Annotated in this window: 46 protein-coding genes, 1 tRNA gene and 1 pseudogene (1 of these 48 running past the window's edge); 21 read left to right on the forward strand and 27 right to left on the reverse strand. The window is 70.7% G+C overall.

All coding sequences use genetic code 11. From position 1 onward, the window contains the following. On the reverse strand, nucleotides 1-1163 hold the beginning of the coding sequence (locus O7619_RS22725; protein ID WP_282283323.1) for a type I polyketide synthase. The gene continues 3943 nt to the left of window position 1, outside the view; only the first 1163 of its 5106 coding nucleotides appear in the window; it begins with the start codon at nucleotides 1161-1163; its stop codon lies beyond the left edge, outside the window. Between the two features lie 62 nt (nucleotides 1164-1225). Beyond that, nucleotides 1226-6730, reverse strand: coding sequence for a type I polyketide synthase (locus tag O7619_RS22730; protein WP_282283324.1), 5505 nt, complete (start codon nucleotides 6728-6730; stop codon nucleotides 1226-1228). 139 nt (nucleotides 6731-6869) lie between these two features. On the opposite strand from O7619_RS22730, the gene O7619_RS22735 reads away from it, so the two are divergent. The 3 genes from O7619_RS22735 to O7619_RS22745 all read left to right on the forward strand — a co-directional run bounded on the left by O7619_RS22735 (nucleotide 6870) and on the right by O7619_RS22745 (nucleotide 9325). Continuing rightward, nucleotides 6870-7604: an alpha/beta fold hydrolase gene (locus O7619_RS22735; RefSeq protein WP_282283325.1), complete on the forward strand. Its 735-nt coding sequence runs from the start codon at nucleotides 6870-6872 to the stop codon at nucleotides 7602-7604. 76 nt (nucleotides 7605-7680) lie between these two features. Continuing rightward, nucleotides 7681-7953 (forward strand): acyl carrier protein, encoded by a 273-nt coding sequence (locus tag O7619_RS22740; RefSeq protein ID WP_282283326.1) that lies wholly within the window; start codon nucleotides 7681-7683, stop codon nucleotides 7951-7953. Nucleotides 7954-7981: 28 nt separating this feature from the next. After that, a complete protein-coding gene (locus O7619_RS22745) occupies nucleotides 7982-9325 on the forward strand; it encodes a tryptophan 7-halogenase (RefSeq protein ID WP_282283327.1) in 1344 nt (447 codons plus the stop codon). Between the two features lie 59 nt (nucleotides 9326-9384). Here O7619_RS22745 and O7619_RS22750 read toward each other — a convergent pair whose 3' ends face one another. The 8 genes from O7619_RS22750 to O7619_RS22785 form a co-directional block, all read right to left on the reverse strand. Further along, nucleotides 9385-10197, reverse strand: a complete 813-nt coding sequence (locus O7619_RS22750; RefSeq protein WP_282283328.1) for an AfsR/SARP family transcriptional regulator — start codon at nucleotides 10195-10197, stop codon at nucleotides 9385-9387. Nucleotides 10198-10318: 121 nt separating this feature from the next. After that, nucleotides 10319-11395: a galactose-1-phosphate uridylyltransferase gene (gene galT, locus O7619_RS22755; RefSeq protein WP_282283329.1), complete on the reverse strand. Its 1077-nt coding sequence runs from the start codon at nucleotides 11393-11395 to the stop codon at nucleotides 10319-10321. Nucleotides 11396-11448: 53 nt separating this feature from the next. After that, complete coding sequence (locus O7619_RS22760) at nucleotides 11449-12750, reverse strand: glycosyltransferase (RefSeq protein WP_282283330.1); 1302 nt, start codon at nucleotides 12748-12750, stop codon at nucleotides 11449-11451. Between the two features lie 73 nt (nucleotides 12751-12823). Continuing rightward, a complete protein-coding gene (locus O7619_RS22765; RefSeq protein ID WP_282283331.1) occupies nucleotides 12824-13540 on the reverse strand; it encodes a response regulator transcription factor in 717 nt (238 codons plus the stop codon). A gap of 593 nt (nucleotides 13541-14133) precedes the next feature. Beyond that, entirely contained in the window at nucleotides 14134-14676 is a 543-nt protein-coding gene (locus O7619_RS22770; protein ID WP_282283333.1) for an NUDIX hydrolase, read from the reverse strand. Between the two features lie 93 nt (nucleotides 14677-14769). Further along, the gene (locus tag O7619_RS22775) at nucleotides 14770-15678 is read right to left on the reverse strand and encodes a sugar nucleotide-binding protein (RefSeq protein ID WP_282283335.1); all 909 of its coding nucleotides are present in this window, start codon (nucleotides 15676-15678) and stop codon (nucleotides 14770-14772) included. Next, the gene (locus O7619_RS22780; protein ID WP_282283336.1) at nucleotides 15656-16699 is read right to left on the reverse strand and encodes an ROK family protein; all 1044 of its coding nucleotides are present in this window, start codon (nucleotides 16697-16699) and stop codon (nucleotides 15656-15658) included. Before O7619_RS22780 ends, O7619_RS22775 begins: the two co-directional genes overlap by 23 nt. A gap of 29 nt (nucleotides 16700-16728) precedes the next feature. Then, the gene (locus tag O7619_RS22785) at nucleotides 16729-17841 is read right to left on the reverse strand and encodes a sedoheptulose 7-phosphate cyclase (protein ID WP_282283337.1); all 1113 of its coding nucleotides are present in this window, start codon (nucleotides 17839-17841) and stop codon (nucleotides 16729-16731) included. Between the two features lie 333 nt (nucleotides 17842-18174). Here O7619_RS22785 and O7619_RS22790 point away from each other — a divergent pair, with 333 nt between their 5' ends. Beyond that, a complete protein-coding gene (locus tag O7619_RS22790; RefSeq protein WP_282283338.1) occupies nucleotides 18175-19266 on the forward strand; it encodes a VOC family protein in 1092 nt (363 codons plus the stop codon). A gap of 1 nt (nucleotide 19267) precedes the next feature. Here O7619_RS22790 and O7619_RS22795 read toward each other — a convergent pair whose 3' ends face one another. Further along, a complete protein-coding gene (locus tag O7619_RS22795) occupies nucleotides 19268-20893 on the reverse strand; it encodes an ATP-binding cassette domain-containing protein (protein WP_282283339.1) in 1626 nt (541 codons plus the stop codon). 77 nt (nucleotides 20894-20970) lie between these two features. Between O7619_RS22795 and O7619_RS22800 the strand changes: the two genes are divergently transcribed. Continuing rightward, nucleotides 20971-21732 carry a TetR/AcrR family transcriptional regulator C-terminal domain-containing protein gene (locus O7619_RS22800; protein ID WP_282283340.1) on the forward strand — a complete coding sequence of 254 codons (762 nt, stop codon included), beginning with the start codon at nucleotides 20971-20973 and terminating at the stop codon, nucleotides 21730-21732. On the opposite strand, the gene O7619_RS22805 is transcribed toward O7619_RS22800, so the two are convergent. Next, nucleotides 21719-23185 carry an MFS transporter gene (locus tag O7619_RS22805; protein WP_282283341.1) on the reverse strand — a complete coding sequence of 489 codons (1467 nt, stop codon included), beginning with the start codon at nucleotides 23183-23185 and terminating at the stop codon, nucleotides 21719-21721. The two genes, O7619_RS22800 and O7619_RS22805, sit on opposite strands and share 14 nt — an antisense overlap. Nucleotides 23186-23274: 89 nt before the next feature. On the opposite strand from O7619_RS22805, the gene O7619_RS22810 reads away from it, so the two are divergent. The 3 genes from O7619_RS22810 to O7619_RS22820 all read left to right on the forward strand — a co-directional run bounded on the left by O7619_RS22810 (nucleotide 23275) and on the right by O7619_RS22820 (nucleotide 27092). Further along, nucleotides 23275-24003: a TetR/AcrR family transcriptional regulator C-terminal domain-containing protein gene (locus tag O7619_RS22810; RefSeq protein WP_348774331.1), complete on the forward strand. Its 729-nt coding sequence runs from the start codon at nucleotides 23275-23277 to the stop codon at nucleotides 24001-24003. Nucleotides 24004-24368: 365 nt separating this feature from the next. Continuing rightward, nucleotides 24369-24932, forward strand: a complete 564-nt coding sequence (locus O7619_RS22815) for a TetR family transcriptional regulator (protein ID WP_282283343.1) — start codon at nucleotides 24369-24371, stop codon at nucleotides 24930-24932. A gap of 927 nt (nucleotides 24933-25859) precedes the next feature. Then, entirely contained in the window at nucleotides 25860-27092 is a 1233-nt protein-coding gene (locus O7619_RS22820) for an ATP-grasp domain-containing protein (protein ID WP_282283344.1), read from the forward strand. A gap of 34 nt (nucleotides 27093-27126) precedes the next feature. Here O7619_RS22820 and O7619_RS22825 read toward each other — a convergent pair whose 3' ends face one another. The 9 genes from O7619_RS22825 to O7619_RS22865 all read right to left on the reverse strand — a co-directional run bounded on the left by O7619_RS22825 (nucleotide 27127) and on the right by O7619_RS22865 (nucleotide 37827). Beyond that, nucleotides 27127-28380 carry an MFS transporter gene (locus O7619_RS22825; RefSeq protein WP_282283345.1) on the reverse strand — a complete coding sequence of 418 codons (1254 nt, stop codon included), beginning with the start codon at nucleotides 28378-28380 and terminating at the stop codon, nucleotides 27127-27129. Nucleotides 28381-28464: 84 nt separating this feature from the next. Continuing rightward, nucleotides 28465-29718: an ATP-grasp domain-containing protein gene (locus tag O7619_RS22830; protein WP_282283346.1), complete on the reverse strand. Its 1254-nt coding sequence runs from the start codon at nucleotides 29716-29718 to the stop codon at nucleotides 28465-28467. Further along, nucleotides 29711-30973 carry an ATP-grasp domain-containing protein gene (locus tag O7619_RS22835; RefSeq protein WP_282283347.1) on the reverse strand — a complete coding sequence of 421 codons (1263 nt, stop codon included), beginning with the start codon at nucleotides 30971-30973 and terminating at the stop codon, nucleotides 29711-29713. Before O7619_RS22835 ends, O7619_RS22830 begins: the two co-directional genes overlap by 8 nt. Beyond that, nucleotides 30970-32283, reverse strand: a complete 1314-nt coding sequence (locus O7619_RS22840; RefSeq protein WP_282283348.1) for an aminotransferase class III-fold pyridoxal phosphate-dependent enzyme — start codon at nucleotides 32281-32283, stop codon at nucleotides 30970-30972. Before O7619_RS22840 ends, O7619_RS22835 begins: the two co-directional genes overlap by 4 nt. Next, on the reverse strand, nucleotides 32277-33791 hold the full coding sequence (locus O7619_RS22845; RefSeq protein WP_282283349.1) for an amino acid adenylation domain-containing protein: 1515 nt from the start codon (nucleotides 33789-33791) through the stop codon (nucleotides 32277-32279). The genes O7619_RS22840 and O7619_RS22845 overlap by 7 nt, the downstream gene beginning before the upstream one ends. After that, nucleotides 33784-34980, reverse strand: a complete 1197-nt coding sequence (locus tag O7619_RS22850) for an acyl-CoA dehydrogenase family protein (RefSeq protein ID WP_282283350.1) — start codon at nucleotides 34978-34980, stop codon at nucleotides 33784-33786. The genes O7619_RS22845 and O7619_RS22850 overlap by 8 nt, the downstream gene beginning before the upstream one ends. Then, entirely contained in the window at nucleotides 34977-35237 is a 261-nt protein-coding gene (locus O7619_RS22855; protein WP_282283351.1) for a phosphopantetheine-binding protein, read from the reverse strand. The genes O7619_RS22850 and O7619_RS22855 overlap by 4 nt, the downstream gene beginning before the upstream one ends. 20 nt (nucleotides 35238-35257) lie before the next feature. Beyond that, nucleotides 35258-36499 (reverse strand): pyridoxal phosphate-dependent aminotransferase, encoded by a 1242-nt coding sequence (locus O7619_RS22860; protein ID WP_282288906.1) that lies wholly within the window; start codon nucleotides 36497-36499, stop codon nucleotides 35258-35260. 5 nt (nucleotides 36500-36504) lie between these two features. Then, nucleotides 36505-37827, reverse strand: a complete 1323-nt coding sequence (locus O7619_RS22865) for a lysine 2,3-aminomutase (RefSeq protein WP_282283352.1) — start codon at nucleotides 37825-37827, stop codon at nucleotides 36505-36507. 365 nt (nucleotides 37828-38192) lie between these two features. Here O7619_RS22865 and O7619_RS22870 point away from each other — a divergent pair, with 365 nt between their 5' ends. Genes O7619_RS22870 through O7619_RS22920 form a run of 11 tightly spaced genes read left to right on the forward strand, consistent with a single transcriptional unit; the run spans nucleotide 38193 to nucleotide 47749 of the window. Beyond that, nucleotides 38193-38912, forward strand: a complete 720-nt coding sequence (locus O7619_RS22870) for a thioesterase domain-containing protein (RefSeq protein ID WP_282283353.1) — start codon at nucleotides 38193-38195, stop codon at nucleotides 38910-38912. After that, nucleotides 38905-40149 carry a glutamate-5-semialdehyde dehydrogenase gene (locus tag O7619_RS22875; protein ID WP_282283354.1) on the forward strand — a complete coding sequence of 415 codons (1245 nt, stop codon included), beginning with the start codon at nucleotides 38905-38907 and terminating at the stop codon, nucleotides 40147-40149. Before O7619_RS22870 ends, O7619_RS22875 begins: the two co-directional genes overlap by 8 nt. 36 nt (nucleotides 40150-40185) lie before the next feature. Beyond that, nucleotides 40186-40467 (forward strand): acyl carrier protein, encoded by a 282-nt coding sequence (locus O7619_RS22880; RefSeq protein ID WP_282283355.1) that lies wholly within the window; start codon nucleotides 40186-40188, stop codon nucleotides 40465-40467. After that, nucleotides 40464-41783, forward strand: coding sequence for a TrpB-like pyridoxal phosphate-dependent enzyme (locus O7619_RS22885; protein ID WP_282283356.1), 1320 nt, complete (start codon nucleotides 40464-40466; stop codon nucleotides 41781-41783). Before O7619_RS22880 ends, O7619_RS22885 begins: the two co-directional genes overlap by 4 nt. Next, entirely contained in the window at nucleotides 41780-42676 is an 897-nt protein-coding gene (locus O7619_RS22890) for a hypothetical protein (protein ID WP_282283357.1), read from the forward strand. Before O7619_RS22885 ends, O7619_RS22890 begins: the two co-directional genes overlap by 4 nt. Further along, complete coding sequence (locus O7619_RS22895; protein WP_282283358.1) at nucleotides 42673-42933, forward strand: phosphopantetheine-binding protein; 261 nt, start codon at nucleotides 42673-42675, stop codon at nucleotides 42931-42933. Before O7619_RS22890 ends, O7619_RS22895 begins: the two co-directional genes overlap by 4 nt. Beyond that, nucleotides 42930-44042 (forward strand): acyl-CoA dehydrogenase, encoded by a 1113-nt coding sequence (locus O7619_RS22900; protein ID WP_282283359.1) that lies wholly within the window; start codon nucleotides 42930-42932, stop codon nucleotides 44040-44042. Before O7619_RS22895 ends, O7619_RS22900 begins: the two co-directional genes overlap by 4 nt. After that, nucleotides 44039-44731 (forward strand): 4'-phosphopantetheinyl transferase superfamily protein, encoded by a 693-nt coding sequence (locus tag O7619_RS22905; RefSeq protein WP_282283360.1) that lies wholly within the window; start codon nucleotides 44039-44041, stop codon nucleotides 44729-44731. Before O7619_RS22900 ends, O7619_RS22905 begins: the two co-directional genes overlap by 4 nt. Further along, a complete protein-coding gene (locus tag O7619_RS22910) occupies nucleotides 44728-45654 on the forward strand; it encodes a hypothetical protein (protein WP_282283361.1) in 927 nt (308 codons plus the stop codon). Before O7619_RS22905 ends, O7619_RS22910 begins: the two co-directional genes overlap by 4 nt. After that, the gene (locus O7619_RS22915) at nucleotides 45641-46165 is read left to right on the forward strand and encodes a flavin reductase family protein (RefSeq protein WP_282283362.1); all 525 of its coding nucleotides are present in this window, start codon (nucleotides 45641-45643) and stop codon (nucleotides 46163-46165) included. Before O7619_RS22910 ends, O7619_RS22915 begins: the two co-directional genes overlap by 14 nt. Before the next feature lie 12 nt (nucleotides 46166-46177). Next, complete coding sequence (locus tag O7619_RS22920; protein ID WP_282283363.1) at nucleotides 46178-47749, forward strand: AMP-binding protein; 1572 nt, start codon at nucleotides 46178-46180, stop codon at nucleotides 47747-47749. Between the two features lie 55 nt (nucleotides 47750-47804). Here O7619_RS22920 and O7619_RS22925 read toward each other — a convergent pair whose 3' ends face one another. Then, on the reverse strand, nucleotides 47805-48695 hold the full coding sequence (locus O7619_RS22925; RefSeq protein ID WP_282283364.1) for a LysR family transcriptional regulator: 891 nt from the start codon (nucleotides 48693-48695) through the stop codon (nucleotides 47805-47807). Between the two features lie 604 nt (nucleotides 48696-49299). On the opposite strand from O7619_RS22925, the gene O7619_RS22930 reads away from it, so the two are divergent. Beyond that, nucleotides 49300-49737 (forward strand): VOC family protein, encoded by a 438-nt coding sequence (locus O7619_RS22930; RefSeq protein WP_348774332.1) that lies wholly within the window; start codon nucleotides 49300-49302, stop codon nucleotides 49735-49737. An 873-nt stretch (nucleotides 49738-50610) separates the two neighbouring features. Here the strand turns inward: O7619_RS22930 and O7619_RS22935 are convergent. The 5 genes from O7619_RS22935 to O7619_RS22955 form a co-directional block, all read right to left on the reverse strand. After that, nucleotides 50611-51966 (reverse strand): RICIN domain-containing protein, encoded by a 1356-nt coding sequence (locus tag O7619_RS22935; protein WP_282288908.1) that lies wholly within the window; start codon nucleotides 51964-51966, stop codon nucleotides 50611-50613. A gap of 172 nt (nucleotides 51967-52138) precedes the next feature. Then, nucleotides 52139-53806 carry an RICIN domain-containing protein gene (locus O7619_RS22940; RefSeq protein WP_282283365.1) on the reverse strand — a complete coding sequence of 556 codons (1668 nt, stop codon included), beginning with the start codon at nucleotides 53804-53806 and terminating at the stop codon, nucleotides 52139-52141. 85 nt (nucleotides 53807-53891) lie between these two features. Then, nucleotides 53892-54524, reverse strand: coding sequence for an AbfB domain-containing protein (locus O7619_RS22945; RefSeq protein ID WP_282283366.1), 633 nt, complete (start codon nucleotides 54522-54524; stop codon nucleotides 53892-53894). Nucleotides 54525-54666: 142 nt separating this feature from the next. Continuing rightward, nucleotides 54667-56079, reverse strand: coding sequence for a family 43 glycosylhydrolase (locus O7619_RS22950; RefSeq protein WP_282283367.1), 1413 nt, complete (start codon nucleotides 56077-56079; stop codon nucleotides 54667-54669). Nucleotides 56080-56907: 828 nt separating this feature from the next. Beyond that, nucleotides 56908-56991: transfer RNA gene (locus O7619_RS22955), tRNA-Leu, on the reverse strand. A 198-nt stretch (nucleotides 56992-57189) separates the two neighbouring features. Here O7619_RS22955 and O7619_RS30180 point away from each other — a divergent pair. Next, nucleotides 57190-57630: pseudogene (locus O7619_RS30180) on the forward strand (tetratricopeptide repeat protein); the annotation flags it as partial. Nucleotides 57631-57671 lie beyond the last annotated feature (41 nt).

Consider the following 57671-nt stretch of genomic DNA (forward strand, 5'->3'; position numbering starts at 1 on the left):
CCGGCGATGCCGGCAGCCGCCTCCAGGTGGCCGATGTTGGTCTTGACAGATCCGACCAGCAGCCGTGAGCCCGCCGGCCGACTCCCACCGAGCACCGCGTCCAGGGCACGCAGTTCGATGGGATCGCCGAGGGCGGTGCCCGTGCCGTGCGCCTCGACGTAGTCGATCTCGGCCGGTTCGAGGCGTGCCATTCGGAGCGCGGCCTCGATCACCTTGCGCTGCGAGGCTGGATTCGGCACCGTCAGCCCGCTGCTGCGCCCGTCGTGGGCCACCGCCGAGCCCCGGATCACCGCCATCACCGTGTCGCCGTCGCGATGGGCGTCGGCGAGCCGCTTGAGTACGACGATGCCGGCTCCCTCGCCGCGGCCGTACCCGTCGGCCGAGGCGTCGAACGTCTTGCAACGCCCGTCCGGCGCCAGCGCCCGGAACTTGCTCAGGAGCACGAAGGAGTACGGGCTCAGCATGACGTTCACCCCACCGGCCAGGGCCAGGTCGCACTCGCCGAGCCGCAGCGTCCGGCAGGCGTCGTGGACCGCGACCAGCGATGACGAACACGCGGTGTCGACCACCTGGCTCGGGCCCATGAGACCCAGCGCGAACGACAGCCGCCCGGCGGTGAAGCTCGGCTCGCCCATCAGCTGGTACGCGTCCACGTCGTGGACATCTCCGGTTTGCTGGCGCAGCCGTACGTAGTCAGTGGTGCTGACACCGAGGTAGACGCCGGTCGCCGATCCCGCGAGCGAGTCCGGCGCGTACCCGGCATGCTCGATGGCCTCCCAGGCGACCTCCATGACCATGCGCTGCTGAGGGTCCATCCCCACGGCCTCGCGGGGGGAGATGCCGAAGACGCCCGCGTCGAAGCGGCTCACGTCGTCGACGAAACCGCCGTGCTTGACGTAGGTGCGCCCCGGAACGTCCGGGTCCGGGTCGTACCAGCGCGCAATGTCCCCCCGGTCGCTCGGATACTCCCGAATCGCATCGACGCCACCGGTCAGCAACTCCCAGTACTCGTCTGGGCCCCGCACCCCGCCCGGAAGTCTGCATCCCATGCCGATGACCGCGACGGGGCCGTCCCCGGCCGGTTCCGCGCCAGCCTGTCGTTGGAGCCGCTCGATGAGGCGCAGCGCGTTGACAAGTTGGGCATGCAGGTCTGTTTGGGCCATGGTGATCCCTTCCGCGCCGTGAGACTCAGCTAACCGTGGCGGCCTCTACCACCACTCGCACGTCACTCGACATGCGACTCGGCCGCCGCGAGCACCGCGGCCAGCCGTTGCGACAGGGCGTCCTCGCTGAGAGAGTCGAGCTCGTCCGCGTCATGCGTTGGTTGCTCGGCCACGGCGAGCACCTCGGCGTCGATGAACCGGGCCAGGGCCGCCGTGTTGGGGCATTCGAACAGCACCGTCTTCGGCAGATCCACCCGCAGCGCCTGCTCGGCGCGCCGCTTCAGTTTCACGGACAGGATCGAGTCGAAGCCGAGGTCGAAGAATCCGCGATGGGGGTCGATCTCGTCGGTGGTCCCGAGGATCTCCGCCACCAGCGGCAGCAGCAGGTCCACGAGTGCCGGGACCCGTCGGTCGGCGGGAAGCGCGGTGATCGCCGGCAGCGAAACCTCGACGTCGGGGGCAGGGTGGTCCCGCCCCACTTCGGCAGGCGGCCCGGAACGGGGATCCCGGGCGTCGACCCAGTGACGTGACCGCTGCCACGGATACGAGGGCAACGAGACGACACGCCCGCCCGCCGGCAGCAACGCCGTCCAGTCAACGACGACCCCGTGGACGTGCAGCGCGGCGATGACGTTGAGCATCGCCTCGGCGGTGGTGGGCCCGTCGGGCATGCGGTGCACCGCCCGTCCCGCCAGCCACACCGTCGCGGGGCCGGCGCTCAGGTCGAGGACCACGCCGGGCTCCTCCGGCGCCGTCCCGGCCGCCGGCGACTCCACGGTCGGCAGGTGTCGCAACGCGTCCTGGGGCGTCAGCTCGCCGGACAGGCAGGAGGCCACGAGCGCGCCGTACGGTTCGCCCGTCACCGACGTCGGTATCAGACCCACGGCACGCCACACGGTCGCAGTGGCCAACTGGGACACGAACGCCTCGGCCGGATCTTCGGGACCCGCTTGCGGCAGGGACCCGACCCGGGTACGCAGCGCCGCCGCCGCATCCGGTTCCCAGCCCGGCAACACGGACGCGGCCTCCGCCAGGTCGCGCCAGGGCAGCACGCGCGATCCGAGGCGCATCGTCAGCGGCAGTGGTTCACCGGCCGTCACCGAGCCGGCATGATGCGGCCGGCGCAGCGCCCTCGCCAGATCGCGTCCGGTGGAGGCCACCACAGCGGCCCGGTGCTCAAGGTGGCCGCGCCGCGCGAGGCTGGTCCACACCAGGTCGGCCAGGTCGCTCTCGTCGGTGAAGGAGATCTGGCCAGCGAGTCGGGTCGCGGCCTCGGCGAGGGCCCTCCCGTCGGCCGCCGACACCGCGACCAGATAGGGGCCTCCGTCCTGCGCCGTGGGCGCGGCCTCCCGGGGTGGCTCCTCGACGATCAGGTGAGCGTTCGTGCCGGTGAAACCGAACGCGCTGATCCCGGCGATGCGGCGCCGCCGGCCCCGCCGCCACGGGGTGTGCCGCCGCACCGGCGCGACGCCCGAAGCCTCCCAGTCGAACGCACGGGTGGGAACCTCCAGGTGGAGCTGGGCAGGAAGACACTCATGCCGGAGCGACAGGACCACCTTGATCAAACCGACCACGCCGGCGGCCGCCTCCAGGTGCCCGATGTTGCTCTTCACCGAACCGACCAGCAGTGGTTGGGCCAGCGGGGCCGCGTCTCGCAGCACGTCCGCGATGGCCCGCAGTTCGACCGCGTCACCCAGCGGTGTGCCGGTCCCGTGCGCCTCCAGGTAGTTCAGGTCGGCTGCGGTGACACCGGCGCGATCGAGCGCGGTCGTGATGACGGCCTGTTGCGCGGCACCGCTCGGCACCGTCAGACCGCCGCTGGCACCGTCCTGGTTCACCGCGCTGCCGCGGATGACGGCGTGGACGCGGTCCCCGTCGGACAGCGCGGCGGACAGCGGTTTGAGGACGACGACCCCGGCTCCCTCACCTCGGCCGTAGCCGTCCGCCCCCTCGGCGAAGGTCTTGCACCGGCCGTCCCGGGAGAGGGCACCCGCGGCTGACATCACCTCAAAGACCGTCGACGTGGCCATGATGTTGGCACCCCCGGCCACGGCCACCCGGCACTCCCCCGCCCGCAACGCCTGGCAGGCGAGGTGCACCGACGTGAGCGAGGACGAGCAGGCCGTGTCCACCGCCATGCTGGGCCCACGCAGGCCGAGCAGGTACGAAAGCCGACCGGCCGCCCCGGAGAAGCAGTTGCCGGTGCCGTAGTAGAGGGAAAGCTCCGGTTCACCCGCCAGCACGAGCTGCTGGTAGTCGGTGGTGTTGAGACCCACGTACACGGCGGTCTCGCTGTCGCGCAGGGCAGCGGCCGCCAAGCCCGCATCCTCCAGGGCCTCCCAGGCGACCTCCAGGAAGAGTCGCTGCTGGGGGTCCATGCTCCTGGCCTCGCGAGGTGAGACCCGGAAGAACTGATGATCGAAGCCGTCGATCGCGGGCAGGAACGATCCCCGGTGCGTTCCGTCCCACCGGTCGGGTGGGACATCGGCGCTCGGGTCGAGGCCCTGCTCCAGTAGCTGCCAGAAACCGTTCGCGTCCGAGCCGCCGGGCACGCGGCAGGCGAGGCCGACGACGGCGATCGGCTGGGAGGCCGGGTCGGGCGCCGGGGAGACCACCCGCACGGTGCGCGTCGAGGAGGAGGACGACAGCCGCTCGGCCAACGCGCCGATCGTCCCGCACCTGAGCACGTCGGCACCGTCGACGGCCAGGCCGGTGCCGACGCGGAGCCGATCGGCCAGCTCGACGGCGGAAATCGAATCCAGTCCCAGTTCGAAGAACCCGCGATGAACGTTGAGGGTGCCGCCGTCGGGCTGCCCGAGGATGTCGGCGACCGCGCGTTGGATGGTTCCCACCAACGCCGGACGGTCCCCAGCCGGACTCGCGGGGATCGGCTCGGTCCCCGTCGCCGTCATCGCCGGCGCCCCGCCCTGCGCGCCCCGGACGACACCCGGCAACCAGTAGGTGCTGCGCCCCCACCGCTCGGGCGGCAACGCGACGGCGGCGACGGGACGGCCCCAGACCGCGTCCCAGCGCACCGGTACGCCGGATACGTGCAACTCCGCACGGGATTTGGCCAGAACCGGTGACGCGTCCTCTCCCCGGACGAGGGACGCGACCACCGGTCCCGTCCGGCTCCGGTGGTTCATCGCCGCCCGTAGGGCCCGGTGGAGAACCGGGTGCGGCCCCATCTCCACGACGGCGCAGTCCTCGTCCGCCAGCAGCCGGTCCACCGCAGGCCAGAACAGCACGGGCTGCCGCAGGTTGAGGGCCCAGTACTCCGGATCGAGCGGCCGACCCTCCAGATACCCGCCCAGGGTGGTGGAGAGGAAGGGTACGTCCGGACCGCGCGTCGCCAGCCCGTCGAGCAGCTCGCGGAGCTGATCCGCGTACGTCTGCATCAGCGGACCGTGGGACGGGTACTCCACGGACAGCTCGACGGCGGTGACGTCCCGTTCCTGCAGGCGTGCGACGAGCCGCCGAAGGGGCTCGGCGGGGCCGCTGAGGACCACCGCTCCGGGCGAGTTGACCGCGGCGATCGTGACTCCCGGATACTCGTCTCCGAGCCAGGTTCGCATCTCGTCGGCTCCCAGGTCGACCGACGCCATCCGGCCGGTACCGCTGGCCCGCTCGCAGGCCCGGCTACGGACCACCATCAGCCAGGCCGCGTCCGGCAGCGTCAACGCACCGGCGATGTGGGCCGCCGCGATCTCGCCCATGCTGTGGCCCACGACCGCGTCGGGCCGTACACCCCACGACATCCACAGCCGGCTCAGCGCCACCTGCAACGCGAACAGGACCGGCTGCCCCGTCTCCGTGGACCGCAGCGCCGCGTCGTCGCGGGCCTGCAGCACCGCCGAGGCCGACCAGCCGCTGTGAGCCGCCAGGGCCCGGTCGCACTCGTCGAACACGGTCCGGAAGTCCGGCTCGGACGCGTAGAGATCGAGAGCCATCCCGGGCCACTGGGCTCCGTGTCCCGAGAAGGCGAAGACGGTACGCGGTACGGCGTCGCCGGTACCGGCGTGGACGTTCGGGTGGGGTTGGCGGGCGGCGAACGCGTCGAGCCCGGCGACCAATTCGCCGGTCGTGTCGCCGACCACTGCGAGCCGATGGACGTGATGGGTACGGCGTACCGCCGCCGCCGCGACGATCTCGTCCGCCATCACCTCGTCCGCCGGCCGCTCGGACAGCGCCCGCGCGAAGTCGCCCGACAGTTCCCGCAGTCCGAGGGGCGTGCTCGCGGAGACCAGCAGCGTCCTCGGACCGGCGGGGGCGCCACCGGCGGGGGCGGGGCGGGGCGGCGGCGCGCCGAGCACCACGTGCACGTTGGTGCCGGACAGGCCGAAGGCGCTCACTCCGGCGATCAGCGGCCGGCCGGCGTCAAGGATCATGTCCTCGGCAGCCACCACGACTCCGCATTCCTCCCAGGGGATGTGCGGCGACGGCGTGGTGAGGTGAACCTGCTGGGGCACCCGTCCGTGCCGGAGCACGAGCGCCGCCTTCACCAGACCGGCGACGCCGGCGGTGGCGTCCATGTGCCCGAAGTTGGCCTTGAGGGAGCCGATGATGAGCGGCCGGTCGCCAGTGCGGCCCTTGCCCATGACCTCGGCGAGCGACGACACTTCCAGTGGGTCGCCCAGAGGCGTGCCGGTGCCGTGGGCCTCCACGTACGCGACGTCGTGCCCACCTACATCGGCATGCGACAGCGCCTCACGCAGCAGCGCCTGCTGAGCCGCCGCGTTGGGGACGGTCAACCCGGCGCTCTGGCCGTCGTGGTTGATCGCGCCGCCGAGGACAAGGCCGTACACCTGGTCGTTGTCCCGTACCGCGTCGGCGTATCGCTTGAGGACGACCACGGCACAACCCTCTCCGCGGACGATCCCGTCGGCACCGGCGTCGAACGGCCGGCACCGGCCAGTAGGGGACATGGCCTGCACCTTGCTCATGAAGATGGACAGCTCCGGCGCGACCAGCACGTTGACGCCGCCGGCGATCGCCGTGTCGGCGGTGCCGTCACGCAGTCCCTGGCATGCGAGCTGGACGGCGGCCAGCGAGGACGAGCAGGCGGTCGTGACCGTCATGCAGGCGCCGTGCAGTCCGAAGGTGTACGCGATCCGGCCGGCCGCGAAACTGAACTCCTTACCGCTGGCGTAGTACGGCCCGATGGCCTCGGTTCCCGAGGTCTTCGCATGCAGCAGCGAATAGTCCGATCCCAGCATGCCGATGTGCACGCTGGTCCGCGACCCGACCCAGTCCGGCATCGGCCGCCCAGCATCCTGCATCGCCTCGAACGTGGTTTCGAGCAGGATCCGCTGCTGGGGGTCCATGTCCGCCGCTTCGCGGGGGCTCACCGAGAAAAAATTGCCGTCGAAGCGGTCGATGTCGTCGAGAAAACCTCCGAGTGCGCTGGAAATGGCGCCGTCAGCGTGGAACCGGCTGTCCCACCTGTCGGACGGCACCTCGCCTATAACATCGACACCGTCCAACAGCGCCCGCCAAAACTGGTCGGCGGTGCGAACTCCGCCGGGAAACCGGCAGCCGATCCCCACGATGGCGATGGCGTCGCTCATCTGAACTCCTTCGGGCTCGTCCGGCCAAATTCCGCGTACTGTGGGGCCTGGATGCGCGCCAGAACCATGTCGACAGTCCCCCGGATCACTCGGGGATCGCTCAAGCAACGACAGTCCTGCAAAGGCAGAGAGGCATGGCATGGAATCACGCGCGCGGGGGCGCCTCGCCCCGATCCGGCTGCATTGCTTTCCCCACGCGGGAGGCGGCGCCGCATTCTATGGTCGCTGGCGACGTCACCTTCCGGACGATGTCGTGGTCGCGCCCATGGAGCTACCGGGTCACGGGAGCCGCCTTCAGGAACCGCCCTTTGCCGACTTCGAACCGCTCGTCGCGCAGGTGGCCCGGCGGGTACGGGCCGACGACGGACACCGTGTGGTCCTCCTCGGACACAGCTTCGGGGCCCTGTTGGCCTTCGAGGTCGCCCGGCTGCTGACGGCCGCCGGTCGCCCACCGGCGGCGCTGATCGTCTGCGGCCGCGACGCGCCGACCGTACGATCACCGACGCCGGCACCGCATGAGCTGCCGGACGACGCCTTCCTGGCCGCGATCCGCAGGCTGGGCGGAATCCCCGCCGAACTCGACGACCAGCTCGACATCGTCCGCGCCTACCTTCCTGCCCTGCGCGCCGACCTGCTCATGGCGGATCGGTACCGACGCGGCCAGGGACCGGCGCTCGACCTGCCGCTGCTGGCCTTCGGGGCTGTGAACGACGGCTTGACCAGCTCCGACGGAATGGCCGCCTGGCGGCACGAGACGACCTCGACATTCGAGTTGACGATCCTCGCAGGCGGCCACTTCTTCGTCCGGGACATGGCGTTTCTCGACATTCTGCGCCACCGCCTCGATCGATTCGGCACCGAGCCCCAGCCATAGTCGGGAATGAGTCGCGCTCCACCACGGCCTCGTACGGTTCGGGTCATCGCACCGGCTAGGCGAAGGGGACACAACCGTGCCGCGAATCGAGAGGACAGCGATACAGGCGGATCTGGATCGCTACATCACCGGCAACTTCCTCGGTGACGCAGCTACCGCTCAACTGGCTGTCGACACACCGTTGTTGGAGTGGGGCGTGTTGAACAGTCTGAACTTGCTGCAGCTCATCACACACATCAAGGAGACGTTCGGGGTGGTGGTTTCCCCGATCGACGTCACCGGCAGCCATTTCAAGAACCTGGGCACCATCACCGACCTGGTCTACAAGCTGTTGCTGCAACCCGCCTGACCAGCCGTCAAGGAAGGAGGATCCCGCCGTGGAAGCCGAGTACGACGTAGGCATCATCGGCGCGGGCCCCGCCGGGTCCGCCGCCGCCGCGTACCTCGCCAAGGCCGGACTGTCGGTCGCGATGTTCGAAAGGGCGAACTTCCCGCGTGAGCATGTGGGTGAGTCCCTGGTGCCGGCGACGACGCCGGTTCTGCTCGAGATCGGGTGCATGAACGCGGTCGAGGCGGCCGGGTTCCCGAAGAAGTACGGAGCCGCGTGGACCTCGGCCGAGGACCGCGAGATCGACCACCTCGGGTTCCGGAACCTGACCAACGGGTTCCGGACCGCCGAGATCCGGTTCGACGAGCGTGACCAGCCGGGGGTCGACCGGGCATACACGTACCATGTGGACCGCGGGCTCTTCGACCAGATCCTGCTCAAGAACGCCGAGGCATCCGGCGCGCAGGTGTTCCAGGGTGTGCCGGTCGGCCAGGTGGACTTCTCCGGCGAGATTCCCCGCATCGAGGCCAGGCTGGGCGGTCGGAGCGTCGACATCCCGGTCGCGATGGTGGTCGACGCCAGCGGTCGCCGCACCCAACTCGGTACTCAGCTTGGCGTCAAACGCCCGGACCCGGTCTTCAACCAGTACGCGGTGCACAGCTGGTTCGAGGACTTCGACCGCAAGGCCTTCGCAACCGACCCGGAGCGGATGGACTACATCTACATCCACTTCCTGCCGGTCGTGGACACGTGGGTGTGGCAGATCCCGATCACAGAAACGATCACGTCGATCGGAGTCGTCAGCCAGAGGCGGAGGCTTCGTGACTTCGCCGGCGACACCGAGCGGTTTTTCTGGGAAACCCTGGCCAGCCGACCCGAGCTGTTCGACGTTCTCAAGAACGCACGGCAGCTCCGGCCGCTGAAGACCGAGGGCGACTACAGCTATGCGATGTCGCAGATCACGGGCGACAACTACGTGCTCATCGGGGACGCCGCGCGCTTCGTCGACCCGATCTTCTCCAGCGGGGTCAGCGTCGCGCTCAACAGCGCCCGGATCGCCTGTCAGGACATCGTCGCCGCCGCCGCTGCCGGGGACTTCACGAGACACCGGTTCCAGGGATACGAGACGAAGCTCCGACGCGGGGTACGCAACTGGTACGAGTTCATCTCGATGTACTACCGGCTCAACATCCTCTTCACGGCGTTCGTGCAGGACGACCGGTACCGGCTTGACGTGTTGAAGATGTTGCAGGGCGACGTGTACGACGAGGAGGAGCCGAAGGCACTCGGCGCAATGCGGGAGATCGTGCGGGCGGTGGAGAACGACCCGTCGCATCTCTGGCATCCGTTTCTCGGCAGTCTGCGCGCGCCCTCCGCGATGCCGGCTTTCTGATGAACACCCTGTCCCACCGCCGCTCAACGCGGCGGTGGGACAGGGCCGCCCAGCTCCGGCTACGGGATCAGCTCGAACTCGGGGCTCCCGGTCCCGACAGCCAACTCCAGGTCGGGCGAGGCGGAGAGCACGGCTTGGTGCAGCCGACGCATGCGCGGGGAAGGCTCCAGCCCGAGTTCCTCGACCATCGTCGAGCGCAGACGCTGGTACGTCAGCAGGGCGTCGTACGTCCGTCCCGAGCGATGCAACGCGATGATGAACTGGGCGTGCAGATTCTCGTGCATGGGATGCCGCGCGGTCAGCGACGCGAGGCTGCTCAGCAGCTCCGCGTGCCGGCCCAGGCGCAGGTCGACCGCGTTTTTGCCCTCGATCGCACCGATCCAGGCCTCCTCGAGCCTCACCATGTCGGGTGCCAGGGCCCGGCCGACCGGCACATCGACGAGGGCGGGACCACGCCACAGCGCGAGCGCCGCCCGGTACCGGTCGGACGCCGTCGCGGCGTCGTGCGGCGTCGCGGCACGCGCCGCCGCCACCAACTGCTCGAACCTCAGCACGTCGACGCTCTCCGGGGGTATCGCCAGCAGATATCCCCCGTGATGCGTCACCAGCACGTTCTTGGGTACCAACGGCTCGCGTGAACAACCCGCGAGGCCGATCTTGCGCCGTAGTTGCATCACATAGGTCTGCAGGGTCGTGGCGGTACTGCGCGGTGGCTGGTCACCCCAGAGCTCCTCGATCAGCAGCCGAAGCGGCACGACAGTGTTCGCGTTGAGGGCCAGCATCGCGAGCACCTGCCGAGGCTTGTCCGCGTTCGGCAGGATCGACGTTCCCTCGTGGTGCACTTCGAACGGTCCAAGCAACTGCGCTTCCACCTGTTTTCCCCTCGTTACGGGCGTCCATCACACATCATCGATGGTCTCAGTCATCCGATCCGGTCAGCAGTACCGTCGTCATGGCGCCGACAGGAATCCGGCACTGCCGCCCGTGACGGACTCACGCGTGCGACGTGAGTCCCTGTCCTTCGCCGAGTGCACGCAGGCGGGCGGCCGCCTGCTCGGGTGAGATCTCGTTGATGGAGACGCCCATGACGTGCTCGGAGCCGGCCAGGTGCTTCACCTTTGTCGCGGATCGACGAGCGGTGAACACCTCGAGATGCAGCGCGAATTCGTCCCGGCCGACTCGACGCGGCGCCTGCAACCACGCGGAGATGTAGGGCGTCGGAGAGGCTGATCCGTCGAACAGGGCGTCGAAGCGACGCAGCACCTCCTGATAGACGACGGGAAACTCGTCACGGGCGGGCCCGGCGAGTGCGCCGAGGTCCGCGACGCGCTGGCGCGGATAGAGGTGCACCTCATACGGCCACCGCGCCGTGTACGGCACGAACGCCACCCAGTGCTCGGTCTCGAGTACCAGGCGCACGCTCTCGGCACATTCTCGGGCGACCAGGTCGTCGAAGATGTTCCGGTTCGTTCGCGCACGATGCTTGAGGGCGGATTCGAGCACACGGGCCACCCTCGGCACCACGAACGGGTATCCGTAGATCTGACCGTGCGGATGGACCAGGGTCCGCTCCTCACCTCGGTCCTCGAAGAGGAACACCTGCTCGATGTCGTCGCGCTGATACAGCTCCGTCGTGCGGTCGGCCCATGCCTCGAGGACCAGCGCGGCCTGCGAGGCCGGCAGCTGCGCGAACGACCGGTCGTGGTCGGAGCTGAAGCAGATGACCTCGCAGCGGCCACCCGGGCGGCCTTTGGGGGTGGGTTCACCAGCCAGCGCGGGGAACCGGTTCTCGAAGACCACCACGTCGTAGTCGCCGGCGGGGATCTCGCTGTACCGCCCGGCGTCGGACGGGCACAGCGGACACTCGTCCGCCGGTGGGTGGAACGTGCGGTTCTGCCGGTGTGCCGCGACGACCATCCAGTCGGCATGCAGCGGGTCGTAGCGCGTCTCCGACCCACGGGGGACGGGCTGCAGCGTGCGTCGGTCCACCGCGTCGCGGACCGCGCTGTCGTCGATGTCGTAGAAGATCAGCTCTCGGCCATCGGACAGTTGCGTGAGGGATTTCTTCACTGACGCGTTTCCCTTCTCAGTCAGGTGTCAGCGACGGTTGCCGAGCCGGGCTGTCAACTACCGATGTGGCCGGGCTGTCCGGCGAGTTGGGCGATCAGTTCGGCCGCCCGCCGTGGCGCGTCGTGACGCTCGTACTCGTTGCGCAGATCCGTGGCTCGTGCGCGGAAGCTGGGGTCACGGAGCACCGTGCGGATCGCGGTCCGAAGATGACTGGGCGACGGCATGCGCCGCCTCACCGCGACCCCCACACCTGACCAGGCGACCCTTGCCGCCACCTCATGCTTCTCCTCGCTCGCGGGCACCACCACGAGAGGGACCCCGTACGACAGGGCGGTGTTCACTCCCCCGTAGCCACCGTTGGTCACCATGGCGTCCACGTGCGGCAGCAGCGCGCTGTGCGGGATGAACGACTCGACGCGCACGTTCGACGGGACCGGCCCGAGATCGGCGATCGCCTGCTGCCTGCCGGTCGTCACGACGACCAGCACGTCGTCGTCGGCCATCGCGTCCATGGTGGGGCGGAGCAGACGCTGCGCGTCGTGGGCCACGGTGCCCTGCGTGACGTGCACGACGGGACGTCCCTCCTCGATCTCCGGCCACCAGCGCGGCGCGTCGAACTCCGTCGGCGGCGGATTGGTGAACGGCCCGACGAAACGGGTCTGCGGCAGCAGGTCGGTTCGGGGGTACTCGAACGAGGGGACGGTCCCCATGAGGTAGAGGGCGGGATGCGGAACGATGTTCTCGAATGGTCCGCGGTCGATCGGCGTCAAACCTGCCCGCCGACGTGCGGCGTCGGCCCGTTGCCTCACGTCCCGCAGCGCCGGGACCAGAGACCGTGTCGCCCGGCGCAGCGCGGAGTTGCGCAGTCGCCCCACCGGTGTGGTGGACGGAGGCAGGGCCAGCCCCAGCGGTGCGGTGTCTCGGCTGCTGAACACGTAGATCGAGGTGGCCACCCAGGCAGTGGGCAGTCCGCGGTGTTCGGCCGCGAAGCCGGCTCCGTACATCGTCTCGCCCGTGACCACGACGTCGGCCGGGAAACGCTCGAGCAGGGCCAGCAGGTCCAGCATCTGCTCGTACGCGGCGCCGATGAAGATGTCCCGGAAGGCCGCCACCATCGAGCCGAGACCGGTCAGGCCGGTGTGACTGGGGAACGCCTCCTCCCGCGACTTGCCGCCCCAGTCGTAGGCCCGCTGCATGGGCTCGAACACGGCGCCGATTCGCTCCACCTTCGGGGCGAACGCACGACCGGTGTACCAGTGAACGTCGTGCCCGTCCTCGACCAGCGCCCGGGCGGCCTGAATCATGCCGTTGACATGTCCGTCGCCGGGCGTCGTCGCTACCAGAATTCGTGCCATGCGGGTCATCTCCCTCGCTGCGCGTCAGTCACTGATGCTGCCGGGATCCCCCGCAGGGGAAACGGAAGCGTCGCTATCTGGTGTGTAACGGAGGGCGCTCAAACCGCAGTGGATTCGGCTTCGGAGCGGATGCGAGGATTGGACCGTTCGCCGCACCGACCGGCCGCGGATCGCGCGTCGGGTTCGTCCACGCCACGCGGACGAGACCGCGCTCGCTGGCGATCCGGATGGCGTCGATGCGGTTTCGTGCCCCCAGTTTGGTGACGGCCGCTGACAGATAGTTGCGGACGGTGCCGACTCCAATCCGCAGGTGTCTCGCGATCTCGACCGGTTCGTTGCCCTCGGCCGCCAGCCGCAGGACGTCCACCTCCCGTGGGGTGAGCGGGCTGGTCTTGTTGCTGACCATCTGCAACGCCAGGTACGGATCGAGCACCCGTTCGCCCGCCGCGACCTTGCGAATGGAGTCTTCGAGCGCCGTCACCGGGGCCTGCTTCATCAGTAGGCCCGTCACCCGTACCGCCACCGCCTCGACGACGAGTTCGGCGGGGCTGTTGGCGGCCAGCATGAGGATGCCGCAGTCGGGCAGCCGACGCATGAGGTCGGTCGCCACGTCCATCACCGGTCGGCCGGGAAGGTCGATGTCGAGAATCACCACGTGCGGCCGCGTTCGGACCGCGCTGGGCACCACATCGTCCGCGTGGGACACCTTCGCCACCACGGCGATGTCCTCCTCGAGTTCGAGCGTCGTGGCGAGCGCGTCGCGGAGGAGACGCATCTCCTCGGCAATCATGATCTTTAGCACGAGTCACCCCCATGTGGACACGGCCGTCACTTCCGCGCATCGCCGCCGGCATTGCGTCTGCTTCGCAAACCGTCACTCGCCGCCCCCTGATGCCGGGGCCGGCGCACCCGCCGACGGACTGCGGGCGCGGCAGTCGTCATCGCGCATAGGACCGTCGGTCCGGCTATCGACCAACGGTCCGTTAGGTAACGACGTCACCCAAACGACTCAATTCATCACACCCTGTTAGCCGTCAGGGGTCAAGCGCTGACTGGAATTTCACAGCTGAACATCTTGACGCCGACGTCGCGATAGCGGTCCCCGGCCAGGTTTCAGGCATGATGACGGTAGTCAATGTGACTTTCGTTACTAAACCCTCCGGGTCATCGGCCGGCGTTTCGCGCGGTTCGTCGCGAAGATCGCATACGGCCGGAGCGTCGAGCGGAAACAGCAGACCTCACCGGGACCTCTTCCGGATCTCACCGGTAGGGCTCGGTAGCGGCGGCTCCGCCGCTGGCGGCGCAGCCCTCTCGCAGTTGACCTCCGCTGGCGGTCGCCGGTCAGTTCGACGCCGAAACCGGACCTCGGTGCCCTGGCACCACCTAGCGGGCTCCGTCGACCGAACGGAAACTCCGCTCGTACAGCGCGAGCGCCGACAACGAGAGAGAGTCGACGAACTCCCCACGCCGCACCATGTCGTCCAACTCGGCACGGGTCACCCAACGCTGCCTCATGTCCTGCTCCGTCGCCTCGCGGGCAGGGTGCCCGCGGCGCAGGTCACTCGCAACGAAGACGACACACCCCTGGTTGGAGTAGCCGTGGGCGACGTTCACCCGGCCCAGCATCGCCCATCGGGTGGCCTCCAGCCCGGTCTCCTCCCGGAGCTCCGCCTGAGCCAAGGCCACCGCGCCATTGTCCAGGGTCGCATCCTGTGCACTTCCCGAGAATCCCGCCGGAGTGTCGGCGGACGCCCAGGATCCCTGCGGAAACTCCCACTGGCGCCGCCCGACCGGATAACGGAACTGCTCGACGAGGTGAAATCCGTCGTCGACCGGCATGATCAATGCGCAATCGGGCTTGTCCACCACGCCGTAAACGCCAAGGGTGCCGTCCCATCGCTCCACTTGGTCTTCACGGACTTCCATCCAGGCATTGCGATAGACCGTCCGGGAATGTACGCGTCGCAATGCAGTACCTCCCGGCGCGGGATCACCTTCTGTAACGGGCAAAGTCACACGTTACCAGGGTGCACGACGCTCGTCGGCCAGGAACGCGCGAGCCGTCTCGACGACTCCACGAAGACGAATGTGGCGCAGCGTGGGATGTCTACCCAGGACCGTACTCGTCAGACACGAGTTGCGGGGACGGGACGCGTATCGGGTGCGGGCCCTCGGCACCGGCACCACCAAGCCGGGATCGGCGCCGAGTTCGCGGGCGATCAGCGATGCCCAGTCCGCCCTGGAAATCCGGTCGGGGCCGCCCAGGTGCACGAGGCCACCGACCGGGTCCCGCACGAGCGCGCAGGCCACCAGCGCGACGTCGTCCGCCACGACCGGCGTGTTCCACAGGTCCGCCGGGGCCTCCACCATCCGGCCGGCCCGCAGCCGCCGCACACATGCGGCGAAGAAGTTGTACCACTTCGCCGGCTCCACCGGCTCCCAGCCGTAGACGAGACTCACCCGTAGCACGGTGGCACCGGGGGCCCGCGACCGCACGGTCTCCTCAGCACGCAGCTTCGCCCGACCATAGGCGTTGGCCGCCATGGGCGCCGCGCTCTCGTCATATGTCGGCGCCGTCCCGTCGAACACGTTGTCGGTCGAGATCAGCAGGACACCAACATCGCGTCCGACCGCGGTCAGGTTCTCCGCAGCGGCGACGTGGTCCCGCAGCGCCGACTCCGGGTGTTCCTCGCACCACGTCACATCGGACGGCCCGTGCACGAGCACCACCGCGTCGGGCTCTACGGCGCGAACCGCCGCCGCGCACTGCGCCCGGTCGGTCGCGTCGAGGCGGATCCACGGCAAAGAGCCCGGGTGCCGGCCAGCCGGCTCGTGCCGGGAGGCGAGGACCGGTGAACAGCGGGCCGCCAGCAGCGCTGCCCCGATCCGGGCACCGATCAGGCCGCTACCCACGACCAGGACACGCATGTCGAACCCCCTGCCGGTCGATGGCGGGCGATACCTGGGAGAGCATTCGCCCCATTCCGATCAGCGCGTGGTCGTCGTCCGGCGCCCCCATCTCGATCATCGAGCGCGCCTGGTCATCGCTCAGCCCGAAGCATCCGAAGCCCGCTAGCTGATCCCCGAGGTGATGGGCGAACCGCTCGCCGACCGCCGTGGCGAATCCGCCGATGATCACATAGCGGCCGATTCCGATCGCGCTGTGCACAGCGGCGATGGCTTGCGCGAGGGGCCGTAGCGCGGCGCGGAGCACGGAGAGGGCGAAGTCGTCGCCGGACCGGATCGCCCGAACCAGGTCCTCGTTGGTCAACATGGCCGGATCCGCCGCAAACCATTCACCGAGCAACGAGTCCCGGAAGGCGCGGGGATCCCGGCCGCCCGCGAGCCGGGCGGCCCTCAGGATGCCCCGTCCGGAGGCGATCGCACCGAGGTGCCCACGTCCGCCGCAGTCGCAGACCACATCCTCGGCGGTCGGGTCCGCAGGCCAATGGCCCATCTCGCCGCCGGCGCCGCTGCGGTCGACCAGCACCACTCCGTCCCGGTAGACCTTGTTGCCGATCCCGGAGCTGACCGTGATGAGACAGAAGTCCGCGTCCGCTGAACCCGGACACGCGTACCGCCAAACGGACGCGGTCATGTCGTTCACCACATGTGTCGGCATCGCCAGCCGACGGCGCAGCCAGGCCTCGACCTCCACTGCGGACCCACCGCCACCCCAGACGGTCGGGGCCGCGGTCACCACGCCGTCGGCGGTGACTGGTCCGGCGAAGGCGGTGCCGACGGCCGAGGCGCCCTCACCCGCCGGTGAGCCGAGATAGCTCTCGACGGTCTGCGCCACCTGCGTCAGCACGCGCCGTTGCAGCACGGCCGCCGGTGCGTCCGGATACCGCCCCAGCCCATCCAACGGCGTTCGGATCACCCGGGCGAGGCACTGCCCGTCCTCCTCGTACCGGCCGACGCGCAGGGTGGTGCCGCCGACGTCGACCACGACGAAGGCCCTACCGGTCGGGCCGCCGGTCATGCGAGCTGTCCCGAGGTCAAGCTGGCCCGGTCGGCCAGCTCAGCCAGCGCCAGGTGCAGCTCCCGCACCGTGACGTCGTCGACGAAACGCACCCTGCCGATCCCGTCGAGAAGAGGCATCTGCTGCCGGCCGTTACGGTGCCGGACGACGTCAGCCAGCGCCGCCGTCATGAGGTCCAGCCGGCAGACCCGATGCCACACCGGCAGTTCCAGATCGCGCAGCACGGCGAAGATCCGGTCGTCCTCGGCCGCCGAGATGAGACCGCGCTGCCTGGCCAGGATCGTGGTGCACGCCATGTCGATGGCGACCGCCTCGCCGTGCAGCAGGTCCGGCAGGGCCTGCATCTCGATCGCAGGCGAGAACGAGTGGCCGTAGTCGACACAGCGGTGCAGCCGTTCCTCCCACAGGTTGGGCTGGAGTTCGGCCAGCATCCCGTCGATGGCGCGATAGATCACCTCGGCCGCCACTCCGGCGTCCGAGCTGCCCGGTACGGGCTGGAGCCGCTCGTCGATCAGGCGGCGACCGTGCTCGGCGAGCAGGTCGAACAGCGCGGAATCGGCAACCGTGGCCATCTTGAGCACCTCGGCGAGCCCGTTGCTGATGTGCCGCCGGTCCAGCGTCCGCAGGAAGACGCAGTCGATCAGCGTGGCCGTGGACGGGTGGTAGCTGCCGAGTCTGTTCTTCTTGCCGTCGTGATTGACCCCGGTCTTCGCGCCGATCGCCGCGTCCACCATGCCGATCAGGGTGGTCGGTACCCGCACGTACGGAGTCGAGCGCCGGTACAGGCTCGCCGCGAACCCGACGATGTCGGTGAGCACACCGCCGCCGATCGCGATGACCGGCTCGGAGCGGCGGGAGATCCCGAACCGGTCCATCGCTGCCACCACCAGCAGCGCTGACGCCACCGACTTCGCCTGCTCACTGGTGTCGAGCAGGCAGACCGTGCTGGCTACGCCGTGCGCGTCGAAGTAGGCGCTGACGGCGTCCCCGTAGAGCTCCTGGATGCGACGTTCCATCACGACCAGCCGCCGACCGCCGGCGGCGTCGACCCCGCCGGCGCGCACCAGGGAGGAGTCGTCCGGATCGAGGATGCCGGATCGGAATTCCACGTCGTAGGCCACCGGTTTCGCTGTGGTGACCCGCCAGGACGATTGATACGAACGCCCACCGGTACGGGTGAGGCCGGAAGTCATCGCCATCGTGGCGCCAGCTGTCATCGCCGAACCTCCAGGCGTTGGATCCGCGAGTGCATAGTGTGTACCGCCCTCCCAGCAGTCGGACAGGTTCGGCCATTCCCACATTGTCCGGCTCCAGGGTGACGCCTTCGGCTCGAAAAGCACTCGACCCCGCATACCCCACGACTCGATCGCACCATCCCTCCACCGGAATGCATTCGAGCCTTGGTCTAGTCACGCCATATCGAAACTCTCCACGGTGGACCCATGACCGATACGAACAGCACCATACGACGCCACCGACGAGGGATTCCCACCGCCCGCCGAGTCGACCATGTGGCGATCACCGTGCCGAGCCTCGATGAGGCGATACGGATGCTGACCGACGTACTCGGCGGCGAACTCGTCTACCGGCTCCCCCCGTTGTCACGGGACGATGATTACATGGCGGAGCGCCTCGATGTACACCCACGGGCGACCGCCACGATCGCAATGGTCAGACTCGGACTCTTCACCAACATCGAACTGTTCGAGTACACCGCACCGGACCAGCTACGCACGCCGCCTCGGCCCGTCGACGCCGGATACCAGCGCCTCGGTCTCGGCGTTGACGACGTCGACCGGGCACTGGCCGCCCTCGAACAGCACGGCGTACGTCCTGCCGGCCCCGTCTGGACCGCGCCGCCCGACCATCCCGACGCCGGCACCCGACTGGTCCGCCTCCACGGCTGCGCGGGGGTGAACCTGGAACTGGGTTCCGCGCCGGCGGACCGCCACTTCGGAGCCGCCGTCGCATGGTCGAACCGGGATGACGGGCTTCCGGCCGCCACCGCCGTACCCGGGCTGCGGAGTGTCGACCACGTCGGGTACACCGTGGACGACCTCGACGTGGCCGTGGCGTTCTTCGTCGATGTGATCGGCGCGGAGCCGCTCTCGCGTACCGGTGCGCGGGAGCCAGGTGAGCACGGGCTCCCCGAACTCCCCGCCCGCGTGCGGACCGACCGCGCCACGCTCCGACTGGGCCCGACCGACAAGCTCGAACTCTGGCGGTTCGCCGCCGGCGACGCACGTCGCCGGCGACCACGCAACAGCGACATCGGCGGCTGTCACCTGGCGATAGCCGTGGACGACGTCGACGCCGCCGCCGCGTACCTCACGGCCGTGGGCGGCTGCACCCAGCTCGGCGCACCGGAGACACTCCACTCAGGACCGCTGACCGGGGACCGGTGGGTCTACCTGCGGTCTCCCATCGGCTTGTATCTGGAAGTGGTGAACATGCCGGACGGTGCCCTGCCGTACGAACAGACGACGTCCGCCCGGCGGCGGTCCGCCGCCGGTTTCCACTGGTGGGACCGTTGACTCAACGCACCCGGTCGACACGCCCCTCGGTCCAGACCGGCTCGTCCGACTCGTAGATCCGGCCGTCCGCACTGAAGATGAAGTACCGATCAAAATCGGACGCGAACCAGCGGTCGTGGGTGACGGCGAGGACCGTTCCGGAAAAGCCTTCCAGCCCATCCTGAAGCGCTTCCGCACTTGCGATGTCAAGGTTGTCCGTAGGCTCGTCCAGCAGCAGGAGATTGGCGCCGGACAGTTCGAGGAGCAGAATCTGGAGCCTCGCCTGTTGACCGCCGGAGAGCGTCTCAAACAATTGATTTCCGGCCGGCGCCAACTCGTATCTGGCCAACGCCGACATAGCGTCGTTGAGGGTCTGTGGTTTCGCTGACAGAACGACTTCGGTGGCGGTCCGGCCGATCAAATCGGGACGGGCGTGCGTCTGCACGAAGTGACCGGGGACAACGCGGGAACCGAGCTTCACCTCCCCCCGATACGGAATGGTCACCGGGGCGTCACCGCCACACTCCGCCAGAAGCCGCAGGAACGTCGACTTGCCGGACCCGTTCGAGCCCAGAACGGCGACCCGCTCGCCGTACCAGATTTCGGTGTCGAACGGTTGCATCAGTCCGACGAGCTCCATTCCGGTGCACACGACGGCACGTTTGCCGGTTCGACCGCCACGCAGCCGGATGCGTACGTTCTGCTCCTTCGGCGGCAGTTCCGGCGGGCCGAGTTCCTCGAAACGCCGCAGCCTGGTCTGGGCCGCACGGTAGGGCGACGCCATCGCGTCGCTGTTCGTGGCGCTCTGTCGGAGCCGGTGGACGATCTGCCGTAGCCGTGCGCGCTCCTCCTCCCAACGCTTGCGGCGGTCGAGGAGCCGGTCTCGCCGGTTCTGTTTGGCCTCGGCGTACGAGGCGAACCCGCCGCCGTGAATCCAGACCGTACGACCCTCGACGGTGACGATCCGGTCGGCGACGTCCGCGATGAGCTGCCGGTCGTGCGACACCAGAAGGACGGTCTTCGAGGTCGAGCGCAGCTGATCGGAGAGCCACTCCTTGGCGGGCACGTCCAGGTAGTTGTCCGGCTCGTCGAGCAGCAGGACCCGATCCGGGCCGCGCAGCAGCACCTCCAGCACCAGACGCTTCTGCTCGCCTCCGGACAGCGTGGTCACCGGCCGGTCCCGCACACTCTCGTAGGTGGAGCCGAGCGAGAGCATGCACACCGCGTCCCAGACAACTTCCATCTCGTAGCCACCGACGTCGGCATAGTCGCCCATCGCCTGCGCGTACCGCATCTGCGAGGACTCGTCTTCGTGCTCCGCCATCGCGCGCTCAGCCTGGCGGAGACACGCGGTCGCCTCCCGTACTGCTTCGGGGGCCACGGAAAGCAGGAGATCGTAGATCGTCCGACCGTCGCGGATGTCCCCGATGAACTGTCGCATCACCCCAAGGCCGCCCACCTGCGTGACGCGTCCGTCGACCGGCGAGATGTCACCCGCGATCAGGCGCACGAGCGTCGTCTTGCCGGCGCCGTTGGGACCGACCAGTGCGGACGTCGCGCCGTCCTCCACGCGGAACGACACGTCGTTGAGCAGCAGTCGTCCGTCCGGGAGCACATACGTCAGGTGACTCACGTCGATGTATCCCATGGGACATCACCTCTCGAACATTGATCCATCTACTCGCTCAATGTTCTAGTGAACATTGAATATACTAGACTCCCGGCATGTCAGACAACAGCACTGCTGATCAAGCGCAGCGGTTCTCCGACAAGTCACGTGCGTCAGACGGACGCGCGGGCGATGTATGGCTACGTCCCCAGCGAGTCGTCCGCGACGCACCTCCGCTGTCGCGGAGACGCATCGTCACCGCCGCAATCGAACTGCTCGACGAGCAAGGCGTCGAGCGGCTGACCATGCGGCGGCTCGCCCAGCGGCTCGGCACCGGGTCGACGACGCTGTACTGGCACGTCGACACCAAGAACGACGTCCTCGATCTGGTGCTGGACGAACTCTTCGCGGAGGTCGACCTCCCGGAGCCGGCCGCAGGGCAGGAGTGGACGGAGACGATCGTCGCGCTGCTCACCGGCTGGCGGGCCGCGATGCTCCGGCATCCATGGTCGGCAACCCTGCTCGGCCGTCCGATGTTGGGGCCGAACGTGCTCGCCCGTACCGAGTTTCTGCACGCCACGCTGGCCAACGCCGATTTCACACCGCCTGACCTCAACTCCGCCGCTTACGCCCTCGCCAACTACGTGACCGGCGCCGTGCTGAGCCAGACCGCGTGGCAGAACCACACCGGACGGGAGATCTACGAGCCGGCGAACCATCTGCTGCGGGAGCGCAGTGACAGCTACCCGGTCCTGGCGGGGTTGGGTTTCATGGCCGAGAACGACTGGGACGGCAACTTCGCAGTCGGCCTGCGGTACCTGCTGGACGGCATAGCGGCTGCGAGGTCCGCTGGCTCGCCCCCGGTCAGCCGGCATTGAACCTGGCCAGATTCGGCACCTGGGTACCCGCCCCCGCGGCCTCGCTCTCCTGCTCACGCCGCCCACCCGGCATGATCAGGGCGACAGTGACGGCGGCGAGCAGAAGAAGACCCACGGCGGTCAGCAGAGCGGCGTCGAAGCCCGCGACGGTCGCGGGTTCGGGCCTGGCAGGTGTCTCGCGCAGCGTGGCCGCCGTCACGGTGGCCGCGATGCTGTTGAGCAGCGCCGTACCGATGGATCCCCCGAGCTGCGTCACAGCGTTGACCCCGGCCGACGCGGCTCCCGTGTCCTCCTCCCGCACGCCACCCGTCGCTGCCGCGATCGCGGGGCTCAATGCGCAGCCGAGCCCCAGGCCGATCAGGATCTCAGCAGGGAGGAACCGGGACAGGTAGGGGTTCGGTGTGCCGGGCGTGAGCCCCACCAGCAGCATCATGCCCGCCGCCATCACGAGCAACGCGGGCACGATCATCTGACGCTCGCTCAGCCGGGCTCCGAGCAGGCCGGCAATCATGGTGGAGCCGACGGCGACGGCCACGGCCAAGGGAAGGAACGCCAGGCCGGCCTGGACCGGCGAGTATCCGAGCAACTGCTGGAACCAGTAGGTCAGGACGAGGAAGAACCCGAAGAGCGCCAACTGCGGCAGCCCCACCGCCAAAAAGGCACCGCCACGCCGACGGTCCAGCAGCACGCGTAGCGGCAGCAACGGCCGGGCAGCGGATCGCTGAGAGAGCGCGAAGACCGCCAACGACAACGCGCCCACCACCAGCAGGACGAGCACGAGCGGGTCGCTCCATCCCCTGACGGCCACCTCGGCGAGCGCGAAGACCAGCGCGGTCATCCCCGCCACACTGCTGACCGTGCCGACCGGATCCAGCCGCACCCGATTCGGCCGCGTGGTGTGGAGCAGCCTCATCCCGAGCAGAGTGACTGCACCAATCGGTACGTTGATCAGAAGGCACCACCGCCAGCTGACGTACTCGGTCAACGCGCCGCCGATCAGCAACCCGAGCACGGCGCCGGCCCCGGTCAGCGCCCCGTAGACGCCGAAGGCGATCCCCCGCTCGCGCGGTTCGACGAACGTCATCGAGATGATCGCCAACGCGGCCGGTGCCAGTAGAGCGGCGAACAGCCCCTGCCCCGCGCGACCGGCGAAGAGCAGGCCCGCGTGCGGAGTCAGGCCGGCGACCGCCGACGTCAGCAGGAACCCTGCGAGGCCGATGCCGAACGCCCGCCGGGCGCCGACGGCGTCGGTGATCCGGCCGCCGAGCAGCAGCAGCCCTCCGAACACCAGCGCGTAGGCAGCGACCACCCATCCCCTGGCCGCGTCGCTGATTCCCAGGTCGGCCTGGATCGAGGGCAACGCGATCGTCACCACCGTCGAGTCGAGAACCACCATGAGCTGCGCGGACCCTGCCGTCGCGAGGATCCACGAACGACGATTCGATGCGCTCACATCGCACTCCTGCACCATAAGATTTCCTACACAGTGACAACCCAGCTTACCGCTGTTAAGTCCGTGAGCATCGTACTAGGCTACGGCTCATGAGGTCGACTGAACGGAGCGCTGAGTCCTCGGAACGGGGTCACGACGGGACCGTCGACTCGATCTGGCTCCGTCCGGAGCCGGAACGAGCGACCCGCGGCATGCCACTGACCCGCGAACGGATCGTCGCCCAGGCGGTCGCGCTCCTCAACGAGAGCGGCACCGAGGGCCTGACCATGCGCCGCCTCGCACAGCGCCTCAATGTCACTCCCACGGCGCTGTACTGGCACGTGCGCACCAAAGACGACATCCTCGACCTGGCCGTCGACCAGGTCTTCGCAGACGTGCTCCTGCCCGAGCCGAGCGAGAACTGGCAGGACGACGTACGGCTGCTTACTCACCGGTGGCGCGAGGTCATGCTGCGACACCCCTGGGCGGCCGGCCTCATCGGACGCCCGATGCTCGGCCCGAACGTCCTCGCCCGCACCGAATTTCTCCAGTCGGCGCTGGTCCGGGGCGGCCTCACCGGCGTGCGGCTGGCGGTCTCCACCCGGATGATCGCGAATTTCGTGATCGGGGCCGCGCTCACCGAGGCGACCTGGCGGCAGGTGTCCCCCGACCGAACCCGCAACCAGGCCCGCGAACACATCGCGGCACGGCCCGCCACGTACCCTACGCTCGTCGCCTCCGGCCACCTCGACAGCAGCCAGTGGGACGAGGACGACCTCTTCACCAGGGGCATCACCGAGCTTCTCAGTCGAGTCGACCACCAGGTCCGGCCGGAATAACCAAGGCAGCGGGTCCACGACGGGGTCATCACGCCCTGCGGCGTCAGACAAAGGATTCCTGCTCGGGAGGCTACGGGTGGCTGGGCTGGTCGCGTCCCGTGTGGCCTCGTCTCCTACTCGTTCGAGCCCGCGGTGCTCCTGGCTCTCGGCGCCCGGTGCCTGATCGCGACCGTGTTGTCCGTGCCGGCCAGGCCCACCACGGCGCTGATGTTGGACCTGCACGCGCGGATGCGGGCGGGTGCTGGCGGGGCCCTCGCCGACGCGCAGCGGCGATTGCCGTCTTGCGAGTACGAAGACGGACGCCTCCTCGACGGAGGCAAATTCGCCAACGCTCGTTCGCAAACAGGCGTTGGTAAGGTGACGGGGTGGCATTCACCGAACGCTCGGCCAAGGCACGGAACGCGATCCTGGAGGCAGCCGCCCGGCGGTTCGCAGCGGACGGCTACGACCGCACGACGATCCGCGCCATCGCTCGCGACGCCGGCGTGGACGCCTCGATGGTCATCCGCTACTTCGCCAGCAAGGCCGACCTCTTCTACGCCTCGGCCTGGACCGCCGCGCCCGCGCGCGTCGACCTCCCCGGGAGCGGCGACTTCGCCGAACGGTACGCGGAAGTCTTCCTCGAGGTCTGGGAGAGCAGCGGGTCGGCGCTGGTCGCGCTCCTTCGCGCGGCACCGACGCGCCCGGAGGCCGTCGCGCAGCTCCAAGGGGTCCTCGACCGCCAGTTCCTGCCGGTGTTCCACCAGGAGTTCCCCGACAGGGCCGACATCGGCCAGCGGGCGGCACTGATCCTCAGCCAAACCCTCGGCCTGGCCTACTGCCGCTACCTGCTACGACTCGAACCGCTCGCCTCGATGGACCGGGCCCAGCTTCAGCACGCCTTCACCGGCACCGTCCGCCGGTACCTTGAGGAGCCGATCGCGCCCTGATCCCACGGCCGCAAGAAGGCCTGACCGCGCGTCGCCATACCAGAGGCCGCCCCTCCGGTGCTCAAACGCTGTGTCCGAGAGGCGACACGAACCAATGCCTCCGCCGCCGCTGACCATCAGCGCGACGTTGAAGCTCGCACAAGTGTAGTCCTCTTGTGTCGACGCCGCCTCAAACAGGGCTCTGGGCGCACCCGCACGCTGTCGCCGAACCCGTCACCGAGCGGCAGGTAGGGGCCCAGGTCCTGGTTGAAGACGTCAAAGTCGGTGGCGACGTCCAGGTCAGTGCCCTCGTAGTCCGCGGCGATCTGCATCAGTCCGTCAGCCGTGCGCTCCATCTCGGCTCTCACCTGCCGGGCCAGCGACTCGTCCGTGTGCCGGTGCAGCCCGTCGACCGCGACCGCGATATCCCCCGACTGGACGCGGCGATGCGAACGGACCGGTCAGGCGAACACACATCCACGTCACGGCGGTGGCCGGCAGCCTCGGGAACAGAGGGCCCTCGCGACCCGGGAATCATCGGACTCGTCCTCTCCGGCCGGTCAAGTGAACCACCGAACTCAGATCGTCCAGGCGCCCGATGGAGGCATGCTCCCACCGCAACGCCGTCACGGCAGCGACCCTACCAACGGGCGTCACCAGCCTGCCGCCCTCAGTGTTCCAGCCGACGCCCACCTCACCGACCAGGTCCGGGTCCGCCGAGAGCGTCACCTCGCGCACGGCTCCCACGTACCAGCCATCGCCGTCCCTCTCAGCCCGGAGGGGAAGGAGTAGCTCCGGACCCACCGCAGCGACGGCGCGGAGCAGCGCGAAGCACGGCCGCGGCACGGGATGAAGTTGCACCACTGGACGCCCTCTCGGAGTGTCCACATCCCAGGGGGAGCCCAAGCAACCAAGCATAGATGGCGGCAAGTCAGTAGGTTGTCAAGCATGGCCAAGCCCCGCCTGCTCGTCCTGACCCCTGGCATCCGCGCGTACCGGGAGTACCTCCTGCGGTCGATCGGTCTCGCGTACCGGGTTCACCTGATCCTCACCGAGTCGCCAACGTGGGAGCGGACGTACCTGGACGGGTGGACCGTGGTGGCTGACCTCGCCGACACCGACGACCTGGTTCGTGTCACCACCGGTCTGGCCGGGGAAACCCGCTTCGACGGGGTGCTCTGCTGGGACGAGACATGGATCGTGCAGGCGGCCCGGGTGGCAGCGGCGCTCGGGCTGCCCGGCGACCCCACAGTGATCGAACGGTGCCGGGACAAGCACCACACCCGCGCCGCGCTGGACGCGAATCACGTCGCCCAGCCGGGTTCCCGGCTGGTCGGCGACGAGGGCACAGCGCTGTCGGCGGCCCAGGAGATCGGCTTTCCAGTGGTGCTCAAACCCCGGGCTATGGCCGGTAGCTTCGGCGTAGTGAAGGCCGCCGACGAGGCAGAGGTGCGCCGGTTTGTCGCCTTCACTAACCAAAGCTGGCGGATGGCCCCAGAGCTGCCCCGTCACGTTCGCAACATCCTTGTCGAGGAGTACGCCGAGGGCCCGGAGATCAGCGTCGACTCGGTCGTGTTCCAGGGCGAGGTGACCCCGGTGTGCATCGCCCGCAAGGAACTCGGCTTCGCGCCGTACTTCGAGGAGATGGGGCACGTGGTCGACCCCGGGGACCCGCTCTGGCACGAGCCGACACTGACGAGCCTCGTCGAGGACGCGCACGCCGCGCTGGGCTTCACCGACGGGGTGACCCACACCGAGATCAGGCTGACCCGCCAGGGCCCGAAGATCATCGAGGTCAACGCCCGGATCGGCGGCGGGCTCATTCCGTACCTTAACGTGCTCGGTGGGGGTGCCGACCTGGGCCTGGCGGCAGCGGCCGTAGCGTGCGGCCGCCGGCCGACGGTCGATGTCGCGCTGCGGCGGCGGCCCACCGCCATCCGCTTCTACCACCCGGCCCACGACAACAGCGTCATCGACGAAATCACCTTCGACCCCGCAGGGCTGCCTCCGCAGGTCGTGGAGCACGGGCCGTTGGCGGAGCCGGGCGAGGTCAAGTCACCGCCGCCCCGGATGCTGATGGACGGCCGAGTCGCGTACGCAATCGCGGTGGGTGAGCGGGCCGACGACTGCCGCGCCGCGTTGGACGCGGCCGGCCGCGCGCTGCGGATCAGCATCAGGTGACGCCCCCGCCGGGACCGGCGCGCCGCGCGGGGCGTCAGCGGGCCGGCTCGGGCATCCGCTCCTCGGGGACGAGGCTGCTCAGCGTCCTGACTCTGCGCAGCGGGGAGAGGATCAGGAACAGGCTGGTGCTCAGCAGCCCGAGGGTGCCGACGACCAGCGTGGCGCGGGGGCCGGCCACGGTGCCAAGCCAGCCGCCGAGCAGCGCGCCGACCGGCTTGACGCCCATCGCCACGAACAGGTAGGCCGCGTTGGTTCGGCCGAGCACCCGCTGCGGGGTGATGGTCTGCCGGATGGTCATGGAGTGCACGTTGCACCCGGTGATCCCGAAGCCCTGGATGAAGAACGCCACCGCGAACAGCGGGGCGGCCCAGGCGCCCCGCTGTGCCACCGGCAGCAGCAGCGGCGCGATGTCGCCGATCACCGCGGCGGCCAGCAGGGTCCGGGCCAGGCCGACCCGGTGGGCGACGCGGCCGGTGAGCGCCGCACCCAGCAACGCGCCCACCGCGCCGATCGACATCACCAGGCCGAGCGTGCCCGGGCTCATGTCCAACTCGCGGACGGCGAACAGCGCCAGGATCGTCAGCACCGCCTGCCAGCAGAGGTTGTAGCTGGCCGCCTCACCGAGGAAGGCGCGCAGGTACGGGTTGGTGAAGATGCACCGGAAGCCCTCGGCGACCTGGGAGCGCAGCGGCGTCGGGTCGGCCGGGACCGACTTCTCCCGCTGGCGCACCGCCGTGAATCCGGCCGCCGAGGCCAGGTAGGAAACAGCGTCGACGAGCAGGGCGAACGGCGCCCCGATCACCTGCACGAGCAGGCCGCCGAGGCCCGGACCGCCGATCTCGGCCACCGACTCGCTGGCGGTCAGTCGGGAGTTGGCCCCGGTGAGCTGCTCGGGCGGGACGATCGCCGGCAGGTAGGACCGGTAGGCGATGTTGAAGAAGACCCGGGCCACCCCAGCGAGCAGGGCCATCGTGAGCAGCCAGGCGAAGGTCAGCCGGCCGAGTGCGGCCAGCAGCGGGATGCCGCCGATCGCGGCGGCCTGACCGAGGCTCGACAGGATCAGCACGCCTCGCCGTTGCCACCGGTCCACCAGCACCCCGGCCGGCAGGCCGAGCAGCACGTACGGGGTGAAGGTGGCGGCACCGAGCAGGCCGAGCTGCCCGGGGGTGGCGTCCAGCGTCAGGACCGCGGTCAGCGGCATGGCCAGCTGGAACACCTGTGTGCCGACGAGGGAGGCACTCTCCCCTGCCCAGACGAACCGAAAGTCCCTACGCCAAACCTCTGCCACGATGCTCCCTCACGGCGTCTGGGTTACCTCGACCACCCACCGGCCCCTCCTCACGGTGGCGTGTCGCACACGGTGAGCAGCGGTTCACTGCCCCGGATCGACGTCGTAGAAACCGAATCCGTCCAGATAGCCGATCGTGGCCAGATCGTGCAGGACGACCGAAAGGTCCCGGTGGACGAGACCCACCGTCACTGGTTCGCTCTCGTCGTCGACCGTCCGGACCAGGCGCTCGCCGGGCTTGAACCGCAGCGTCACACCCTGGCAGCTCTCCAGCTCCTCGATCAGGTGCACGCGCGGGTAACCGCGCAGCACGCCTTCGACCGGAGAGGCGAGGAAGGCCATGCCCCCGTGGTTGTCGAGCGCGTACGGCTTGCGGTGCTCGGCCACGAACCGCTCCGGGTCGGCGTACGCCTGGGCCGTCCGGTCGATCTGGGACTCGCCGGTCAGCAGCACCGCGTACCGGGCGACGTCCGCCCCGCACAGCCGGGCGCCGGCCTCGACCAGCCGGGGTCCGGCCGCGGTCAGCATCACCTCCAGGTGGACCGGTCCGATTTCGATGCCCAGCCCGTCAAGCACCGCGTACGAGTACTCGGCGACGGCCGTCCGGTCCGGGTCGTCCGGCGCGACGGAGGTCATGCCGTTGATCCGGTCGCGGACGCCGTTGACGGTGATCTTCTGGTACCGCCACATGTCGGTGATCCGGTGGTGGCCCCGGCAGCTCACGGTGTTGACCACGTACTCGGTCCCCCGCAGGTACTCCTGCGCGACGACGCCCTCGTTGGGCACGTCGAAGACGCTGTCGCGGGACATGATGTGGTGGTAGGCGGCGATCGACTGCTCGGGGGTGTCGCAGAAGCTCACCCCGTCGTTGCGGGCGCTGCGCACGGGCTTGACGACGATCCGGCCACCGACGGACTGGTGCCAGTGCGCCAACTGCTCTGGGTCGGTCACCCGTAGCTGGCGGGTGGTCGGCAGGCCGGTGGCGCGCAGCGCCTCGATCTGGACGTACTTGTCCCGCCGGGCCTCGCTCAACGCTGTGCCGTTGCCTGGCAGGCCGAGCGCCTCGTTGAGCCGGTCGGTGAACTCCACGCCCAGCTCGCTGCCGACCACCGCCGCGATCGGCCGCACCGCTGCCAAGCGGGCCACCATGGCGTCGAAGTCGCCGTCGTGGACCAGGTTGGCGGTGTACCCGGACAGGTCGGCCGGCCCGTACGAGGGGGGCACCTGCGGGGTGGACTGCACCCGTACGCAGTCCAGGCCCGCCGCGCGGAACGCGCCGCCCAGCTTGTTGACCGCGCCGTACGGGTCGACGAGGGCGATCGTGCGCCGCTCACCCATAGTGGGCTTCCTCCAGTTCGTAGAATCCGTGGCCGTCCAGGTAGCAGACGGTCAGGAAGTCCTTCTCAACGGTCGCGGCGTCGGCGTGCGCCAACCCGATGGCCAGCGGCTCGGAGCTGTCGTCGACCGTCCGGTGCAGCCGCTGTCCGGGGGCCACGTTGACCGACCGCCCCCGGTAGCTCTCCAGCCGCTCGACCTGGTCGAGCAGCGGGTACGCCCGGAGCGTGCCCGCCACCGGCGAGGCGAGGAACGCCATGGCCGCGTGGGCGTCGCGCCGGTAGGGCGCGTCCAGGTCGGCGAGGAAGCCGGCGCTGTCGACGTACGCCTGGACCGTCCGGTCGACCTGGGACTCGCCGGTGGCCAGCACGGCGTACCGGGCGACGTCCGCCCCGCACAGCCGGGCACCGACCTCGACCAGCCGGGGGCCGGCCGGGGTGAGGACGATCTCCAGGTGGGCGGGGCCGTGGCGGATCTCCAGCGCGTCGAGGACGGCGCGCGCGTACCTCCGCAGCTGCGGCCAGCGGGTATCGGCCGGCGGCAGGGAGAGGATGCCGTTGATCCGGTCCCGCACCCCGTTGACGTTGATCTTCGTGTACCGCCACATGTCCGTCACCCGGTGGCTGCCGTCCCAGCTCACCGTGTTGACCACGTACTCGACGCCGGTCAGGTACTCCTGCGCCACGACGCCCTCGTTGGGCTGGTCGAAGTTGTTGCGCGCGTGGCGGAGGCGTCGGTACGCGGCCACCGATTCCTCCGGCGTGTCGCAGAACGTCACGCCGTCGTTGCGGGCGCTGCGGGTCGGTTTGACCACGATCCGGCCGCCGACGCGGCGGTGCCACGCCGCCAGCTCGGCGGCGTCGCGCACCGACAGCTGCCGGGCCATGGGCATGCCCGCCGCCGCCAAGGCGGCCAGTTGGGCGTCCTTGGTCCGCCGCGCGTAGCTGAGCCGGGTGCCGTTGCCGGGCAGCCCGGCCGCCTCGCCCAGCGTGTCGGCGAGCTCGACCCCCTGCTCGGAGCCGGGGATCACGGCCAGCGGCCGGTACGGTGCCAGCGCGGCGACCGTCGCCGCCACGTCGCCGTCGTGGACGATGTTGTCGACGTAGCGGCTCAGGTCGAGGTCCTCGCGGTAGTGCTCCGGGATCTCCGGGGTGCTCTGCACGCGTACGCTGTCGTACCCCGCCGCGCGGAACTCCTGGGTCAGCCGGTTCGCCGAGGCGAAGCCGTCGACCAGGGCGACGGTGGCCCGCCCGCTCACGGCCACTCCGGCGTGCTGGACGCTTCGGGCCGGGGCCCGTCGCCCGCGACCCGGGCCAGCGCCGCCCCCAGCCGGTTGACGATCTCGTCGGCCTCGGTCTCGGTCAGCATCAGCGGTGGCATCAGCACCACGGTGTTGTTCGTGGTGGTCAGTAGCAGGCCGGCCTCCTGACAGGCCAGGCGGACCGCCGTCATGGTCTGCGCGCCCGGCCGCTCGTCGCCGTCGCGCAACTCGACGCCGATCATGAGGCCCTCGCCGCGCACGTCGTGGATCAGGCGGTGGGTGGCTGCCAGCTCCCGCAGCCGTCCCCGCAGGCGCTCGCCGACCGCCCGCACGTGGGCGAAGAGTGACCCGTCGGCCAGTTCGTCGAGGACGGCCAGCCCGGCGGCCATCCCGACCGGGTGGCCGTCGGCGGTGCAGCCGTGCGGGAAGACGTACTCCGGTCGGGAGATCGCCTCGTCGAAGATGGCGTCGGTGGCGACCAGCGCGGCCAGCGGGAAGTAGCCGGAGGTGATGCCCTTGCCGAGGATCAGCAGGTCGGGCAGGACAGCCTGGGCGGCCATCACCGACATAGCCCCGGTCCGGCCGAACCCGGTCGTCACCTCGTCGGCGATCAGGTGGATGCCGTGCCGGTCGCACAGGTCGCGCAGCCGCCGCAGCGCGCCCTCGGGGGCGGCCAGCACGTCGGTTCCCATGATCGGCTCGACGATGACCGCGGTGATCTTCTCGGGGCCGTGCCGGTCCACCATCGCGGCCAGTGCGTCGAGGTTCCACGGCTTGACGTGGTGCACGTCCGGGGCGAGCGGGGCTTGGAGGGCGTGCGCCTGGCGTTCCCCGGTCAGCGCGCTGGCGATGCCCCCGGTGCCGTGGTAGCCGTTGGTGAACGCGATGACCTTGGTGCGGCCCGGTTCGCCGCGCACCTTGCGCACGAACCGTGACAGCAGCACCGCCGCGCTGGTCAACTGCGATCCGGTGCTGCCGAACCGTACGTGGTTGAGCGGGTCGGGCAGCGTGGCCACCAGCCGCCGGGCATACTCCAACCCGACGTCGGGCGGCTCCTGGTAGCGGATCACCTGGGCGACGGGCAGCCGGCGCAGCTGCGCGCACATCGCCTCGACCACCCGCTCGGCCTGGTAGCCGAGGGTGGTGTTCCACATGCCGGCGCGGGCGTCCAGATACCAGGTGCCGGTGCCGTCCTGCACCCAGCAGCCCTTGCCCTGGGTGACGGCGGTCCGCGCGATGCGGCCGTCGGCGACGGCCTCGGCGGTGATCGAGTTGTACCAGAGCGCGTCGTGCGGATCTCTCAACACGCCAGGGCCTCCAGCTTCCTCCGGTCGAGCTTGCCGTTGTCGTTGAGGGGGAACAGCTCCAGCCGGGTAAAACGGCCCGGGATCATGTACCCCGGCAGGCGGCTGGCCACCCAGCCGGCCAGTTCCTCGGGGGACAGGCTCGCGCCGACGTACAGCGCCCGCAGGTCGGCGCCGTCGAAGAGCACGGCGGCGTCGGTCACGTCCGGGTGGGCGCGCAGCGCGGCCTCGACCTCGCCCAGCTCGACCCGGTAGCCGTGCACCTGGACCTGCGAGTCGAGCCGGCCCAGGTGGGTCAGCACGCCGTCGGCGTCGAGCACCCGGTCGCCCGTGCGGTACCACAGTTGCGGCGGGGCGGCGGTGTCGGCGCAGACGGTCGCGGTGCCGCCCGGGGCCCACCGCACGAACCGGTCGGCGTTGTTGGCCGGGTCGAGGTAACCGCCGAACCGCTGCGGTCCGCGTACGCACAGCTCGCCCTCGTCGGCGGCGCGGCCCTGTTCGTCGAGGACGACGTACTCCAGGTGCGGCAGGCAGCCTCCGATGGGGACCGTCCCGTTGCGGGTGTCCGGCCAGTGCGCGGGGTCGGCCGGGAGCCGGTGCACGGTGCAGGTCACGGTCAGCTCGGTCGGGCCGTACAGGTTCTCGATGGTCGCGTTCGGCGCGGCTCGGTGCCAGGCCGCGGCCTGGTCCAGCGTCAGCTGCTCCCCGGCGAACAGGCCCCAGCGCAGGTCGGGCAGGCAGCCGGCAGGCAGCCGCCGCATCCGCTTGGCCAGGGACACCACCGACGGCACGGAGAACCAGTGGGTCAGCCGGTGCCGGTCGACGAACCCGGCCGGGTCGGCCAGGTCCTCGCGTTGCGGCACCACGAGCGTGCCGCCGCCGCCCCAGGTGACGAACATGTCGAACACCGACGGGTCGAAGGTCAGGTCGAAGGTCTGGCTGGTCCGGCTGCCCGGGGCGATGCCGTACCGGGCCACGTTGTACGCCAGGTACGGCGTGACGTTGTCGTGCCGGATCGGCAGCCCCTTCGGCACCCCGGTGGACCCGGAGGTGAACAGGATGTACGCGGGCGGCTCGCCGGACAGCGCCGGGGCGGCCGCGCGGGACGGCGCGCCGCTGCGCCCGACCACCGTCCCGCCGGGGTCGGCGTGGATCAGGGGAACCGGCGTCTCGGCCAGCGCCGACCGCAGCGTCGTGTCCACCAGGACGGCGCTCAGGCCGGCCCGGCCGGCGATGGTCGCGTTGCGCTCCGGAGGGAACGCCGGGTTCAGCGGCACGACCGTCGCGCCGGCCCGCAGGATCGCCAGATAGCCGGCGTACGCCAGCGGGCTGCGGGCAGCGAGCAGCCCGATCCGCGCCCCGGCCGTCGTGCGCCCGAGGTCGCGGGCCAGTCGGTCGGCCGCGGCCGAGAGCTCCCGGTAGCTGAGCGTGGCCCCGGCGACGTGCAGCGCCGGGTGGTCGGGGTGGCGGCGGACGCTGTCGGCGAACCAGCCGTGGAGGGTGTCAGACATGGCGCACCTCGCGGTCCATCAGCACCAGCGCCCCGTCGGCGGCGTGCAGCCGGTCGTTGCTGTAATTCAGCGGCGCCGACCGCAGGTCCCGCAGCGCCCGTTCCAGGGCGAGGTCCGAGTCGCGCAGGTAGCCGTGCCGCATGCCGAGCAGCTCGACCAGTTCGTCCACCGCCGCCGGGCACTGCTCCGAGGCGGTCAGCTTCACCGCGTTGACCAGCAACTGCACGGCGACCGCGGTCGGGTCCGGGGTCCGGTCCAGCACCGCGACGGTGTGGCTGATCAGCGCGTGCACGGTGTCCAGCCGCTGGCGGGCCCGGGACAGCCGGCGCAGCAGCAGCTCCGAGTCGAGGTCGCGTCGCCGCCGCTCGGCCCGCAGCAGCGCCACCGTGCGGCTCAGCGCGCCGTCGGCCGCGCCGAGCCAGCACGCCGCCCAGCCCAGGTGCGCCAGGGGCGCGAAGGTGCGCACGGCGATGTCCCGGAAGGCACCGTGCTCGCCGACGACCTGCCCGACGGGCACGTCCCCGGCGAGGTGCAGCGGCGCGCTGTGCGTCGCCCGCATGCCCAGCGGGTTCCAGCCGCCCCTGACGGTGATCTTTAGCTGGTCCCGGTCGGCGTAGATCAACGACAGTTGGGCCGGCGAGTCGGCGTCCGGCGCCTGCATGGTGATAAGGAACCCGTCGGCGTGCTGGCCGCCGGTGACGATCGGCGCGAACCGGTCCACATGCACCACCGCGCCGTCCCCGGTGGACGCGGTGCCCGAGGAGAGCAGGTGGCCACCGGTGGCGGCCTCGGTGGTCACCGACGCCAGATACAGCTCGCCCCGGGCGATGCGGGGCAGCAGCCCGTCCCGCAGCGCGCCGCCGTCGGCGACGATCGCCGCCACCTGCTGGCAGTGCATCGTGAAGATCATCCCGACGGACATGCAGGCCCGGGAGAGGTGGTTGCTGATCCGGACCAGGTCGGCCAGGTCGCCGCCCGGCCCGCCGTACTCGACGGGCACCATGAGGCCGAGCAGCCCGGTGGCGCGCAGCGCCGCCAGCGCCTCCTCGGGGAAGCGGGCGTCCCGGTCGCATTCGGCCGCGTGCCGGGCGGCAACGGCCGCCACCTCGGCGACCGCACGGTCTAGGCCGGGGCCGGGCCGGACGGTTCGGAGTGCGGTGCCCGCCGTGCGGGTGTCGGTGATGGTCATGCCGGCGTCCCCAGTGCGGTCCGCTCGAACAGCGCGGTCAGGGTATCCAGCCGGGTCAGGTTGTCCGGGGTGAGGTCGGCGGGGTCCACCTCCACCTCGAGCCGCTCCTCAACCCGTTCGACGATCTCCACGATCCGGAACGAGTTGAAGGTGGGCAGGTCGGTCAGGGCGGGCGTGGCGCGCAGAGTGGTCGGGTCGACACCGAGGATCTCGGCGGCGATGTCGACGACGGTGTCGCGGACGGCGGGGTTGTCCATGTCTGCTCCCGGGAGTGAGGTCAGGCGGCGAGCTTGGCGAAGCCCTCTTCGACGCGGATGAGGTTGTCGGCGACGTGCGGCAGGGCGAGCGGGTCGGCGGCGGCGAGCGCGGCCTCCTGCTCCTCGTCGGTGTCGCCGTAGAGCATGCTGGTTGCGGCCTTGAAGCGCAGCGCCACCGGATCGTCGCCGAGCAGGTGCCCGGCGAGCACGGCTAGGCCGAGCTCGTCGAGCAGGTGCCGGGCCAGCGACGCGGAGTCGGTCACGCCCCGCAGGCGCAGCGGCTCCCGCAGCGGCGCGAAGTCCGGGTAGACGTAGAACGCCCCGGTCGGCGGACGGCAGGTCGCGCCGGCGGCCACCGCCGAGCGGTGCACCGCCCGGGCGACCGCGCCGTGCAGGCGGGCGCTGGCGGCCAGCCGGTCCCGGATCTCCGGCGGCTCGGCGAACGCGTACGCCGACACCTGCTGCATCGGTCCGGGCAGGGTGGACCACATGTCGCTGGCGATGCTGACCAGGCGGTCGCGCAGCCGCCGGCCGGCGTGGTCCGCCGGTGTCCGCAGCGCCCCGATCCGCCAGCCGCCGACGGCGAGCGACTTGGACAGGCCGGTGGTGATCACCGTGCGGTGACCGACGACCTCGGCGGGGCTGAGGAACGGCGTGGCCGGGTCGTGCAGCACGTCGCGGTAGATCTCGTCGGAGACGACCGTCAGGTCCTCCGCCTCCGCGACCGCGCACACCTCCCGGATCAGGTCCGCCCCGGCGAGCGTGCCGGTGGGGTTGTCTGGAAGCGTGAGCACGACGATGCGGGGGTCGCCGCCTGCAGCGCGGGCCGCCGCGATCGTCTCCCGCAGGGCCGCCGGTTCGGGGACGCCGCCGCAGGTGTCGGGGATCGGCACGGCCCAGACCCGCTTGCCGGCCAGCCGGGCCTGGGGCGCGTACGAGTTCCAGCAGGGCCGGGGCAGCAGCACGTCGCCGGGCAGGGCCAGGTTCAGCGCCATGAGCAGCGGCTTGCTGCCCGGCCCCAGCATCACCTGGTCCGGCTCGGTGGGTAGGCGTCGCCGATCGAAGTAGCCGGCGACGGCGGCCCGCGCGTCGGGCGCCCCGGCGACCGGGCCGTAGCCGTTGCGGTGGGCACCGCGGCACAACTGCTCCACCATCGGCGCGAACGCGGGCAGCCGGGACTCACCGAAGCCCAGGTGGACGATGGAGCGCCCCTCGGCGCGCAGCCGGGCGACGCACTCGTTGAGGGCCAGATTCGGCGACATCGCGGTCACGGCCGCACCGCCTGCCGGATGTCCTGCGGCACCTCGGGGGCCAGCTCCAGCTCGCTGAGCCAGGCGGCGGAGGTGTCGTAGTAGGCCCGGAATGGCCGACCGACCAGGGCGGGGTTGCGGGCCTGCACCATGCGCAGCACGAAGTAGCGGCCGTCGGCGCGGCTCTCGACGCCGTCGACGATCACCTTGCCGGGCGTGGTCGACATCACCGGGCCGCGCACGGTGCGCGCCAGCCCCGGCAGCACGCGGTACGCGGCGTGGAAGATCTCGACCGCGCGGGCCAGCGGCACCTTGAAGTAGTCGTACGGGCCGGTGTCGCGCTCGACGAACATGTAGTACGGCACCGCGCCGGCGGCCAGTTCGGCCCGCCACAGCTGCGTCCAGGTGTCGGCCTGGTCGTTGACGTGCGCGACCATCGGCGCCTGGCAGTAGACCACCGCGCCGGTGGCCCGGATGCGCCGCAGCGCGGTGTCCACCACGGGGGTCCGCAGTTCCCGGGGGTGGGTGAAGTGCGCCATCACCGCGACCTGCTTGCCGGCCGCGACCACCCGCTCGAACAGCCGCAGCAGCTCGTCGGCGTCGGGGTCGGTCACGTAGCGGTGAGGCCAGTACGCCAGGGACTTGGTCCCGATCCGGATGGTGTCGACGGTGTCCACGTCGAGCAGCGGTTCGAGGTGGCCGCGCAGCCGTTCGGTGCTCATCACCATCGGGTCGCCGCCGGTGACCAGCACGTCGCTGACCTCGCGGTGGGCCCGCAGGTAGTCGACGAGCTGGTGCGGGTCAGGGGCGGCGAACCGCAGGGCAGGGTCGCCGACGAACTGCGCCCAGCGGAAGCAGTAGGTGCAGTAGGAGTGGCAGGACTGCCCCTGCGTCGGGAAGTACAGCACGGTCTCCCGGTACTTGTGCTGCAGGCCGGGCAGGCGCTCGCCTCGGTGCACCGGCACGTTGTACTCCCGCTGCCCGGACGGGTGCGGGTTGAGGCCGGCCCGGATGCGGTGCACCACGGCGGCGATCTCCGGCGCGGCCGCCCCGGTACGCACCAGCGTCGCCAGCGTCCGCTCGTCCTCGGCGGCGAGCATGCCGCGCTGCGGGAAGATCAGCCGGAACATGGGATCCGTCTCGGGCCGGGACCAGTCGATCAGCTCGTCGAGTACGTACTGGTTGGTCCGGAACGGCAGGACCTTCGCCAACAGGGAGATCCCGTCGCGCAGGGACGGGTCCAGCCCGTACCGCTGGGCGATGTCGTCGATCTGACGGGGGCCGAACGCCCGGAAACGGGGGGTGGCGGTCCCCGCGGGTTGATCGAGCAGCAGTGTCATACGACTTCCTTCAGGTAAGGCGCGGCGGAACTCCTGTGCCACGAATGGATCGGATGGCCTCGGCCTGGGCCGGCATGACGTCTACCGCCAACTACCCCGCCGCCGGTCGCCCAATCGATCGAATCGAACTACTTTATCGACGTTCGTCATGCTCTTAATAAGGTCCACTAATCGCAGGCACGCGAACTGCGGCGATAGCTATCCCGACACCGCCCATAAGATTTCCTCATCACCGATGAATAGACCTCGGTTTATCGCCACCGAAATCACGGAAATAGACCGTTGTCTCGTTGTAATCAGTGGAGGAGCGTGCCGGTCATGAACCATGCCAAGCCGCCCGGGTCGGCGCTGTGAAGGGCGTCGACATGGAGCAACCGATGCTGCTGCCGATGGGCCGGCCCCGACCCGGCGAGTGCAGCGTCCTGATCCACCCCGCCGGTGGTGGACTCGGCGTCTACGCAGGGGTCGGCCTCAAGCTGGGCCGACGGGGCCCGACGTTCGGCGTACGCGGACACGGGCTCACCGCCGGCGAGACCCCCGACCGCACGGTCGCCGCGATGACGGACCGCTACCTGGACCTGCTGGCCGCGCTGCCGAAGCCACCGGACCTGCTGTTCGGCTGGTCCCTCGGCGGGGTGGTCGCCTGGGAGCTGGCGGCCCGGTTGTCGACGGCCGGGCACCGCCCCCGGGTCGTCATGATCGACAGTCCGGCGGCCGGCATCGACCGGGACCCGGCGGCGGCCGCGCGCTGGCGGAAACGGGTCCGGGCGTCGCTCACCACCGGCGGTGGGCTTGGCGGCGACGGCGGGCTCGACGGCGACGCCGTCGCCCGGACGGTCGAGGCGCACCTGGACGCGATCACCGCCTACCGGGTCACCGGCCGCCACGACTGCCCTACGCTGCTGCTGCCCTGCGCCGACGAGGACAACGCGGCGCACCTCGCGGCGTGGGGGTCGGCCACGCCCCGGCTAACCGTCCGGCCCCTGCCCGGCGGGCACTTCACCGCCTTCGACCGCGAGCGGCTGCCGCTGCTGCTCGGCCACCTCGACGACTTCCTGACCGCCACGGAGGCGAGTCATGCCTGACGACCTGCTGGCCCGCGCCCGGTCGGCGTACGCCGCCGCGCCGCCGGTCGGCGACCCCGCCTACCCGCGCTACTGCGACGCGCTCGCCCGGCAGCTCGTCGCCCGCTGGCCGCAGCTCGTCGCGGCGAACGCCGTCGACGTCGCGGCGGCCGAACGGGCCGGCATGTCGCCGACCCTGGTGGACCGGCTGCGGCTCACCGACGCCCACCTCGACCGGATGGTGGCGCTGACCGCACAGACCCGCCGGGAGCTCGCCGCCGTGGTCGAGGTGGAGGTCCCGGTCCGCGGCGCGGCCCGCGCGGTCCACCGGGTCCCTCGCCCGCTCGGCGTGGTGATGATGGTGTACGAGGCTCGGCCGACCGTCACCGTGGACGGGGCGCTGCTGCCGGTGGCCGTCGGTAACGCCGTGCTGCTGCGCGGCGGCAAGGAGAACGCCGCCACCAACGCGGCGCTCGAACTCGCCGCGCACGCCGCCCTCGCCGAGGCCGGGCTGCCGGCGGGGCTGGTGACCGTCCTGGACGACCCGCAACGGCGGCTGCTGCGCGCACTGCTCAAGCGCCCCGACCAGGTGGACGTGCTGATCCCCCGGGGCAGCCCGGCGCTGGTCGACTACTGCCGCACCAGCGCCATCCCCCTGATCGCCAGCGGCGGCGGGGTCAACCACCTCTACGTCGACCGCTACGCCGACCTCGACCTGGCCGCCCGGGTCACGCTCGACAGCAAGGTGCCCGAGCCGGCCGGCTGCACCTCCGTCGAGACGGTCCTCGTGCACCGGGCCGTCGCCGAGGCGTACCTGGAGGCGCTGGCCCGACAGGTCAAGGAGCAGGACACGGCCCTCACCGTCCGGCTGGACCCCCGGATCGTCGGCCCGGCCGGGCTGCGGGTCGAACCGCTCGCCCCCCACGACCTCGGCCGGGAGTTCCTCGGCCCGGTGATCGCGGTGATGCCCGTCGACGATCCGGACGCGGCCCTGGACCACATCCGCCGGCACGGCTCCGGCCACACCGAGGGGGTCCTCACCGGCGACGCGGCCGTCGCCGAGGTGTTCCGGCGGCGGGTCGACGCGGCCATGGTCGTCGTCAACGGCTCGCTGCGCCTGCACGACGGCCCCACGCTCGGCCTGGGCGCCGAGATCGCCATCGCCACCGGGCGGCTGCACGTCCGTGGCCCGGTGACCCTCGCCGACCTGGTCACCTACAGCTACGTCACCGACGCGGCGGGAGCGCTGCGCGGCTGACCCGTCCCCGTCCACCCAACCCTGGAGAGGGAAACCATGCCTCCGAACCTGTCGCTCGACCGGTCAGCCGTCGCCACCGTGGTGAAGAACGTCGTCGTCGCCGAGTCCCGGCTGTCCATCCCGCCGGAGAGCATCGCCGACGACGAACTGCTCGTCGGCGACCTGCTGAACGTCAACTCCCTCGGCTTCGTCGGCATGCTCGTCCGTATCGAGGACGAGCTGGACACCACGCTCCCCGACGACCTGTTCGTGGGCCGCAGCTTCCGCACCGTCGGTGACCTCGTCGACGTGGTGACCACCGCGGAGGCGCAGCGATGACCGCGACGGTGCCCACCCGCTGGCGCAGCGTACTGCCCTACCTCGCCGAGCCGCTGCCGCCGGACGTCACCCCGCCCAGCGCCGACGGCGAAGTGAAGATCAACCTGCCGGTGGAGCTGGTCCGGCACAGCGTCTCCACCACCCGCGAGTTCTGGGACATCCCCGAGCCGGTGATCGAGCGGTACCGGCAGTACCGGCCGACGCCGCTGTGGCGGGCCCGGGGCTTCGAGGAGGCGGTCGGCGCGCGGGTGCCGATCTACGTCAAGAACGAGGGCGTCAACATCTCCGGCAGCCACAAGCTGAACACCGCCCTCGCCCAGGCGTACTACTACCACCGGGCGGGCGTTCAGGAGCTCGTCACCGGCACCGGCGCCGGCCAGTGGGGCACCGCCATGGCGGCGGCCTGCGCCCTGTTCGGCCTGCGCTGCCGGGTGTTCATGGTCGAGTCGAGCCTGCGCCGCAAGCCGTACCGGGGGGTGCTGATGCGGATGCTCGGCGCCGAGGTGCACGCCAGCCCCAGCGGGCTGACCAAGGTATCCACCCGGGAGGATCTCGCCGCCGGCAACAGCCTCTCCCTCGCCATCGGCGAGGCCGTCGAGTACGCCGCGAGCCACGACCAGGTGGCGTTCTGCATCGGCAGCGGGGAGACGTACAGCATCCTGCACCAGTCGGTGATCGGCCTGGAGGCGGCCGACCAGCTCGCCGCCCTCGACGCCCGGATCGGCACGGTGGTCGGCTGCGTCGGCGCGGGCTCCAACTTCGGTGGCATCGCGTTGCCGTTCCACGCCGCCGCGCGGGCGGCCGGCGTCGACGGGCCCCGGCTGGTGGCCGCCGAGTCCAGCAGCACCCCGAAGCTCACCCGGGGCGTGTACGCCTACGACAAGACCGACGCCACCGGCAGCGGCCCGATGGAGGCGATGTACACCATTGGCAGCGACTACCAGATCCCCGACGCGCACACCGCCGGGCTGCGGTTCCACGGCGCGGCCAAGCTCGTCTCGGCGCTGCGGCACAGCGGCGACGTCGACGCGGTGGCGGTCAGCCAGGCCGACGCGCTCGACGCCGGGCGGCTGCTGACCCGGCACGAGAGCGTCCTGCCGGCGCCCGAGTCGGGGCACGCGCTGGCCGCCGCCGCCCGGATCGCCGCGTCCGGCGACGCCCGCGACGGCGTCCTGGTCTGCGTCAGCGGACACGGCTACCTCGACCTGGCCGCCTACGAGCACTTCCTCGACGGCGGAGTGGAGGACCAGTCCCCGCCCGACGAGGCCCTGGCCCGCGCGGTGGCCGGCCTACGCACGGTCGGAGCATCCCGATGACCACCACCCTCGCCGTCCCCGCCACCACTGCGACCGACGTCACCGGAGCCGCCGGGGTCCGCACCGAACTGCTCGACTGCATCCAGGTCAACCTCGCCGTCCTCGCCGACCGCTGGGGCGAGCCGCTGCGGCACCTCGCGCTCGGCGCGGCGCTGCGCTTCCAGCCCCGTCCCGGGCCGGCCGGGCTGCCTACCGTGGACCCGCCGGCGCAGGCCCATCTGGCCGACGCGAGCCGGCAGGTCGGTCTCGTCGCCGAGAGCCACCACCGCGACCTCGGCCCGGCAGGGCTGCGCGCCCTCGCCGACCGGTCGGCGGTGGTGTACGCCATCGGCGACAGCTACGCCATGCCGTGGCTGCCCTACCTCGGCCACGCCCACATGGACCACAGTTTCCTGGTCGCCAGCGACGGCACGGAGGCGCTGGTCGGCGACGCCTACGACAACGAGACGGCGTGGGGGCCGGCCCGCCCCGGTCAGTGGCGGCTGCCGTGGGACCGGCTGCCCGCCGTCTCCGTCGCCGCCGTGCTCCGGGTCGCGGACCCGCACCGGCCGCCCGCGCCGTCGCTGTGCCTGGACGACGCCGCGGACTACCTGGAGGCGTACGCCCGACACGGCGACCAGGTGGCCGCCCTGCGCCAGCTCACCGCCGAGACGTGGCTGATGACCCGGGCCCGGCGGCTGCACGCCGCGTACCGCGCCCACCGGGGCGAGGCCCTCGACGCGGACGCCCACCTGCGCCGCTGGGACCAGCTCACCTCCGCCGCCTTCATCGCGCAACGCCGGGTGGAACGGGGCCGACCCGCCCCCGGCTCGCTGCTGACCGACCTGGCCGCAGCACTCGCCGCCGACCGGGACGTCTTCGCGACCCGGCCCGACCCGTTGGAGATCCCGTGAACCAGACCTTCCAGAACCTGCTCATGCCGTTCCTGCCGTACCTCAACGGCCGACCGATCACCGAGGACACCCGGCTGCACGACCTCGGGCTGAACTCGATGAAGGCCATCGACCTGCTCTTCACCATCGAGGACGAGCTGGGGGTGTCGCTGCCCGACGAGGACCTCAACGACTCCACCTTCGCCACCGCCGGCAGCCTGTGGCAGGCGGTGCAGCGGGCCGGCGCCGCAGCGCCGGACCAGCGGGTCTCGGCATGACGACCACCCTGCTGGACCGGGACGCGCCGGCCGCGTACCCGATGCTCGACGAGCTGCCGCCCGGGTCGACCGGACCGGACGTGTGGCGGGCGTTGGGTGCCGGGGGCGGTCTCGCGCGGGCGTACCGGGACGGGGATCCGCGTCGAGGGGTCGACCCGGCCGGACTGGGCGCCCTGCTGGCGGCAGTCGACCTGCGCTGTTCCCTGGGGACGACGCTCGCAGTGTGCGTGCCGCTGGCGACCTGCCTGCCGCTGCTGGCCGGCGGCACCGGGCCCGCCGCCCGGACGGCGGCGGACGCGCTGCGCGGAACGGCCGTGGTCGCCCTGGCCGCCACCGACGACGGCGCCGGCTGCGACCTGTCCGCGCTGACCACGCAGGTCGTCCTGGACGACGATGTGGTGGAGGTCAGCGGTACCAAACGGTGGATCACCAACGCCACCTGGTGCGACGCCGTCCTGGTCCTCGCCCGACACCGGCCCGGCCCGCACTTCACCAACTTCACCTGGGTGCTGGTGCCGGCGGACGCCCCCGGCGTACGTGTCGAGCCGGCCGACACCGACCTGTTCGGCGGCTCCGGCACCGGTCACCTGACCTTCGACCGGGTTCGGCTCGGCCGGGACCACGTCGTCGGCGGCGTCGGCCGGGGAATGGCCGGCTTCGCGGCGCACATCGCCGTGGAACGGCTGGCCGGGGCGCTGTGGGCGGTCGCGCTGTGCCGGCGGGTGCTGGCCGACACCTGGCGGCACCTCCAGGACCGCCGGTACGCCGACGGCACCCTGTGGCACCTGGAGGGCATCCGGCAGCGGTACGCCGCCGCCCTGCTGCGGGCCCGGCAGCACCAGGCGCTCACCGACGGCCTCGCCGACGCGGTCGCCTCCCGGCGGGACGCCGCGGCGGCGGCGCTGCTCAAGGCGAGCGCCGCCCACACCGTGGAGCGGGTCCTCGACGAGTGCGCCCACCTCCAGGGCGCATACGGCTTCCGCACCGGCGGGCCGCAGCGGCTGCGCGCCGAGGCCGCGTTGTTCGGCATCGGCGGCGGCACCACCGAGGTGGTGCTCTCCGTCGTGGCCGGCGCGACCGCCGACATCCTCGCGGAGCTGGGCCGATGAGAACCCGCGAGATCGTCTCCGGGGTGTGGGTCGCGGTCGGCATCGAGCCGGCGTCCCGCCGGACGCCGTTCGGGGTCGCCACCACCGGCCCGGGGCGGCCCGATGCCGCGGGCCCGACGTCGACCGGGGCCGTCGGCCTCGGCGCGGTGACGCCGGCCGACCGCCTCGCCGCCCGGGGCGCACCGCCCTGGCGAGCCCGGCAGATCCTCGCCGGGCGGGCGTTGCTGCGGGCGCTGCTGGCCCGGGTCGCGCCGGAGGCGGTTGACGCGCGGGTGGTCGCCTCCGGCAACGGGAAGCCGGCCCTCGTTGGCTGGCCCCGGCTCGGCGTCAGCGTCTCCCACGACGGGGGACGCCTGGCGGTGGGCGTGGCGTCGGGCCGCCGGATCGGGGTGGACGTGCAGGCGCCCCCGGACCCGGTCGCCGAACCGCTGCTGCGCCGGTGCGCCGCCCCGCACCTGGACCGGCTGGCCCAATTGCCGCGCCGGCAACGCGACACCGCCTTCGCCGAGATCTGGACCGTCCAGGAGGCCTGCGTGAAGGTCGACGGCTCCGGCATCGGCGGGCTTCCGTGGACCATCGACGTTCCGCCGGACACCGACACGGGCCGCTGGCGTGGGCGGCGGTGGCAGAAGGTACGCGGCCTGACAGACCTGCCCGTGGCCTGCGCGTGGGACGAGGAGCCCCGATGACACCCCCACTGTCCTGTTACACCACCGCCCTGGTGGACCACCTCGGGCCGGCCGCCGCCGACCGGCTCGCGGACGCCGTCCACCTGTGGGTCCGCTTCGACGCCCCGGACGGCGCGCTGGCGTTCTCCCACCACGACCGGATCGACGGCGGGAGCCTGGCCTGGCACGGCGTGGCCGATTGGCCGACGGCGCGGGCCGAACTGGCCGACCAGCTCGCCGAGCACGGCTCGGTGGTCGTCGTCGGCAACGCCTTCCACCTGCCCTGGTCGCCGCACCACCGGTCGCAGCCGGTCACCCACTGGTTCCTGCTGCGGGGCCGGCACGACGGCGGATGGCGGGTCAGCGACCGGTTCGCGGCGCTGATGCCCGGCGGGGAGCAGCAGCCCTTCGAGGGTTGGCTCGACGACGCCGGGCTGCGGGCCGCGATGACGCCGCTCGGCTGGCTCGACCCGCCCCGCTGGAATCGGGACGTCCACGCGCTGGGCGCGCCGGCGGACGTGGGCGACCCGGAGCGCTACCGGTGGCTGCGGCCCACCGGGAACGAGCCGTCGCTCCATTCCGACGGGCCGGCCACCTGGCCGGGGCGTTGGCTGACCGATCCGTCGACGGTGCTGACCGCGCTGCGCGACCGGTTCCTCGTCGACGAACAGGCCCTGCACTGGCACGCCGACGACCTGTGGGCCGCCGCGCGGCACCACGGCCACCGGCTCGCCCGCCGGGGCGACCCCCCTCTGGCCGCACAGTGGGCCCAGGTGCCGAAGGCCCTGCGGTTCGCCGCCGACTCCGCTCGGCGCGGTCGCCGCCGGACCGGCGTCGTCGCGGAGGCGTTCGACAGGCTCATCGCGCTGACCCCCGCCACCGGACCACGCGACCGGGTGGTCCCCAACAGGACAGGGACCGAGGTACGTCATGATCAGCCTTGAGGCGACGGTCGACGAGCGGATGTTCCGCCAGGCCATGACGCGGCTGGCCAAGTGCGTCGCGGTGACCACCGCGCTCGGCCCCGCCGGGCCGGTGGGCTGCACCACCACGTCGCTCATGTCGCTCTCCGTCGCCCCGCCGAGCGTGCTGCTGGCCTTCCACTCCGGCGGCCGGACCCTGGCAGACCTGCTCGCCGCCGGCCGGTTCGCCGTCAACGTCCTCTCCTGCGAGCAGGACGACCTGGTCCGCCGCTTCGCCACCGGCCCGGCGGCCGACCGCTTTCAGGGCGTGGCGTACACGATCGACGACGGCGTCCCGGTCCTCGCCGACGCGGCGGTCCGGATGACCTGTCACGTGCGGGAGACACTCACCGCCGTCGACCACACCCTGGTCGTGGGGACCGTGTGCGACCTGCGGGTCGGCCCCACGGCGCCGCTGGTGCTCGTTACCGGCCAGCCACACACCACGGTGCCCACCGTCCCCGCGCCGGCGACGGCCGACGCCTACCGCTGAACCGGAGGCCCGATGTCCCCCGACCGATTCCGCGTCCCGCACCTGCCCGACGAACGGTTCGACGAGTTCCTGCTCGCGGCGGCCCACCACCGGCCGGAGTCCCCGGCAGTCGTCGAGTACGCCGACGGCGGCGTGCGCACGACGACCTTCCGTGAGTTGCGGGCCGCGGCCGACCGGTACGCCGCCGACCTGGACCGGTACGGACTCGACGTCGGCGACCGTGTGATGATCGTTTCGGACACCACCCGGGACGCGATCGCCCTCCTGCTGGCCTGTTCCTCCCGGGGGCTGCCATTCGTGCCGGTCAGCCCGGAGATGCCGGCCGAGCGGCGGGCGGCCATCGGGGAATTGGCCGAGCCCGCGCTCTGCCTGACCGCCGACCCGGGTGCCGAACTGCCGGCCGGGTGGGGCCGGTTCGGCCCGGAGGGCATCGAGGTGCCGGAACCGCCGGCGCCCCGGATCCGCCGCCGGCGCACGGTCACCCCCACCGACACCGCGTACATGATCTTCACCTCGGGGACGACGGGACGGCCCAAGGGGGTGGTGATGAGCCATCGGGCCGTGGTGTCGTTCTACCGGGGCATGCTGGCCGAGGAGATCGTCGGCAGCGACGACCGGGTCGCCTCGACCTCCCCGCTCCAGTTCGACTTCTCGCTGCTGGACATCGGTCTCGCGCTGGGCAGCGGGGCCGCCGTGGCACCGGTGCCCCGGGCGCTGCTGCGCTGGCCGACCCGGTTCGTCAAGGTCCTGCGGGCCACCCGGGCCACCCACGTCAACGGCGTGCCGTCGATCTGGCGGCAGGCGCTGCGGCACATCCCCGACCAGGTCGCCGGCCTGTCCGACCTGCGCGGGGTGCTGTTCTGCGGCGAGGACTTCCCGCTGCCCGAGCTGCGCCATCTGCAACGGCTACGCCCACAGGCCCGGTTGGTCAACTGTTACGGCGCGACCGAGTCCATGGCGGCCAGCTTCGCCGACGTGCCGAACCCGCTGCCAGAAGGGCTCGACCGGCTCTCCATCGGCCGGGGCCACACCGGGGCCGAGTTGCTGGTGGTGGATGACCGGGGCGCGGTCGTGACAGAGCCGGGCATCGTCGGCGAGATGTACCTGCATAGCCCGGCGCTGTTCTCCGGCTACTGGGCGGACCCCGAGGCGACGGCCGCCGCCCTCGTCCCCGACCCGGTCGACCCGCGCTCCGGCCAGCGGGTACTGCGCACCGGCGACCTGGCGTACCGGGGGGAGGATGGCCAGTTGCGGTTCTGTGGCCGGGTGGACTCCCAGGTGCAGATCCGGGGCAACCGGGTCGAACTGGCCGAGGTGCAGCGCCGCCTCCTGGAGTTCCCGGGCGTCGCCGAGGCCGCCGCGGTCGTGGTGACGCCGCCTGACCGGGATCCGGAGCTGGCCGCGTTCGTAGTGCTCGCCGCAGACGCCCCGCCGGTGGACGAGAGCGCCATCCTGGCGTTCTGCCTGCGGTCGATGCCGGCCTACATGGCACCGAGCCGGATGCGCGTGACGGACTCATTGCCAGTGAACCACCATGGCAAGACCGACCACCGCCGGCTGCTCGCCGCGCTCGACAGCGAGTAGCCGGGCGGCCGACAGGCTGACCGGGACGGATCCGACTCCGCCCCGGCCAGCCCGGTCAGTCCTCGCGGACGACCTTCCGCGCCGCCGCGAGCACCACCTCCAGTGCCGGGTCTGGTGCCTTGCTGCGCCGCCAGACCGCCTGGGTGTACGTCCGTTCCGGGGCCTCCCAGTCGACCCTCCGCAGGGTGCCCTCCGCGATCTCTCGGGCGACCGCCACCTCCGGCAGAAGGGCGACGCCGATCCCGTTGGCCGCGCTGTGCTTGGCCGCCTCGATCGAGTTCAACTTGAGCGTGCGGCGGTGTCGGGTCGCACCGGCCACTGCCTGGGATGCGACCAGCTTGCAGAAGCTGACGTCCACGTCGGAGCAGAGCAACACGGTGCCGAAGGACGGCCCCGTCCCCTCCGCACCGGCGGCTCCGGTTGAAGCCGGATGGCACCCGGTCACCAGCGCCAACGGTTCGGGGCAGAGGAGCCCGACCTCCAGGTCGTCGTGCTGCAGGGCCGCCCCGATCAGGAAAGCGCAGTCCAGCTGCCCGCTGCGGACCCGGCTGACCGAGTCCCAGGGGTCCGAGGCGTGCAGCGAGAACTCGATGCCCGGATACCGGACGTGGAGATACTCGATCAGCGGCAGCAGGCGGTGGTTGGTCAAGCTCTCCAGCGACCCCACGGCCACCCGACCGCGCGGCTCTCCCGGCGCGGTGACCGCATGCTCCATCTCCGCGCTGAGCCGGACGATCTCGCGGGCGTAGGGCAACACGGCCTGCCCGCTGCGGGTCGGCCGGACACCGCCGGGCAGGCGCTCCAGCAGAATCGTGTCGAGCGCCTGCTCCAATGCCTTTATCCGGTTCGTGATCGTCGGTTGGGTCACCCCGAGCCGAGCCGCCGCTCTCGTGAAACTTCCGACGTCCGCTGTCATCAGCAATGCCTGCAACTGCCGTGCGTCCACCCTGCCCCCACCGGGAATGACCTGCAACCGGACACTCCGGCGCGGAAAGCCCACGACAGGTGCAGCGATTCTCGAAATGCGGCCGCATCCACCCGAGGTGGTCGACTAATCATCGGAAACAACTCCAACAATTGTCACACGTCAATCGAATTACCAGCGACGCTATCATCGTTGCACCTTGACAAGCAAGCAAGAGCGCAGGTTTAGGAGCCGAAAACGAGGGTAAGTACGCGCGGTTGATCTTCAGATAGATCATTGAGCGGTGGTTGATTCAGCAATAGGCGCCTGACGATCAATTAAGTTGGTGGTCCCGCGTGGCCACACCCGCCGTCGGGTTTCGGCTTCGGGACACATCCCGGGCCCCGCGCATCGCCGGTCGCAGGCGTGAACGGCCGCCGGGTTGTGGCACCGGTTGCGCATCGCCGGACCCGGGCCACCGGCGCCACCTACGTGAGGATGGGAAGGGAGCGTCGGCGAACCACCAGGAGGCGGTGTCCGGCCAACCCTCGTCGCGTCCCGCCGCCGTACCCCCATTGTCGAACGGGCAGCACGCTCGGTCGGCCCGTTTCCGACCGATCACTTCTGGGAAGCAGGACTTCCGGAGGTGACCAACGTGGTCGAACGGAACAACGGTCCCAGACTGTGCCAGGTGGTGCTCGACTGCACCGATGCCCGGCAACTGGCGGAGTTCTACCGCGCGCTGCTCGGCCTGACCTATCGCCCCGGCGACGAGCCGCCAGCACCTGGACAACCGGACCGCACGGATCGGAGCTGGCTGGTGCTTCAGACCTCGGACGGCACTCCTCAACTCGCCTTCCAGCAGGTTGCCGAGCTATCGCCACCCACATGGCCGAACGGCCCCGTACCCCAACAGCTGCACCTAGACCTGAGCGTGAGCTCGGTCGAGGAGCTAAGGGCCCAGCACGCTCGCGTGCTCGACCTCGGCGGCCGGGCACTGCCGGACCGCAGCGACGACTCGGACGAGCCATACCGCGTCTACGCCGACCCAGCCGGACACCCGTTCTGCATCTTCGTCGACTGACCAGAACACGAAGCGCGGGATTGCGCAGGTCGATTGACTTGTACGGTGCCTGACCCCACGGCGGCACCGGTCGCCCCTGGCCGACGGCGCCTACCGCAGCAGCTCCGAGGTGACCTGAATTCCCCACACCGGCGGGAATCGAGGGCGACCGGATCGGTGGTGAAGTCACGCCCTCGTAGCTGAGCTGCTTCTTGTCCTGCGGGTTCGATGTACTCTGCGACGCTCACCGTCGATCGTTACCACCCGCCGAGTCCACGGCACTTCCTGGAAAGCGTTCCACGAACGTGCGATACACGGGTGTGCCCGGCAGGCCGTCGCGGATGGCGAACACCACGTGGTCGAGTTGGTCGACCGCGATATCCCCCCGACTGGACGCGGCGATGCGAACGGACCGGTCAGGCGAACACACATCCACGTCACGACGGTGGCCGGCAGCCTCGGGAACAGAGGGCCCTCGCGACCCGGGAATCATCGGACTCGTCCTCTCCGGCCGGTCAAGTGAGCCACCGAGCTCAGATCGTCCAGGCGCCCGATGGAGGCATGCTCCCACCGCAACGCCGTCACGGCAGCGACCCTACCAACGGGCGTCACCAGCCTGCCGCCCTCAGTGATCACGACAAACCGGCCCTACCGATACCGTCGAAGCATCGACGCCCTTCCCCAGCCGACGCTCGACGAAATCGAGGATCGGCTCGTCGCGGTTACCGAGGGTCGACTCAGCCGGGACGAGGCCGACCGCTGGGCCGCGCGCTGGGTGACGGCGGCCCCGGTCGTGACCGGTCGCGCCGCCGCAGGCCGGGCCGGGCGGTCCCCCCGGGGGTCGGGACCGCCCGGCCCGCCCGGCGCGCTACGACGGCGCGGACGGGGGCCGGATCAGACGCTGATCCGGCCGGCCCCGGCACCGGCCGTGACGATGGACTTGACGGTGCAGGCGGTGTCGAGCTGGTACGCGTACGGGATGCTGGCCACGCTGCCGCCGGCCTGCCCGCTGCCCGAGTTGACGAAGCAGTTGTCGCGGGCGACAAGCGACCCGGGACCGGACGCTGCCTCGCCGCGATGGTAGGGGTCGGCGGTGTTCTCGAAGTAGTTCCCCTCGACCAGCACCCCGGCGTTCATCGTCGAGGCGACGCCGTAGCCGCCGACGTTGCTGTACAGGTTGTTGTAGACGTGCACCGGGTTGCCGAAGCGGACCCGCGGGTGGCGCTGGTTGGAGCCGTCGAACCAGTTGTGGTGGTAGGTGACCCGGAGGTGTCCGATGTCCTGGCTGCCGTTGCTGTCACTGTGGCCGAGCAGCATCGACTTGTCGTGGCCGTAGATACGGTTCCAGGACACGGTGACGAAGTCGGAGCCGCGCTTGATGTCGATCGCGCCGTCGTAGCCGTTGGTGAAGCTGTTGTGGTCGACCCAGATGTTGGTGGCCGACTGTTCCACGTTTATCGCGTCGTCGCTCCAGTTGCGGAAGTTCAGGTTGCGGATGATGACGTTGCGGTCACCGTTGACGGTGAAGCCGCAACCGAAGATCGTCGCGCCGGCGTTGCCGAGGATCGTCTTGTTGGACCGGACCCGCAGCATGCCGGAGCAGGAGATGGTGCCGGACACCCGGATGACCGCGGCGCTGGACGAGCCGACCGCACTGGAGAGCGCGGAGGCGGTGGTCACCGTGGTGGTCGCGGCGTTACCGCCGCCGGTGGTGCCGCCGTTCTGGGTGGCCCAGCCGACCAGACCGGTCTGCGGCGTACCGGGAGAACTGCCCCCGATCGGGACGAGCTGCCACTGTTGGTTCCATCCGTTCAGGTCGGCGTACTGGGAGATCCGACCGCCGTCGGCGGTGGACCACTCCCACACCTCCATGGCCTTGTTCGAGTGCCGGTTGATCAGACGGACGTAACCGCCGTCCGAGTCGAGGACCCGGAACTGCTGGTTGGTCCCGTTGAGGTCGGGCCACTGCCGGTATTCGGCGCCGTCGGCGGTGGACCACTCCCACAGGTCGACCACCTTGCCGCTGTTGCGGTTCTGCAACCGGTAGTAGCCGCTGCCGGAGCTGACGAACCGGAACTGCTGCCAGGCGCCGTCGTTGCGGGACCACTGTTGCAGGGGTGCGCCGTCGGCGGTCGACGTGTCGGTGACGTCGAGAACCTTGCCGCTGTTCCGGTTGACCAGCACGTAGTAGGCGTTGGTGTCGATGGATGCGGCCTGCGCCGAGGGCGACGCGACCACCACGCCGGCCATGCCGACGACGAGGGCACCGACGGCGGCGATCAGGGACCGCCGGCGTCGCCCGCGCCCGATCGGGGGGCTGGTGAGGGTCTGTGTCACGGAAATCCTCCTAGGGGACGGTGGCTGGTGGCGCCACGATTGGGGTTGTCGCCTTGTGGCCGGGCGCACCGCGGCGCCCAGCCGCTCAACACCACGTCAGGGTCGAGTTGACCCGGGTGACGTTGCTGATCGTGTTGTTCGACCCGCCACAGGGGCTCTGGGTGATGTTGGTGTTGGTGACGGTCAGGTTCTGGAAGCGGATGCCGGAGGAGATCGGGAACTCGCTCCGCGCGGCGATCCGCACCTCGCCGCCGCCCGTCACCGAGCCGGACACGCCGGCGATGGTGACGTTGTAGCAGTTCTCCACGAGGATCGAGTTGTTTCCGGTGTTGGCGATCGTCACCCGGTCGATGACCGCGCCACCGGACTCCGAGACGCAGAAGATCCCCCGGCCGCCGCCGGAGGCGATCACGGTGCCGACCCGGATGTTCGTCGGGTAAGAGTTGCCCATCCGGCCGTTGCGGTTGGCCATCCGGAACGCCGCGTATCCGGTCCCGGTCCCGGCGCCCTGCGCGTCGACCGTGCCCACGGTGGCGTTGATCGTGTCGTTGAGCAGCAGGCCGGAGTAGCCGGTGTTCCGCGCCGTGACCGTTCCGATCGTCAACCCGTCCACCCCGTACGTCTCCACCCCGTGCGCGCCGGTGCCGGACACGTAGACGTTGTCGATCCGCACGTTGCGCACCTTGACCGCCCGGTCGCCGCCGTGGTTGTCGATCCGCACCCCCAGGCCGCCCGAGAGCCGCATGTCGATCTGGCCCAGGGTCAGGTTGTTCACGTTGCGCATGAAGATCCCGTAGAGCGGCGAGCCGGTGAGGGTCAGGTTCTGCACCTCGACGTCGGTGGTGCCGCGCGAGTAGACCGGCGCGTAGTCGCCGGATCCCGAACCGGTCACGTTGATCGTGCCGCAGACCGCGAGCGTCGTGTACGACGGCAGCGACAACCGCGATCCCGCGCTCATCGAGCCGGAGCCGCGCACCACCACCCGCTGCTTGGCGGTGCGTCCCGCCGACAGCGAGTTCACCGCGGCCTGCATCGCCGACAGCATGTCCGCGCCCGAGTAGACGGTCGACGACCCGTTGCGCGCCGTCCAGGTGCCGCCGTTCAACACCGCCTCGGCCTGGTACGACCCGCTGCCGCACCCGGTGCCCGGCGGCGGGGTGGTCGGCGTGCCCCCGCCACCGACCCGCACCATCTGCCACTGCTGGTTGGCGCCGTTGAGGTCGGCGTACTGGCTGATCCGGGCCCCGTCCGCGGTCGACCACTCCCAGACCTCCAGGGCCTTCCCGGAGTGCCGGTTGAGCAGCCGGACGTAGCCGCCGTCGGAGTCGAGGACCCGGAACTGCTGGTTGGCGCCGTTGAGGTCGGGCCACTGCCGGAACTCCGCGCCGTCCTCGGTGTTCCACTCCCACAGGTCCACCACCTTGCCGCTGTGGCGGGCGCGGAGGCGGTAGTAGCCGCTGCCGGAGGAGACGAACTGAAACTGCTGCCACTCGCCGTCGTTGCGGGACCACTGCTGGATCACCGCGCCGTCGCTGGTGGAGGTGTCCCGCACGTCGAGGACCTTGCCGCTGTTGCGGTTGACCAGCACGTAGTAGGCGCTGGTGTCGATGGTGGCCGCGTGCGCCGGTGGCGCGGCCACCACGGCGACGCCGGTCGCGCCGGCCAGCGCCGCCACCAGGGCCAGTACCAGGCCGGCACGCCGGCCCCGGCGAGGCGGTGCCCCTGGGGGCGACGTCACTGAGGGGTCGAACATGGTGGAACCTTCCGGTAGGGCCGGCACGCCGGGCCCGGCGTCGGGTGGCGCGTCGGCGGGGCGAACGGGGTGACTCGCGTGACCGCTATTCGAGGTGGAAGGTGGCGGAGGCGCGGTCGGTGTTCGAGGTGACCGTTTCGAGGTAGAGCAGGCCGTCGCGGTGGCGGACGTACCGTCCGGGATAGTTCTGTGACTCCAGGGAGAGTCCGGCGCTGTCGGCCAGGCCGCCCTGCCGGTGGAAACTCGCGTCGCTGTCGAACAGGGTCGATCCGTCGTCGCGTTCGACGTAGAGGGCGAAGCCACGGTGGCGCAGGAAGTAGCCGGGGAAGTTGGCCGACTCCCACGACACCGTCCCGGCGCCGGCGAGACCGGGGACGATGCGGAACTGCGAGTCGGCCAGGTTCGTCACGTTCGGCTCGACCCGGGCGCGATAGTCGTAGTGGCGGATGTAGCTGTCGGTCAGGTCGTGTGCCCGCAGCCGGACCGGCGTGAACGCCGTCAGGTAGTAGTAGCCGTCGCTGTGCCGGACGATGTGCGGATCGGCCCGCTGGTTGACCACCGGGTTGGTGTGATTCACCGCGGGCGCGGCCTGCGCGGGCCCGCCCACCGGCAGACCGGCCGACACGGCGAGCACCGCGAGCAGCGCGGCCAGGATCGATCGGAGCCGCCAGGAGGCGGGGACGGTGACGGGCGGCGGGTCGACCGCCCGGTCGGCCACGTGGACAGGATGCTGGTGCGACATACGCACTCCCGATTGGTCGAGATCCTCGTCGGAGGAGGTGGCGTACCGGCGGCCCGGTGCGCGTGGCCCGGTCCCGGTCCCGGTGGTGGGCTCGCGTCCACCACCGGGACCCGCCAGCTCAGTAGACGTACGGCCAGGCGGCGGCGTCGTAGCCGATGTGGTTGATGCCGAGCAGCGATGTGCCGTTGTCGGCGTAGTAGTGGTAGAAGAGGAGGTCGCCGTCGGTGTCGGCGAGGACCGCCTGGTGGCCGGGTCCGTGCACGCTGCCGTGCGAGGCCAGGATCTCGGTGCCGCCGCCGGAGAGCATGTCCCGGCCGGCGCGGTCGACGAACGGCCCGGTCGGGTTCGCCGACCGGCCGACCATCACCCGATAGGTGCTGGCGGCGCCCTGACAGCAGCGGTCGAACGAGACGTACAGGTAGTACCACGAGCCGCGCTTGACCAGGACGGGCGCCTCAATGCCCGGACTGTAGGCCGCGAGGCTGTGCATCGCGCCGCCGAGCCGGCGTCCGGTGCCCGGATCGATCTCGATCACCTTGATGCCGGACCAGAACGAGCCGAAGGTCAGCCACCAGCGGCCCTGGTCGTCCACGAACAGATTCGGGTCGATGGCGTTGAAGGTGTCCGAGGCCCGCGACTCGATGACCAGCCCCTCGTTGGTCCAGCTCCCCGAGGCCCCGGTGGCACTGGTGGCCAGGAAGATCGCCGAACGGTTCGAACCGAAGGTCGACGCCGAGTAATACAGGAGGTAGCGCCCGTTGCGGTAGGACAGATCCGGAGCCCACAGGTTGCGCGCGCCGCCGGTGTACGTGGCGGTCCACGGCGCGCCGCCGGGGAAGACGGTGCCCGCGTTGCGGTAGGCGACCCGATCGGTGGAAGTCTTCAAGGCGATGTTGTCACCGGTGTGCGCGACGAGGTAGGTGCCGTCGGGTCGTTTCACCACCGTCGGGTCGTGGACGCCGCTGTCCCCGGAAACCGTCATGGGCCGCGGGTAGGCCGGCGGCGGGGTGCTCGGCGTCCCGCCGCCGAGGCGGATGAGCTGCCACTGCTGGTTGGCGCCGTCGAGATCGGAGTAACTGGCCAACCGTCCGCCGTCGGCCGTCGACCACTCCCACACGTCGATGACCTTGTTCCACTGCCGGTTCACGAACCGCACGAACCCACCGGCGGAATCCTGCAACCGGAACTGCTGCGTCGCCGACGACCGGTCGGTGCTCTGCACCAGAGTGATGCCGTCGCCGCCGCCGGGCAACTCCAACACCTTCCCGCTGTGCCGCGACCGCACCTTGTAGAACCCGCCACCGGCGTCGACGAACTGCCACTGCTGCACCGCGAGGTCGTTACGTGCCCACTGCTTGACCGGCGCGTTCTCCGCCGTCGACCAGTCGTAGAGATCCATCGCCTTACCACTGTGGCGATTCACGAACACGTACGACGCCGACGTGTCCACCGTCGCCGCCGACGCCGACGGCAGCCCGTGGGCCATCCCGGCGCCGAGCAGGAGCACCGCGGCGCCCGCGACCGTCCCCACCCGCCAACCCCGCGACCGCGACCTGAGCCGCGGCACTTGATCTATTCCTGTCGTCGTCATCGGATCCTCCTGTGACTGGCCCTCTCCGGCTCGCGACACGCGGTTCCGTAGGCCGGCCGAGCGGTGTGCGGTAACGGACATGCGATTGCCCGCTCCGGCAGCTCGGACGGCGCGACGCCTACCTGACCGGCGTGGGCAAACGCTAGCCACAACCATGGCATCCGTGTTACATCCGAGTTACTCATCGATGTTCACGCTAACAACGTGTGCTCGTCAAGACAACCAAGGCATCGAATGTTATCGAAATATTTCCGGTAAACAGCCGAGGCACCCTGCCGGTTCATGCACGAGGCGCCGATCTCACTCGCCCGGAACGCGGGGTTGCCGGGGGCGCTCCCCCGAGCCGCCACCTAACTTGCGGCCTAAATGTTAGCGATAACATCAAGCTCTCATGGTCTGTAGCCAAGTCCATGCCAACCAGCCGAGTCGCACACTTGCGTCACGCGGTCGTCGTCGCACGGGCAGCCCTCGACGTCGGAGCCGACCCCTCGATCGTCAGCAAGTGGATAGCCCAGACACAAGCCGAACGGACCCGGGCAGAAACCGAGCTGCACGCCGGGAGCTCCGCCGCACCACGCCGGATGACCCAGGCGGAGATCACCACGCTGGTCGAGGCCCTTGGAACATCGTCACCGCGCTCCGCGACGCGGACCCCGCCGACAAAGCCGAGGTCTACCGCCAGCTCGGCCTGCGGCTGACATACCACCCTGAAGCGCAAACGGTGCACGCCGAAACCGATCTCAGCGCGCACCGTGGGCCTATGGGTCGTGTCCGAGGGGGGACTTGAACCCCCACGCCCTATACGGGCACTAGCACCTCAAGCTAGCGCGTCTGCCATTCCGCCACCCGGACCTGCCATCCAGCCTACCTGGTCGGCCCCAGTGACTTTCACACCGGATGGGCCGGCCCGGCGGGCCGCACGGGGCATTACTGTACACGGCTCCAAACGATCATGCACATCACCATCAGAGCCCCATGTTTCCGCAGCTCACACCCCTCGCCTACCGGACGGGTAGCGCGCAACCGACGATTCCGGGCAGCATTGCTCCCGTGTCCCACCCCGCCCCGCTGACCGCCGCGCAACACCAGGCCCTGGCCCTCCGCGCCGCGGGCGACCTGACCAGTGCCCGCCGCCTGCTCGCCGACGCGATCACCGCGGCCCGACCGGCGTACGGCGAGGATCACCAGGACGTCCTGACCACCGGCCACCTGCTGGCCCGCCTGCATCGTGAGGCCGACGAGCCGGCCGCCGCCCGCCGGGTCCTGGAAGAGGCGTACGCAGCCGGCGAGCGCCGTCGCGGTGACGCCGACCCGGTGATGCTCGCCCTCAGCTTCGACCTCGCCGGGGTGGCGGAGGAGTTGGGCAACCGGCACGAGGCCCGCCGCAACTACCGCCGCGTGGCCACCGCCGGGCCCGCCGTGCTCGGTCCGGACCACCCGGCGGTACGCGCAGCCCGCCAGTACCTCGGCGGCTCCGCCGCCGCTCCCGCCGGTTATGGACCCCCTCCCGGCGGCTTCGCCCCCGCTGCCGG

Origin of the sequence: Micromonospora sp. WMMD998, assembly GCF_029581235.1 — a bacterium.
In the GTDB taxonomy this organism is placed as follows: Bacteria; Actinomycetota; Actinomycetes; order Mycobacteriales; family Micromonosporaceae; genus Micromonospora.

Excerpts from the sequence above, each read along its gene's own strand:
- O7619_RS22915 (WP_282283362.1), top strand. The coding sequence starts at position 45,641 with ATGATCAGCCTTGAGGCGACGGTCGACGAGCGGATGTTCCGCCAGGCC.
- O7619_RS22910 (WP_282283361.1), top strand. The coding sequence starts at position 44,728 with ATGACACCCCCACTGTCCTGTTACACCACCGCCCTGGTGGACCACCTC.
- O7619_RS22940 (WP_282283365.1), bottom strand. The coding sequence starts at position 53,806 with ATGTTCGACCCCTCAGTGACGTCGCCCCCAGGGGCACCGCCTCGCCGG.
- O7619_RS22735 (WP_282283325.1), top strand. The coding sequence starts at position 6,870 with ATGGAATCACGCGCGCGGGGGCGCCTCGCCCCGATCCGGCTGCATTGC.
- O7619_RS22810 (WP_348774331.1), top strand. The coding sequence starts at position 23,275 with ATGAGGTCGACTGAACGGAGCGCTGAGTCCTCGGAACGGGGTCACGAC.
- O7619_RS22775 (WP_282283335.1), bottom strand. The coding sequence starts at position 15,678 with ATGCGTGTCCTGGTCGTGGGTAGCGGCCTGATCGGTGCCCGGATCGGG.
- O7619_RS22880 (WP_282283355.1), top strand. The coding sequence starts at position 40,186 with ATGCCTCCGAACCTGTCGCTCGACCGGTCAGCCGTCGCCACCGTGGTG.
- O7619_RS22765 (WP_282283331.1), bottom strand. The coding sequence starts at position 13,540 with ATGATTGCCGAGGAGATGCGTCTCCTCCGCGACGCGCTCGCCACGACG.
- O7619_RS22855 (WP_282283351.1), bottom strand. The coding sequence starts at position 35,237 with ATGGACAACCCCGCCGTCCGCGACACCGTCGTCGACATCGCCGCCGAG.
- O7619_RS22850 (WP_282283350.1), bottom strand. The coding sequence starts at position 34,980 with ATGACCATCACCGACACCCGCACGGCGGGCACCGCACTCCGAACCGTC.
- O7619_RS22920 (WP_282283363.1), top strand. The coding sequence starts at position 46,178 with ATGTCCCCCGACCGATTCCGCGTCCCGCACCTGCCCGACGAACGGTTC.
- O7619_RS22845 (WP_282283349.1), bottom strand. The coding sequence starts at position 33,791 with ATGTCTGACACCCTCCACGGCTGGTTCGCCGACAGCGTCCGCCGCCAC.
- O7619_RS22860 (WP_282288906.1), bottom strand. The coding sequence starts at position 36,499 with ATGTCGCCGAATCTGGCCCTCAACGAGTGCGTCGCCCGGCTGCGCGCC.
- O7619_RS22865 (WP_282283352.1), bottom strand. The coding sequence starts at position 37,827 with ATGACACTGCTGCTCGATCAACCCGCGGGGACCGCCACCCCCCGTTTC.
- O7619_RS22730 (WP_282283324.1), bottom strand. The coding sequence starts at position 6,730 with ATGAGCGACGCCATCGCCATCGTGGGGATCGGCTGCCGGTTTCCCGGC.
- O7619_RS22790 (WP_282283338.1), top strand. The coding sequence starts at position 18,175 with ATGACCGATACGAACAGCACCATACGACGCCACCGACGAGGGATTCCC.
- O7619_RS22760 (WP_282283330.1), bottom strand. The coding sequence starts at position 12,750 with ATGGCACGAATTCTGGTAGCGACGACGCCCGGCGACGGACATGTCAAC.
- O7619_RS22900 (WP_282283359.1), top strand. The coding sequence starts at position 42,930 with ATGACGACCACCCTGCTGGACCGGGACGCGCCGGCCGCGTACCCGATG.
- O7619_RS22830 (WP_282283346.1), bottom strand. The coding sequence starts at position 29,718 with ATGGGTGAGCGGCGCACGATCGCCCTCGTCGACCCGTACGGCGCGGTC.
- O7619_RS22935 (WP_282288908.1), bottom strand. The coding sequence starts at position 51,966 with ATGGCCGGCGTGGTGGTCGCGTCGCCCTCGGCGCAGGCCGCATCCATC.
- O7619_RS22770 (WP_282283333.1), bottom strand. The coding sequence starts at position 14,676 with ATGGAAGTCCGTGAAGACCAAGTGGAGCGATGGGACGGCACCCTTGGC.
- O7619_RS22890 (WP_282283357.1), top strand. The coding sequence starts at position 41,780 with ATGACCACCACCCTCGCCGTCCCCGCCACCACTGCGACCGACGTCACC.
- O7619_RS22885 (WP_282283356.1), top strand. The coding sequence starts at position 40,464 with ATGACCGCGACGGTGCCCACCCGCTGGCGCAGCGTACTGCCCTACCTC.
- O7619_RS22800 (WP_282283340.1), top strand. The coding sequence starts at position 20,971 with ATGTCAGACAACAGCACTGCTGATCAAGCGCAGCGGTTCTCCGACAAG.
- O7619_RS22875 (WP_282283354.1), top strand. The coding sequence starts at position 38,905 with ATGCCTGACGACCTGCTGGCCCGCGCCCGGTCGGCGTACGCCGCCGCG.
- O7619_RS22820 (WP_282283344.1), top strand. The coding sequence starts at position 25,860 with ATGGCCAAGCCCCGCCTGCTCGTCCTGACCCCTGGCATCCGCGCGTAC.
- O7619_RS22795 (WP_282283339.1), bottom strand. The coding sequence starts at position 20,893 with ATGGGATACATCGACGTGAGTCACCTGACGTATGTGCTCCCGGACGGA.
- O7619_RS22870 (WP_282283353.1), top strand. The coding sequence starts at position 38,193 with ATGGAGCAACCGATGCTGCTGCCGATGGGCCGGCCCCGACCCGGCGAG.
- O7619_RS22905 (WP_282283360.1), top strand. The coding sequence starts at position 44,039 with ATGAGAACCCGCGAGATCGTCTCCGGGGTGTGGGTCGCGGTCGGCATC.